The sequence below is a fragment of the Delftia sp. WSY_12 genome (assembly GCF_043104645.1).
GTDB lineage: Bacteria > Pseudomonadota > Gammaproteobacteria > Burkholderiales > Burkholderiaceae_C > Comamonas > Comamonas tsuruhatensis.
Genome location: NZ_JBICKW010000058.1, coordinates 1 through 55,066 on the forward strand (window position 1 = coordinate 1; position 55,066 = coordinate 55,066).

54 protein-coding genes and 1 tRNA gene (1 of these 55 cut by a window edge) are annotated in these 55,066 nt (G+C 67.7%); 29 read left to right on the forward strand and 26 right to left on the reverse strand.

Going from position 1 to position 55,066, the window contains the following annotated elements; all coding sequences use genetic code 11:
- Positions 1–263: 263 nt before the first annotated feature.
- The 6 genes from ACF8LI_RS25270 to cysS all read right to left on the reverse strand — a co-directional run bounded on the left by ACF8LI_RS25270 (position 264) and on the right by cysS (position 6,285).
- A tRNA-Ser gene (locus ACF8LI_RS25270) sits at positions 264–356 on the reverse strand.
- Between the two features lie 53 nt (positions 357–409).
- A complete protein-coding gene (locus tag ACF8LI_RS25275) occupies positions 410–1,675 on the reverse strand; it encodes an aspartate kinase (protein ID WP_392414491.1) in 1,266 nt (421 codons plus the stop codon).
- A gap of 176 nt (positions 1,676–1,851) precedes the next feature.
- Positions 1,852–2,871 carry a tRNA lysidine(34) synthetase TilS gene (gene tilS, locus ACF8LI_RS25280; protein ID WP_392414492.1) on the reverse strand — a complete coding sequence of 340 codons (1,020 nt, stop codon included), beginning with the start codon at positions 2,869–2,871 and terminating at the stop codon, positions 1,852–1,854.
- Between the two features lie 108 nt (positions 2,872–2,979).
- A complete protein-coding gene (locus ACF8LI_RS25285; RefSeq protein WP_016450532.1) occupies positions 2,980–3,957 on the reverse strand; it encodes an acetyl-CoA carboxylase carboxyltransferase subunit alpha in 978 nt (325 codons plus the stop codon).
- A gap of 83 nt (positions 3,958–4,040) precedes the next feature.
- Entirely contained in the window at positions 4,041–4,850 is an 810-nt protein-coding gene (locus ACF8LI_RS25290) for a DNA-3-methyladenine glycosylase (protein WP_016453875.1), read from the reverse strand.
- 49 nt (positions 4,851–4,899) lie between these two features.
- Positions 4,900–6,285: a cysteine--tRNA ligase gene (gene cysS, locus ACF8LI_RS25295; RefSeq protein ID WP_026062450.1), complete on the reverse strand. Its 1,386-nt coding sequence runs from the start codon at positions 6,283–6,285 to the stop codon at positions 4,900–4,902.
- 204 nt (positions 6,286–6,489) lie between these two features.
- Between cysS and ACF8LI_RS25300 the strand changes: the two genes are divergently transcribed.
- The 5 genes from ACF8LI_RS25300 (at position 6,490) to ACF8LI_RS25320 (ending at position 10,221) form a co-directional block, all read left to right on the forward strand.
- Positions 6,490–7,023, forward strand: a complete 534-nt coding sequence (locus ACF8LI_RS25300; protein WP_016450535.1) for a tetratricopeptide repeat protein — start codon at positions 6,490–6,492, stop codon at positions 7,021–7,023.
- Between the two features lie 147 nt (positions 7,024–7,170).
- Positions 7,171–7,758 carry a peptidylprolyl isomerase gene (locus tag ACF8LI_RS25305; protein WP_016450536.1) on the forward strand — a complete coding sequence of 196 codons (588 nt, stop codon included), beginning with the start codon at positions 7,171–7,173 and terminating at the stop codon, positions 7,756–7,758.
- A gap of 57 nt (positions 7,759–7,815) precedes the next feature.
- Positions 7,816–8,322, forward strand: coding sequence for a peptidylprolyl isomerase (locus ACF8LI_RS25310; protein ID WP_016450537.1), 507 nt, complete (start codon positions 7,816–7,818; stop codon positions 8,320–8,322).
- Between the two features lie 157 nt (positions 8,323–8,479).
- The gene (locus ACF8LI_RS25315) at positions 8,480–9,355 is read left to right on the forward strand and encodes a UDP-2,3-diacylglucosamine diphosphatase (RefSeq protein WP_016453877.1); all 876 of its coding nucleotides are present in this window, start codon (positions 8,480–8,482) and stop codon (positions 9,353–9,355) included.
- A complete protein-coding gene (locus ACF8LI_RS25320; protein WP_017405651.1) occupies positions 9,352–10,221 on the forward strand; it encodes a zinc-dependent peptidase in 870 nt (289 codons plus the stop codon). The genes ACF8LI_RS25315 and ACF8LI_RS25320 overlap by 4 nt, the downstream gene beginning before the upstream one ends.
- Here ACF8LI_RS25320 and ACF8LI_RS25325 read toward each other — a convergent pair.
- A complete protein-coding gene (locus ACF8LI_RS25325; RefSeq protein WP_392414493.1) occupies positions 10,212–11,180 on the reverse strand; it encodes a LysR family transcriptional regulator in 969 nt (322 codons plus the stop codon). The two genes, ACF8LI_RS25320 and ACF8LI_RS25325, sit on opposite strands and share 10 nt — an antisense overlap.
- A gap of 126 nt (positions 11,181–11,306) precedes the next feature.
- Here ACF8LI_RS25325 and ACF8LI_RS25330 point away from each other — a divergent pair, with 126 nt between their 5' ends.
- Entirely contained in the window at positions 11,307–12,062 is a 756-nt protein-coding gene (locus tag ACF8LI_RS25330) for a sulfite exporter TauE/SafE family protein (RefSeq protein WP_026062448.1), read from the forward strand.
- 241 nt (positions 12,063–12,303) lie between these two features.
- Here ACF8LI_RS25330 and ACF8LI_RS25335 read toward each other — a convergent pair whose 3' ends face one another.
- Both ACF8LI_RS25335 and mdeB read right to left on the reverse strand, forming a co-directional pair.
- On the reverse strand, positions 12,304–14,484 hold the full coding sequence (locus ACF8LI_RS25335; RefSeq protein ID WP_392414494.1) for a c-type cytochrome: 2,181 nt from the start codon (positions 14,482–14,484) through the stop codon (positions 12,304–12,306).
- 321 nt (positions 14,485–14,805) lie between these two features.
- The gene (mdeB, locus tag ACF8LI_RS25340) at positions 14,806–17,436 is read right to left on the reverse strand and encodes an alpha-ketoglutarate dehydrogenase (protein ID WP_392414495.1); all 2,631 of its coding nucleotides are present in this window, start codon (positions 17,434–17,436) and stop codon (positions 14,806–14,808) included.
- A gap of 104 nt (positions 17,437–17,540) precedes the next feature.
- On the opposite strand from mdeB, the gene ACF8LI_RS25345 reads away from it, so the two are divergent.
- Complete coding sequence (locus tag ACF8LI_RS25345; protein WP_012204416.1) at positions 17,541–18,011, forward strand: Lrp/AsnC family transcriptional regulator; 471 nt, start codon at positions 17,541–17,543, stop codon at positions 18,009–18,011.
- An 18-nt stretch (positions 18,012–18,029) separates the two neighbouring features.
- Here the strand turns inward: ACF8LI_RS25345 and ACF8LI_RS25350 are convergent, their stop codons facing one another.
- From ACF8LI_RS25350 to ACF8LI_RS25380, 7 genes are all read right to left on the reverse strand, one after another.
- A complete protein-coding gene (locus ACF8LI_RS25350; protein WP_343740865.1) occupies positions 18,030–18,941 on the reverse strand; it encodes a DUF3014 domain-containing protein in 912 nt (303 codons plus the stop codon).
- 222 nt (positions 18,942–19,163) lie between these two features.
- Complete coding sequence (locus ACF8LI_RS25355) at positions 19,164–19,829, reverse strand: alpha/beta hydrolase (RefSeq protein WP_016450545.1); 666 nt, start codon at positions 19,827–19,829, stop codon at positions 19,164–19,166.
- A gap of 95 nt (positions 19,830–19,924) precedes the next feature.
- Complete coding sequence (locus ACF8LI_RS25360) at positions 19,925–20,872, reverse strand: dioxygenase (protein ID WP_392414496.1); 948 nt, start codon at positions 20,870–20,872, stop codon at positions 19,925–19,927.
- Between the two features lie 72 nt (positions 20,873–20,944).
- Positions 20,945–21,355 (reverse strand): alternative ribosome rescue aminoacyl-tRNA hydrolase ArfB, encoded by a 411-nt coding sequence (gene arfB / locus ACF8LI_RS25365; protein ID WP_016450547.1) that lies wholly within the window; start codon positions 21,353–21,355, stop codon positions 20,945–20,947.
- Positions 21,348–22,232 carry an alpha/beta fold hydrolase gene (locus ACF8LI_RS25370; protein ID WP_392414497.1) on the reverse strand — a complete coding sequence of 295 codons (885 nt, stop codon included), beginning with the start codon at positions 22,230–22,232 and terminating at the stop codon, positions 21,348–21,350. The genes arfB and ACF8LI_RS25370 overlap by 8 nt, the downstream gene beginning before the upstream one ends.
- Positions 22,229–22,672, reverse strand: coding sequence for a type II 3-dehydroquinate dehydratase (gene aroQ / locus ACF8LI_RS25375; protein WP_016450549.1), 444 nt, complete (start codon positions 22,670–22,672; stop codon positions 22,229–22,231). The genes ACF8LI_RS25370 and aroQ overlap by 4 nt, the downstream gene beginning before the upstream one ends.
- 125 nt (positions 22,673–22,797) lie before the next feature.
- Positions 22,798–23,151 carry a hypothetical protein gene (locus ACF8LI_RS25380; protein WP_392414498.1) on the reverse strand — a complete coding sequence of 118 codons (354 nt, stop codon included), beginning with the start codon at positions 23,149–23,151 and terminating at the stop codon, positions 22,798–22,800.
- 230 nt (positions 23,152–23,381) lie between these two features.
- On the opposite strand from ACF8LI_RS25380, the gene ACF8LI_RS25385 reads away from it, so the two are divergent.
- The 5 genes from ACF8LI_RS25385 to ACF8LI_RS25405 all read left to right on the forward strand — a co-directional run bounded on the left by ACF8LI_RS25385 (position 23,382) and on the right by ACF8LI_RS25405 (position 29,678).
- Positions 23,382–25,190: a glutamine--tRNA ligase/YqeY domain fusion protein gene (locus ACF8LI_RS25385; protein WP_047468446.1), complete on the forward strand. Its 1,809-nt coding sequence runs from the start codon at positions 23,382–23,384 to the stop codon at positions 25,188–25,190.
- Positions 25,191–25,317: 127 nt separating this feature from the next.
- The gene (locus ACF8LI_RS25390; RefSeq protein WP_392414504.1) at positions 25,318–26,034 is read left to right on the forward strand and encodes a class I SAM-dependent methyltransferase; all 717 of its coding nucleotides are present in this window, start codon (positions 25,318–25,320) and stop codon (positions 26,032–26,034) included.
- A gap of 56 nt (positions 26,035–26,090) precedes the next feature.
- Positions 26,091–26,408, forward strand: coding sequence for a DUF2322 family protein (locus tag ACF8LI_RS25395; RefSeq protein ID WP_016453887.1), 318 nt, complete (start codon positions 26,091–26,093; stop codon positions 26,406–26,408).
- A gap of 161 nt (positions 26,409–26,569) precedes the next feature.
- Entirely contained in the window at positions 26,570–28,702 is a 2,133-nt protein-coding gene (locus tag ACF8LI_RS25400; RefSeq protein WP_203399733.1) for a DUF3300 domain-containing protein, read from the forward strand.
- Between the two features lie 94 nt (positions 28,703–28,796).
- On the forward strand, positions 28,797–29,678 hold the full coding sequence (locus ACF8LI_RS25405) for a peptidoglycan DD-metalloendopeptidase family protein (RefSeq protein ID WP_016450475.1): 882 nt from the start codon (positions 28,797–28,799) through the stop codon (positions 29,676–29,678).
- A gap of 24 nt (positions 29,679–29,702) precedes the next feature.
- Here the strand turns inward: ACF8LI_RS25405 and ACF8LI_RS25410 are convergent, their stop codons facing one another.
- Positions 29,703–30,281 (reverse strand): DUF2242 domain-containing protein, encoded by a 579-nt coding sequence (locus tag ACF8LI_RS25410; protein WP_016450474.1) that lies wholly within the window; start codon positions 30,279–30,281, stop codon positions 29,703–29,705.
- On the opposite strand from ACF8LI_RS25410, the gene ACF8LI_RS25415 reads away from it, so the two are divergent.
- Entirely contained in the window at positions 30,280–30,447 is a 168-nt protein-coding gene (locus tag ACF8LI_RS25415; protein ID WP_392453861.1) for a hypothetical protein, read from the forward strand. The two genes, ACF8LI_RS25410 and ACF8LI_RS25415, sit on opposite strands and share 2 nt — an antisense overlap.
- Positions 30,448–30,611: 164 nt before the next feature.
- On the forward strand, positions 30,612–31,454 hold the full coding sequence (locus tag ACF8LI_RS25420; protein WP_016450473.1) for an META and DUF4377 domain-containing protein: 843 nt from the start codon (positions 30,612–30,614) through the stop codon (positions 31,452–31,454).
- Between the two features lie 64 nt (positions 31,455–31,518).
- Here ACF8LI_RS25420 and cls read toward each other — a convergent pair whose 3' ends face one another.
- Both cls and ACF8LI_RS25430 read right to left on the reverse strand, forming a co-directional pair.
- Positions 31,519–32,970, reverse strand: a complete 1,452-nt coding sequence (cls, locus tag ACF8LI_RS25425) for a cardiolipin synthase (RefSeq protein WP_016453891.1) — start codon at positions 32,968–32,970, stop codon at positions 31,519–31,521.
- Between the two features lie 355 nt (positions 32,971–33,325).
- Positions 33,326–33,673, reverse strand: coding sequence for a hypothetical protein (locus tag ACF8LI_RS25430; RefSeq protein ID WP_012204400.1), 348 nt, complete (start codon positions 33,671–33,673; stop codon positions 33,326–33,328).
- A gap of 90 nt (positions 33,674–33,763) precedes the next feature.
- Here ACF8LI_RS25430 and ACF8LI_RS25435 point away from each other — a divergent pair, with 90 nt between their 5' ends.
- On the forward strand, positions 33,764–35,137 hold the full coding sequence (locus tag ACF8LI_RS25435; RefSeq protein WP_016450471.1) for an MFS transporter: 1,374 nt from the start codon (positions 33,764–33,766) through the stop codon (positions 35,135–35,137).
- Here ACF8LI_RS25435 and ACF8LI_RS25440 read toward each other — a convergent pair.
- Positions 35,134–36,132, reverse strand: coding sequence for a diaminopimelate dehydrogenase (locus ACF8LI_RS25440; RefSeq protein ID WP_392414505.1), 999 nt, complete (start codon positions 36,130–36,132; stop codon positions 35,134–35,136). The two genes, ACF8LI_RS25435 and ACF8LI_RS25440, sit on opposite strands and share 4 nt — an antisense overlap.
- A gap of 228 nt (positions 36,133–36,360) precedes the next feature.
- Here ACF8LI_RS25440 and ACF8LI_RS25445 point away from each other — a divergent pair, with 228 nt between their 5' ends.
- On the forward strand, positions 36,361–37,230 hold the full coding sequence (locus tag ACF8LI_RS25445) for a pseudouridine synthase (RefSeq protein ID WP_392414499.1): 870 nt from the start codon (positions 36,361–36,363) through the stop codon (positions 37,228–37,230).
- On the opposite strand, the gene ACF8LI_RS25450 is transcribed toward ACF8LI_RS25445, so the two are convergent.
- The gene (locus ACF8LI_RS25450) at positions 37,170–38,162 is read right to left on the reverse strand and encodes a DHH family phosphoesterase (RefSeq protein WP_392414500.1); all 993 of its coding nucleotides are present in this window, start codon (positions 38,160–38,162) and stop codon (positions 37,170–37,172) included. The genes ACF8LI_RS25445 and ACF8LI_RS25450 overlap by 61 nt on opposite strands.
- A gap of 233 nt (positions 38,163–38,395) precedes the next feature.
- On the opposite strand from ACF8LI_RS25450, the gene ACF8LI_RS25455 reads away from it, so the two are divergent.
- Positions 38,396–39,604, forward strand: a complete 1,209-nt coding sequence (locus tag ACF8LI_RS25455; protein WP_160855472.1) for a M20 aminoacylase family protein — start codon at positions 38,396–38,398, stop codon at positions 39,602–39,604.
- A gap of 42 nt (positions 39,605–39,646) precedes the next feature.
- Here ACF8LI_RS25455 and ACF8LI_RS25460 read toward each other — a convergent pair whose 3' ends face one another.
- Both ACF8LI_RS25460 and ylqF read right to left on the reverse strand, forming a co-directional pair.
- Positions 39,647–41,935: a bifunctional diguanylate cyclase/phosphodiesterase gene (locus tag ACF8LI_RS25460; protein ID WP_026062425.1), complete on the reverse strand. Its 2,289-nt coding sequence runs from the start codon at positions 41,933–41,935 to the stop codon at positions 39,647–39,649.
- Positions 41,936–42,061: 126 nt separating this feature from the next.
- Complete coding sequence (gene ylqF / locus ACF8LI_RS25465) at positions 42,062–43,015, reverse strand: ribosome biogenesis GTPase YlqF (protein ID WP_203399737.1); 954 nt, start codon at positions 43,013–43,015, stop codon at positions 42,062–42,064.
- Between the two features lie 168 nt (positions 43,016–43,183).
- Here ylqF and ACF8LI_RS25470 point away from each other — a divergent pair, with 168 nt between their 5' ends.
- Positions 43,184–43,426: a hypothetical protein gene (locus ACF8LI_RS25470; RefSeq protein ID WP_013803403.1), complete on the forward strand. Its 243-nt coding sequence runs from the start codon at positions 43,184–43,186 to the stop codon at positions 43,424–43,426.
- A gap of 2 nt (positions 43,427–43,428) precedes the next feature.
- Positions 43,429–43,641: an oxidoreductase-like domain-containing protein gene (locus tag ACF8LI_RS25475; protein ID WP_016450464.1), complete on the forward strand. Its 213-nt coding sequence runs from the start codon at positions 43,429–43,431 to the stop codon at positions 43,639–43,641.
- Positions 43,642–43,648: 7 nt separating this feature from the next.
- Here ACF8LI_RS25475 and gshA read toward each other — a convergent pair whose 3' ends face one another.
- The 3 genes from gshA to ACF8LI_RS25490 form a co-directional block, all read right to left on the reverse strand.
- Positions 43,649–45,178: a glutamate--cysteine ligase gene (gene gshA / locus ACF8LI_RS25480; RefSeq protein ID WP_034348046.1), complete on the reverse strand. Its 1,530-nt coding sequence runs from the start codon at positions 45,176–45,178 to the stop codon at positions 43,649–43,651.
- Between the two features lie 266 nt (positions 45,179–45,444).
- Positions 45,445–46,356: an SDR family NAD(P)-dependent oxidoreductase gene (locus ACF8LI_RS25485; RefSeq protein WP_392414501.1), complete on the reverse strand. Its 912-nt coding sequence runs from the start codon at positions 46,354–46,356 to the stop codon at positions 45,445–45,447.
- Between the two features lie 575 nt (positions 46,357–46,931).
- Positions 46,932–47,357 (reverse strand): hypothetical protein, encoded by a 426-nt coding sequence (locus ACF8LI_RS25490; protein WP_016453902.1) that lies wholly within the window; start codon positions 47,355–47,357, stop codon positions 46,932–46,934.
- 156 nt (positions 47,358–47,513) lie between these two features.
- On the opposite strand from ACF8LI_RS25490, the gene ACF8LI_RS25495 reads away from it, so the two are divergent.
- The 10 genes from ACF8LI_RS25495 to ACF8LI_RS25540 all read left to right on the forward strand — a co-directional run.
- A complete protein-coding gene (locus tag ACF8LI_RS25495; protein WP_016450460.1) occupies positions 47,514–47,828 on the forward strand; it encodes a 2Fe-2S iron-sulfur cluster-binding protein in 315 nt (104 codons plus the stop codon).
- A 228-nt stretch (positions 47,829–48,056) separates the two neighbouring features.
- Positions 48,057–49,178 (forward strand): bifunctional 3,4-dihydroxy-2-butanone-4-phosphate synthase/GTP cyclohydrolase II, encoded by a 1,122-nt coding sequence (gene ribBA, locus ACF8LI_RS25500; protein WP_016450459.1) that lies wholly within the window; start codon positions 48,057–48,059, stop codon positions 49,176–49,178.
- Between the two features lie 3 nt (positions 49,179–49,181).
- Positions 49,182–49,652 (forward strand): 6,7-dimethyl-8-ribityllumazine synthase, encoded by a 471-nt coding sequence (ribH, locus tag ACF8LI_RS25505; protein WP_016450458.1) that lies wholly within the window; start codon positions 49,182–49,184, stop codon positions 49,650–49,652.
- Complete coding sequence (gene nusB, locus ACF8LI_RS25510; protein WP_016453904.1) at positions 49,649–50,239, forward strand: transcription antitermination factor NusB; 591 nt, start codon at positions 49,649–49,651, stop codon at positions 50,237–50,239. Before ribH ends, nusB begins: the two co-directional genes overlap by 4 nt.
- Positions 50,240–50,354: 115 nt before the next feature.
- Complete coding sequence (locus tag ACF8LI_RS25515; protein ID WP_061289592.1) at positions 50,355–51,539, forward strand: pyridoxal phosphate-dependent aminotransferase; 1,185 nt, start codon at positions 50,355–50,357, stop codon at positions 51,537–51,539.
- Between the two features lie 12 nt (positions 51,540–51,551).
- Positions 51,552–51,968 carry a tol-pal system-associated acyl-CoA thioesterase gene (gene ybgC / locus ACF8LI_RS25520; RefSeq protein ID WP_016450455.1) on the forward strand — a complete coding sequence of 139 codons (417 nt, stop codon included), beginning with the start codon at positions 51,552–51,554 and terminating at the stop codon, positions 51,966–51,968.
- Positions 51,965–52,669 carry a protein TolQ gene (gene tolQ / locus ACF8LI_RS25525; protein WP_047218592.1) on the forward strand — a complete coding sequence of 235 codons (705 nt, stop codon included), beginning with the start codon at positions 51,965–51,967 and terminating at the stop codon, positions 52,667–52,669. The genes ybgC and tolQ overlap by 4 nt, the downstream gene beginning before the upstream one ends.
- A 30-nt stretch (positions 52,670–52,699) precedes the next feature.
- The gene (locus tag ACF8LI_RS25530; RefSeq protein ID WP_016453907.1) at positions 52,700–53,125 is read left to right on the forward strand and encodes a biopolymer transporter ExbD; all 426 of its coding nucleotides are present in this window, start codon (positions 52,700–52,702) and stop codon (positions 53,123–53,125) included.
- 24 nt (positions 53,126–53,149) lie between these two features.
- Positions 53,150–54,301 carry a cell envelope integrity protein TolA gene (gene tolA, locus ACF8LI_RS25535; RefSeq protein WP_016453908.1) on the forward strand — a complete coding sequence of 384 codons (1,152 nt, stop codon included), beginning with the start codon at positions 53,150–53,152 and terminating at the stop codon, positions 54,299–54,301.
- Positions 54,302–54,700: 399 nt separating this feature from the next.
- Positions 54,701–55,066, forward strand: partial view of an RNA ligase RtcB family protein gene (locus ACF8LI_RS25540; RefSeq protein WP_016450451.1) — the start only. 921 nt of this gene lie beyond the right edge of the window; only the first 366 of its 1,287 coding nucleotides appear in the window; the start codon lies at positions 54,701–54,703; the stop codon falls past the right edge of the window.

Sequence of the window (55,066 nt, forward strand, 5' to 3'; positions counted from 1 at the left end):
TGCTTCTAACTTGCTGCAATCAGCGAAGCCTTGAATTCTAGCACAGTTTTTAGCGTCGTTGCAATCAAATTTCTTCGATCTTTTCAACACCAGCGATCTGCATCGCTCTCTTCAGCAGAGCCTTGCATTGTAGCACGTTTTTTCAACAAGCCAACAAAAAGAACTTCGCCACCGCAACCAGAGCATCAGCCCCAGCCGCTTGATCAGGCCGCCGAAGCAACCCTCTCATAAAAAAGCCACCCTTGCGGGTGGCTTTTTGATTCTGGCGGAAACGGAGGGATTCGAACCCTCGATGAGGCTCTACACCCCATACTCCCTTAGCAGGGGAGCACCTTCGGCCACTCGGTCACGTTTCCGGAATGACGTTATTGTAACGTGCTTTTTTGCCGGTTTCGGCAAAACGACGATTTTATTCCGGCTTGTCGAGACCGAAGGCGGTGTGCAGGGCGCGCACGGCCAGCTCCAGGTACTTCTCGTCGATGACGACGGAGGTCTTGATCTCGGAGGTGGAGATCATCTGGATGTTCACGCCTTCCTGGCTCAGTGCACGGAACATGGTGGATGCCACGCCCACATGGCTGCGCATGCCGATGCCGACAATGCTGACCTTGGCGATGTTGGGGTTGCCGACGACTTCGGTGGCACCCAGGGCGGGCACGACCTTGTCGCGCAGCAGCTCCATGGCGCGTTGGTAGTCGCCCTGGCTGACGGTGAAGCTGAAGTCGGTTTTGCCTTCCTTGCTGATGTTCTGGATGATCACATCGACTTCGATGTTGGCATCAGCCACCGGACCCAGGATGCCGTAGGCGATGCCGGGGGTGTCGGGCACGCCGAGAACGGAGATCTTGGCTTCGCCGCGGTTGAATGCGATGCCGGATACGACGGCCTTTTCCATTTTTTCGTCTTCCTCAAAAGTAATCAGCGTGCCGGAGGTGGATTCCTCCTCCAGGTCGATGTCCCAGGGCGTGAAGCTGGAGAGCACGCGCATGGGCACCTTGTACTTGCCGGCAAATTCCACCGAGCGGATCTGCAGCACCTTGGAGCCGAGGCTGGCCATCTCCAGCATTTCCTCGAAGCTCACGGTGTTCAGGCGCTTGGCGGCCTGCACCACGCGAGGGTCGGTGGTGTAGACGCCGTCCACGTCGGTATAGATAAGGCACTCGGCCGCCTTCAGCGCCGCAGCCACGGCCACGGCCGAGGTGTCGGAGCCGCCACGACCCAGCGTGGTGACATGTCCGTTGGGATCGATGCCCTGGAAGCCCGTGATGATGACCACGCGGCCAGCGTCGAGTTCGGCGCGAACGCGCTTGTCGTCGATGGACTCGATGCGTGCCTTGGTGAAGCTGCTGTCGGTGCGCACGGGAACTTGCCAGCCCGAGAAGCTGATGGCTTCCACGCCTTCGGCCTGCAGCGCAATGGCCAGCAGTGCCGACGACGCCTGCTCGCCCGTGGAGGCCAGCATGTCGAGTTCACGGTAGTACGCCGTTTTGGCCGAGCTGGGAGCCAGCTCGCTGGCCAGGCCCAGCAGACGGTTGGTTTCGCCACTCATGGCGCTGGGGACGACCACCATCTGGTGACCGGCCCTAGCCCACTTGGCCACGCGCTTGGCAACGTTGCGGATGCGCTCTGTCGAGCCCATCGAGGTGCCGCCGTATTTATGAACGATCAGTGCCATTGGATATCAGGGTGACGAAACTGCTAGGCACGGCGCTGTACGACAGGGGGTGCTTGTGCAAGCCAGGTGCTCAAGAGGACTGCGCATGTAGCGAAATGTCCGTCCAGACCCGTCTTGCGCAAGCCATTTGGTTTTGGCGCGCCGCCGGTTTTCGTGCAAAGTTGGACCAAAACCTGTCAATTGTACCAATCGAGCACTGACCCCAGGCGCCGCACAAAACCCCTGCCCATCTTGAGATGGATGCGGTGGCCTCGCGTACGGCAAACGCCGACCTGCGCGAGCAGTTGATCGAGCTGCGCGGCGCTCGGGGTGGTGGCATGCACGCTGCGCAGCCAGTGGCGCAGCACATTGGCCTGGCGCGCCGGGCTCAGCGCCTGCAATGCGGCGATGCGGGGCGGGTTGCCCACCGCACCCAGGTCGGCCTGGGCCATCTCCTGCAGGAGCTCGGCCGCTTCGGCGCAATGCCGGCTGCTGCGCGCAAAGGTGGCGCGAAACTGGGGGAAGGCCTTGTGCAACGCCGGCAGCAACTGGGCGCGGATGCGATTGCGGGTGTAGCGGGCATCGGCATTGGAAGGGTCTTCCACCCACTCCTGGCCGCGCGCAGCAAGCCAGTCCCGCAATACCTGGCCAGGCAGATCAAGCAGCGGTCGATACCACGCAAGTCCCGCCCTGCTCCACTGCGCCGGCATGGCAGCCAGCCCCGCAACGCCGGCGCCGCGCGACAGTGCCAGCAGCAGCGTCTCGACCTGGTCGTCGGCATGCTGCGCCAGGGCCATGCTGCGAACGGCAGGCATGGGCACACCGCCCTGCGCAGGCCAGGGCTCGTTGGCCGCCTTGATCAACGTGGCGTAGCGCAACTGACGCGCCGCATCCTCAGGGCTTTGGCCCGGCGCGTGGCGCGCATCCACGCGGCAGATCTTCAAGGGGACGGCGTGCTGCGCACAGGTTTTTTCACACTGGAGCACAAAGGCATCGGCGGCCGACTGCAAACCGTGGTGCACATGGATGGCGACGACCTGGCCCGGCCAGCGCTCGGCGCAGGCCAGCAGCAACGCAGTGGAGTCCGCTCCGCCGCTGAAGGCAACGGCCAGCGGCAGCGGTGGCGCAAAGCGCTGGATGGCAGCACCCAAGGCGGCGCCTGACGCGGCGTCTGATGAGGTGCCCGGCAGGTTCTGCGGCAGGTCGGTGATCGGCATTTCCACAGGCTTGGATCAGGTATGTCAGAACTCAGGCCGAGTCCCGGCACAAAAAGAAAACGGCTCCCAGGGGGAGCCGTTCAGTGTGCCAGAGCGTGGCGCCGGCCTTCAGCGATTGTCTGCCTTGGTATCGGCGAAACGGCCGTAGCTTTGCAGGCGCTCGTAGCGGCGGTCCTGCAGTTCCTTGGGCTTGAGGTCGGCCAGCTGGCGGTAGGCATCGCCCAGCGCACGCTTGAGGAAGGCGGCCATTTGCTTGGGGTCGCGGTGGGCGCCGCCCACGGGCTCGTTGACGATCTTGTCCACCAGGCCCAGGGCCTTGAGGCGGTGGGCCGTGATGCCCATGGCATCGGCCGCGTCCTGGGCCTTTTCGCCGGTCTTCCAGAGGATGGAGGCGCAGCCTTCCGGGCTGATCACGGAGTAGACGGCGTATTGCAGCATCAGCACCTGGTCGGCAACGGCAATGGCCAGTGCGCCGCCCGAGCCGCCTTCACCGATGACGGTGGTGATGATGGGGGTCTGCAGCTGGGCCATTTCGTAGATGTTGCGGCCGATGGCTTCGGACTGGCCGCGCTCCTCGGCCTCGATGCCGGGGAAAGCGCCGGGCGTGTCCACGAAGGTGAAGACCGGCAAGCCGAACTTCTCGGCCGTCTTCATGAGACGCAGGGCCTTGCGGTAGCCCTCGGGGCGCGTCATGCCGAAGTTGCGCAGCGTGCGCTCCTTGGTGTCGCGGCCCTTCTGGTGGCCGATGACCATGCAGGACATGCCATTGAAGCGCGCCAGCCCGCCCACGATGGACTGGTCGTCGGCAAAGTGCCGGTCCCCGTGCATCTCGATGAAGTCGGTGAAGCAGTCGCGCACATAGTCCAGCGTGTAGGGACGCTCGGTATGGCGCGCGATCTTGGTGATCTGCCAGGGCGAGAGGTCGCTGTAGATGTCCTTGGTCAGCTGCAGGCTCTTTTTGCTGAGCTGCTCGATCTCTTCCGAGATATCGACTGCGCTTTCGGTCTGCACGTAGCGCAGTTCCTCGATTTTGGATTCGAGCTCGGCGATGGGCTGCTCAAAATCCAGAAAGTTCTTTTTCGCCAACTTGTTTCTCCTTGTCCCAGCCAGGCACGGTGCATGCGTTCCGGCCGGAAAACGGGGGTTGATCGGGTGTGATCGGTTTGTCTTCAGGCGGCAGGCTGCGTCTCGAGCGAGCGCCAAATATACCAAGTCGCCACGGTGCACCACGGCTTCCAGGCCTCGGCAACCTCGCGCGCCTCGCTGCGGCTGACGGGGTCGCCCGAAAAATAGTTCTGGCTGATGCCCGAGATCAGGCCTGCATCGTCCAGCGGCAGCACATTGGGCCGCTGCAGGTAGAAGATGAGGAACATCTCGGCCGTCCACCGGCCCACGCCGCGGATGGACATGAGCTCGGCCACGATGGCTTCGTCGCTCATGCCCTGCCAGTCGTCCTGGTGCAGGCGGTGCTCGGTGAAATGCATGGCCAGATCCACCAGGTAGTCCACCTTGCGGGCGGACAGGCCCACGGCGCGCATGTCGTCCACCTTGAGCTTGAGCACCAGGTCAGGCGTCATCCGCGCAGGCAGGCGTGCGAACTTGTTCCACAGCGTCTGCGCGGCCTTCATCGAGATCTGCTGGCCCACGATGGAGCGCGCCAGCGTGGCAAAGGCATCGCCACCGGGCTGCAGGGCCAGGTGGGCAAAGCGCGGGATCAGGCGCTTCATCACGCGGTCGCGCCGCACGAGCTGGCGGCAGGCCTCGGCCCAGTAGGCAGGCGCGCCTTCGGGAGGCGCGGGCAGCGATATCTTGGCCTTGGGCGTGGCGGCAGCGGCCGCTGCGGCGGCAGGCGGCGAGCCTGCGCGCGCGCCCAGCGTCACCACCGGCAGCGGGGCCGGTTGCTGTTCGGGCACGGGCAGATCGGCCACCAGCGGCAACTGCTCGAAATCCATGGTGTCCAGGGGTTTGGCGGAGGCCATCAAAGCACCTCCCCGCACCTGGCGCGGCACGTCTGGCAAGGCATACGGATCAGCCCTTGGCGGCTGCCTCCCAGGTCGTGCCTGCAGGGGAGTCCTTGAGCACGATGCCCTGTTCCAGCAGGGCCTTGCGGATACGGTCGGCCTCGGCCCAGTCCTTGGCCGCCTTGGCAGCTGCGCGTGCGGCAATCTGCGCCTCGATGGCGGCGGCATCCACATCTGCCGCTCCTGCCTGCAGGAAGGCCTGGGGGTCGCCCTGCAGCAAGCCCAGGCATCCGGCCAGGGCCTTGAGCAGGCCCGCCGTCTCGGCGCTCTTGCTGCGATTGACTTCTGCAGCCAGCTCGAACAGAACGGCCACGGCCTCGGGCGTGCCGAAGTCCTCGTCCATGGCAGCCTTGAAGCGCGCGGCAGCGGGATGATTCCAGTCGATGGCGACCTCGGCAGGGGCCACCAGGCTCAGCGCCGTGTACAGGCGCTTGAGCGCGCCGCGCGCATCGTTCAGATGCACGTCGCTGTAGTTCAGCGGGCTGCGGTAGTGGCTGCGCACGACGAAGAAGCGAACGGTCTCTGCGTCGTATTCCTTGAGCACGTCGCGGATGGTGAAGAAGTTGCCCAGCGACTTGGACATCTTCTCGTTGTCCACGTTGATGAAGCCGTTGTGCATCCAGACCTGCGAGAAAGGCTTGCCGGTCGCGCCTTCGCTCTGGGCAATCTCGTTTTCGTGGTGCGGGAACTGCAGATCGGCACCGCCACCGTGGATGTCGAAGCTCTCGCCCAGCATCTCGCAGCCCATGGCCGAGCACTCGATGTGCCAGCCCGGCCGGCCCGCGCCCCAGGGGCTGGCCCACTTGACCTCATCGGGCTCGCTGGGCTTGGCGCTTTTCCACAGCACGAAGTCCAGCGGGTCCTGCTTGCCGTCCTGCACGGCCACGCGTTCGCCGGCCTGCAATTCGTCCAGCGACTTGCCCGACAGCTTGCCGTAGCCGGGGAACTTGCGCACGGCAAAGTTCACGTCGCCATCGCTGCCCTGGTAGGCCAGGCCCTTGTCCTGCAGGCGGCCGATCATGGACAGCATCTGCGGCACGTATTCGGTGGCGCGCGGCTCATGCGTGGGGCGTTCGATGCCCAGGGCGTCGGCGTCCTGGTGCAGCGCGTCGATCATGCGGTCGGTCAGCGAACGAATGGTCTCGCCGTTCTCCACGGCACGACGGATGATCTTGTCGTCGATGTCGGTGATGTTGCGCACATAGGTCACGCGATTTCCGCTGGCCCGAAGCCAGCGCTGCACCACGTCGAAAGCGACCATGGAGCGCGCGTGTCCCAGGTGGCACAGGTCGTACACGGTCATGCCGCACACATACATGCGCACATGGCCCGGTTCGATTGGCGAAAACGCTTCCAATGCACGCGACAGCGTGTTGTAGATACGCAAACTCATGGATGTTCATCAGGGGAGAAAGGGCCGCTGCAGGGGGCGCGTCCCACGCGCCGCCGGACCCTTGGCGCCGATGCAGGCATGCTCAGCAGGGAGCAGGAGCGGCAGGCGCAGAGCCCGTGTGACCCAGCACACCCCTCAGCTACAATTCACAGCAGTATAAGCCCGCGCCGCGGGGCGTTTCCCCGAGGCCCCGAAAGCACCTACATGCCTCTACGCAACTCGTTTCGCTCCGCCCTGCGCCTCGCGGCACTGGCGGCCCTGCTCGCAACAGGCCACGCCCACGCCGACGACTATACGGAAGTGAACCAGTTGCTGCGCAACGGCAAAAGCACCCAGGCCCTGGCACGCGCCGAAGCCTATCTTGCCAAGAACGCACGCGACCCCCAGATGCGCTTTCTCAAGGCCGTGGCCCTGACCGACAGCGGCAAGACCGACGAGGCCATCGCCGCGCTGAACCAGCTCATCGAGGACTACCCCGAGCTGCCCGAGCCCTACAACAACCTGGCCGTCATCTACGCAGGCCAGAACCAGCTCGACAAGGCCCGCTCCGCCCTGGAGTCGGCCGTGCGCAACAACCCCAACTACGGCGTTGCCTACGAGAATCTGGGCGACATCCACGCCCGCCTGGCCTACGAGGCCTACGGCAAGGCACAAGGCCTGGACGGCCGTGCTGCCAGCGTGCGGCCCAAGCTCAAGCTGCTGCGCGAATTGCTGGCTCCAGTCACCGGCACCAAATAGAAGACACGGCCCACACGCGCACCCCGGCGCCCAGGCACGGCGGTCTGCGCGCCATTTGGGTCTTGCCACGCCTGCGCGCACGCGCAGGAACCTGCCCGGGTTTTCCCACTCCATCCCCCAGCCCTTTGGCTTTCTCAGGAGATTTGCATGACCACACGCCGCATTGCGTCGCTTTCCCTGGCCGGCATGGCCCTGGCCGCTTCCCTTTGCACCGCCCTGCCCGCCATGGCGCAGAACGCCACACCCAAGGTGCAGCTCAAGACCAGCATGGGCGACATCGTGCTGGAGCTGAACGAGGCCAAGGCCCCCAAGACCGTGGCCAACTTCATGCAGTACGTGCGCGACAAGCACTATGACGGCACGGTGTTCCACCGCGTGATGGACGGCTTCATGATCCAGGGCGGCGGCATGGATGCCAGCCTCAAGGAAAAGCCCACGCGCGCGCCGATTCCGCTGGAAGCGGACAACGGCCTCAAGAATGACCGGGGCACCATCGCCATGGCGCGCACTGGCAATCCCAACTCGGCCACCTCGCAGTTCTTCATCAACGTGGTGAACAACGACATGCTCAACGCACCCAAGCCTGACGGACACGGCTACGCCGTCTTCGGCCGCGTGGTCCAGGGCATGGATGTGGTGGACAAAATCCGCACGGTGGCCACGGGCAACCAGGGCATGCACCAGAATGTACCCACCAAGCCGGTGACCATCCTCTCGGCCACCGAAGTCAAGTAAACCGCGCGCCGCGCCCAGCGTGGCACGCCCCTGCCCTCCACCCAACAAGGAATCGCCATGAGCAATCCCCAAGTCGAACTCCACATCGCCGACCACGGCGTCATCACCCTCGAACTCGACGCCGCCAAGGCCCCCAAGAGCACCGAGAACTTCCTGGCCTATGTGAACAAGGGCCACTACGACAACACCATCTTCCATCGCATCATCGATGGCTTCATGATCCAGGGCGGCGGCTTCGAGCCCGGCATGAAGCAAAAGGGCACCGATGCGCCCATCGAGAACGAGGCCAAGAACGGCCTGAAGAACGACAAGTACACCATCGCCATGGCCCGTACCGGCGACCCGCACTCGGCCACCGCCCAGTTCTTCATCAACGTGGCCGACAACGGCTTCCTGAACCACACCTCGCCCAGCGCCCAGGGCTGGGGCTATGCCGTGTTCGGCAAGGTGGTCAAGGGCACCGAGATCGTGGACAAGCTGCGCGGCGTGAAGACCGGCCGCAACGGCGGCCACCAGGACGTGCCCAAGGATGACGTGATCATCGAAAAGGCCGTGGCCCTGTAATCAGGCGCCCTTCCGACAAGGCGGCTGCCCCCTTGGCGTGCAGCCGCCCTGTTGTCCATGCACATGGCCCGCCCCTGTCCGTGCCCATGGACAACAGCCCTGCTCCAGAGCCTTCCCCAGCCTTCATGCAGCGCCCTTGCCGGGCGCGCACCCGCCCATGGCCCAGACTGCCGCACCTCGCCCTCCCTGCGTGCCGCCCATTGCGGCCGAATGGACACTGCCCGCGGCCTGGCGCACGCTGGACTTCATCTCCGACCTGCACCTGCAGGCCTGCGAGCCCGCCACCGTGCAGGCCTTTCGCCGCTACCTGCACGCCACGCAGGCCGATGCCGTCTTTCTGCTCGGTGACCTGTTCGAAGTCTGGGTGGGCGACGACGCCTTGCTGGATCCCGGCAGTTTCGAGGCCGATTGCGCCGCCACCCTGCGCGAGGCCGCCGCCCGCAGGCCGCTGTTCTTCATGCAGGGCAACCGCGACTTCCTGACCGGAGCGCAGTTCGATGCGCTGTGCGGCACGACCACGCTGGCCGACCCCACCGTGCTCGACTGCGGCGACCAGCGCATCCTGCTCAGCCATGGCGATGCCTTGTGCCTGGACGATACGGACTACCAGCGCTTTCGCGCCATGGCGCGCTCCGCCGCGTGGCAGGCGGCCTTCCTGGCGCAGCCGCTGCCGCTGCGCCGCGAGCAGGCACGCGGCATCCGGCAGGAGAGCGAATCGCGCAAACGTGAATCGGCCGGAGCGGACGCAGCCGCCCCCTCCGCCAGCCACACCGCCGCCATGCCCACCTATGCCGACCTGGATGCCGAGGCCACGCGCAGCTGGCTGCGCGCCGCACGCGCCGCCACCCTGGTCCACGGCCACACGCACCGCCCGGCCGACCATGAACTGGGCGATGGCCTGCGGCGTGTGGTGCTCAGCGACTGGGATTTGGCAGCCGCCGTGCCGCGCGCCGAAGTGCTGCGCTGGGAGCAGGGCCAGGGCCTGCGGCGCCTGCCGCTGTCCGAAGTACTTGAACAGGCGCCCCAACGATGAGCCTCTGGCGACAACTGGGCCACTGGGCCCGGCGGCTGGGCCGCCGCGCACGCTCCGCCGTCTCGCCGGTGCCCGAGATACCAGCGCCACTGTGGCTGTCCACACTGGCCGCCTACCCCTTTCTTTCCTCGCTGACGCTGGAGGAGCAATCGAAGCTGCGCGCACTGGCCGCCGTCTTCCTGCAGCGCAAGCGCTTCCACGGCGCGCACGGCCTGCAAGTGAGCGACGCCATGGCGCTGGAGATTGCCGCCCAGGCCTGCCTGCCACTGCTGCATTGGGGCGAGCCGCAGGGCGCGCTGTCCTGGTATGACGACTTTGTCGGCATCGTGGTGCACCCGGGCGATGCCGTGGCACGGCGCCAGAGCATGGACGAGGCCGGCGTCATCCACGACTACGACGAAGTGATAATGGGCGAGGCCATGCATGGCGGCCCCGTCATGCTGAGCTGGCAGGCCATCGGCGCAGGCCGCGGGCCGCATGCCAGCCACCACGGTCACGGCGGCCAGGCCGCCAACGTGGTGATCCACGAATTCGCCCACAAGATCGACATGCGCAACGGCGGCGCCGATGGCTGCCCGCCCCTGCCGCCCGGTTTCATGGGCAGCGGCTCCGCGCGCCAGGCCCGCGAGATATGGCAGGCCGCCTGGGCGCCGGCCTACGACGCCTTCCGTGAGCAGATCACCATCGCCGAACGCTTTGGCGGCGAATGGCCCTGGCTGGACGGCTATGGCGCCACGGCGCCCGCCGAATTCTTCGCCGTGGCCTGCGAAGCCTTCTTCGTGGACCGCGCCCGCTTTGCCCTGGAATTCCCCACGCTGGAGCCGCTGCTGGCTGCGCTCTTCAAGCCGGCCACCCGTCACCCCTGATCGGAGCAAACCTCCTTCAGGGCCTGGGCAAACAGGCGCTGCTCCTCGTACTGCCCGCCCGCCTTGCGCTCGAACAGGGTGATGGGTGGCAGGGTCCAGCCGAAACGGTGGCGCACAATGCCCACGCCCGCGATGCGCACCAGTTCCTCGGCAATGTCGGCCGGCACGATGGACACGGCCCGCTCATTGGCCGCCACCAGTTCGCCGATCACCTTGGCCGAGAGCGTTTCCACAAACGGCGGCGGCGGCTCCACGCCCGCGCGCAGAAAAAAGTCGATGATCTGCTCGCGCATGGGCGTGCGGCGCTGGCCCAGCACCCAGTCAAGCCCCGTGAGTTCGGCCCACTGCAGAGGCCGGCGCCCCAGCCGCGTGGCCAGGCTGCGGTGGGCGATCAGGCGAGGCTCCTGCTCATAAAGCACGCTGTGCCGTATGCCGCTCATGTCCAGCACGGCCGAGGCGCGGCCAATCACGCAGTCCAGCTCATGTGCGCGCAACTTTTGCAGCAGGCGGTCGCTGGTGTCCTCATGCAGCGTGACCGTGATGCGCCGGCCTTGCGGCCGCGTCCTGCCGATGGCATCGGCCAACATGCGCGCCGGCAGGAAGGGGATGACACCCACCTGCAGGTGCGCCGCACGCTGCTGCCCCACGGCCTCGATGTCGTGGGCCCAATGGTCCAGATCGGCCAGCATGCCCCGGGCGCGCGCCAGCACCAGCGCGCCCAGCTCCGTGGGCTCCATGCCGCGCGCAGAACGCAGGAACAGCGGCGCGCCGAACAATGACTCCAGCTCGGCCAGGGCCTGGGTCACGGCGGGCTGGCTGGTGGCCATGCGCACGGCCACGCGGGTCAGCGTGCCCAGCTCGCTGATGGAGCGCAGCAGCAGCAAATGCTTCATCTTCAAACGCGTGGCCATGCGGTGGGCCAGTTGGGCAGCGGTCGATGCAGTGCGGTTTTGCGGCATGAATTCAGGCGTGGCGCGTCATAAGCAAAACCATATTGAACAATAAAAACAAACGAATTTCTGCTTATGCATGCGTTCCAGAATTCCGGCGTCTTGCACACCCAGAACGAAAGGACCAGGCAGACCATGGATGGCATGTTTTTCATCATCGCGCTGGGCGCGGCGGCGGCCGGATTCGTGCAGGGCCTGTCGGGCTTTGCCTTCGGCATGGTGGCCATGTCGTTCTGGGCCTGGGTGCTGGAGCCGCGCGATGCGGCCGTGCTCACCGTCTTCGGCTCGCTGCTGGGCCAGGTGCTGTCGGCCATCACCGTGCGACGCGGGTTTGCGCTGGCAAAGCTGCTGCCCTTCATCCTGGGCGGTCTTGCCGGCATTCCGCTGGGTGTCTTGCTGCTGCCGCACCTGGACATGGCCTGGTTCAAGGCCCTGCTGGGCGGCATGCTGGTGCTGTGGTGCCCGGTGATGCTGCTGTCGGCCCGCCTGCCCAGGCTGGCGCGCGGCGGCAGTGTGGCAGACGGCGCCGTGGGCCTGGCGGGCGGCGTGATGGGCGGACTGGGCGGCTTCACGGGCACGCTGCCCACGCTGTGGTGCACGCTGCGCGGCTACCCCAAGGATGAGCAGCGCTCGGTCATCCAGAACTTCAACCTGTCCATGCTGGCCGTGACCATGGCCACCTACCTGGGCACCGGCATGGTCGCGCGCAGCATGCTGCCGCTGTTCGCCATCGTGGCGCCGGCCATGCTCATTCCATCGCTGCTGGGCTCCAGGCTCTATATCGGCATCAGCGAGATGCGTTTCCGGCAGATCGTGCTGGGCCTGCTGTGCCTGTCCGGCGTGGCGCTGCTGGCCTCCTCGGTGCCGGTGCTGCTGCAGCGCGCGGGCTGAGCACGCCGAACGCGCTGCCGGGAAGGCCTGGAACCAAGCCTGCGGGCTGCAGCAGATGACCAGGCAACGGCAGCAACACGTGCAGGGGCTGGGCAATGAACTGGCCGCCGCCAAGAAGGATCTGCAGCGCGCGCAAGACTGGGCACTGCCTTCGAAAAAAGGCGGGGCAGGAATCGCTCCCTGCTCCGCCTTCAGGCGCCCGCCGCGTGGCGGGAACGCCTTCTTCTCCCTCGATGGCGCATCAGTACCGCGCGTCGGCCGGCTTCTTGTCCTTGGGCCAGTCCTTGTGCTTGTTGGCAAAGTCCGGGCGCGGCTGGTGGCTGAAGTACTCGGCCACGTCCACGGCCTCCTGGTCGCTGAGGCCGCCCTGGCCCAGCGGGAAATTGCCATGGAAGGCGATGGGCATGTTGCGCTTGACGAAGGCCGCTGCCGTGTAGGTGCGCGCCATGCCCGCGCCGATGTTGAAGGACTGGTCACCCCACAGCGGCGGATAGACCCACTGGCCCTTGGCGTTCTTCACGCCTTCGCCCTCGCCGCCATGGCAGACCGCGCACTGGGCCGCATAGACCTTCTTGCCGTTGTCCACGTTGGGCACGATGGACTGGCTGATCTTGCCCACGCCCCGGCCTTCGACCTTGTCCTCGGGCTTGGTTTCGCGGCGCATCCAGTCGAAGTAGGCGACCATGGCCCTGATCTCGTCGGACTCCAGCGGCAGCGGCTTGCCGTTCATGGAGCGCAGGAAGCAGCCATTGATGCGGTCCTCCAGCGTGATGACGCGGCCCGCGCGCGGCGCATAGCCGGGGAAGAAGGCCGAGACACCGATGTAGGGCGAACCATCGGCCACCGTGCCCGCGTTCAGGTGGCAGCTGGCGCAGTTCAGCGCGTTGCCCACATTCCTGGGCAGCAGGTCGCGCGTCTCAATGTTCAGGCGGGCGCCGTAGACTAGTTGCTTCGCATTGGATTCGTCCAGCATGGCGGCCAGGCGCGGCGTCTCGAAGGGGCGTGCGCTTTCGCCCTTGGCATCGAGCTGCTTGCGCATGGATTGCACCTCCCTGGCATGGATCTCGCGCGCATCGGCACGGCCCCAGCTCTTGCGGGCGAAGTTGAGGATGTCGGCGATCTCTGCATCCTTGAGCTGTGCGAAGGCGGGCATGGTCAGCGGCCGGGCGTGGCTTTGCGTGACGGGCGCCTTCCAGCCCGCCAGCATCAGATGGATCAGCGTGGACGGGTCCTGCGACTGCAGCGAGAAATTGCCGGCCAGTGGCGGGAACACGTCCTTCACGCCGCCGCCATCGGCACGGTGGCAGTCGGCGCAGAACTGCAGATAGCCCAGGCCGCCCCGGCTGGCGTAGAGATCGGCAGGCACATCGGAAGACACTGCCGACGTGGCGGACGGCGCATGCACGGAAGCCTGCGACGCCGGATGCGGGGCGATGACCGGCCCCGGCCCCTGGGCCACCTGCATGGGCAGGTCGTTCTTGCCTGCGGGCAGCGACTTCAGATAGATGCCGATGGCCAACAGGTCCTCGTCACTCATGTACTGGGTGCTGTGCTGGACCACATCGACCATGTTGCCGGAGACCGTGCCGTGGCTGTTGCGCCCGGTCTTGAGCAACTGGGCGGTCTCCTCGGGTGTCCACAGGTCGCGCAGGCTCAGTGCGCGCCAGTTCTCCACGGTCTCGCCGGCCAGGAAGTACTCGCCCTTGCGGCCCTCGCCGGTCATGGTCTTTTCCTGGAAGCCCACGCCGCGCGGCGTATGGCAGGCGCCGCAGTGGCCCAGGCCCTGCACCAGGTAGGCGCCCCGGTTCCACTGGGCAGTTTGCTGCGGTTGGGGCTGGAAGGGCGCGTCATCCAGAAACACCCAGTTCCACAGCGCCAGGCCCCAGCGCTGGTTGAAGGGAAAGCCCAGGTCGGACTCCTTGTTGGCCGCCTTCACGGGCGCCACGCCCTGCATCAGGTAGGCATACAGGGCCTGCATGTCCTCGGCCGTCATCTTGGCGTAGGAGGGATAGGGCATGGCCGGGTACATGTTGCGGCCATCGGCCGCCACGCCCTTGCGCATGGCGCGGTCGAACTGCTCGAAGCTGTATTTGCCCATGCCCGTATCGGCGTCGGGCGAGATATTGGTGGAATAGATCTTGCCGAATGGCGTCTCCAGCGCCAGGCCACCACCCATGGGCTGTGTTTTATTTCCGGTATGGCAGGCCACGCAATCACCCAGTCGCGCGATATAACGGCCACGGTCCACCAGGTTTCTTTGCTCGGCGCTCAGGTCCGCCGCATAGTCGGCGGGCAGGTCATCGATGATCTGCGGCATTTGCGCATGATCCACCTCGGGCGCCGGTGCCGAGATGGCGAGCTGCCATGCGGCAGCCGACAGCACGGCCACGCACAGCAGGCCTTGCTTGAGCGAGAGTTTCATCGTCTTCTATCCCGTGAAATAAATTATTATTGAAAGAGAAAATCGGATATTGACGAGATATTCCACCCAACGCATGCAACCATTGCAGCAAATATCAATCTCTTTGCGCAATATCTTCTTATATATACAAATTCTAGTGGAATCACCCTATTTTTTGATGCAAGCCGACGAAAAAGATAAGCCACTTGCGCATTTAACGCGGGCTTAATCCATCCATAGGAAAAGTGGCGGCGCAAATGGGGCGCAGCAATGCAAAGCGGCCCCGCGAAGGGGCCGCCATGTGTACATCCCGGGGATGCCGGGTGCGTGGACAGGCTCGGCTCAACCCGCGTGGATCATCCGGCGCGCGGCCTGCGCCACGCTGTGTGCATCCACCCCAAAGTAGCCGCGCAGCGCCGCACGCGTGTCGCTGCGGCCGAAGCCGTCCGTGCCCAGCGTGAGGAAACGGCGGCCTGCGGGCAGGAAGGCGCGCACGGTCTCGGGCACCGCGCGCACATAGTCGGTGGCGGCAATCACCGGGCCCTGCGTACCGTGCAGCAGCTGCGCGATCCAGGGCTGGCCAGGTGCCTCGCCCGCCAGCATGCGCTGCTCGCAGGCCACGCCATCGCGCGCCAGCTCGCTCCAGCTGGTCACGCTGACCACGGTGGCGGCCATGCCCTCGCTGGCCAATTGCTCGGCGGCCTTGAGCACTTCGGTGAGGATGGCGCCCGATCCCAGCAAGGTGACATGCTGCGTGGCACGGTCCGCATCGCCAAAGCGGCTGAACACATAGGCGCCGCGCAGCACGCCTTCGGCAGCGCCTGCGGGCAGGTCGGGCTGGGCATAGTTCTCGTTCATCAGCGTGACGTAGTAGAAGACATCGCGCTGCTCGACCAGCATCTCGCGCATGCCGGCGTCCAGGATCACGGCGAGTTCGCCGGCATGCGCAGGGTCCCAGGCCTTGCAGTTGGGAATGGTGGCCGCCACCAGATGGCTGGAGCCGTCCTGGTGCTGCAGGCCTTCTCCGCCCAGCGTGGTGCGGCCCGAGGTGGCGCCCAGCAAAAAGCCGCGCGCCCGCTGGTCGGCCGCCGCCCAGATGGCGTCGCCCACGCGCTGGAAGCCGAACATGGAGTAGTAGATGTAGAACGGAAGCATGGCCAGGCCGTGCACGCTGTAGCTGGTGGCCGCCGCCGTCCAGCTGGCGACGGCGCCGGCCTCGCTGATGCCCTCCTCCAGGATCTGGCCGTCCAGCGCCTCGCGGTAGGACAGCACCGAGCCGATGTCCTCGGGCGCGTAGCGCTGGCCCAGGCTGCTGTAGATGCCCACCTGCTTGAACAGGTTGGCCATGCCGAAGGTGCGCGCCTCGTCGGCCACGATGGGCACGATGCGCGGGCCCAGCTGCGCATCCTTGAGCAGGCTGCCCAGCATGCGCACGAAGGCCATGGTGGTGCTCATTTCCTTGCCGGCAGGTGCCAGCGCGAACTGGGCGTATTGCTCCAGCGCTGGAACGGACACGCGGTCGCACACCGTTTCGCGGCGCGGCAGTGCGCCGCCCAGGGCCGTTCGGCGCTCGCGCAGGTACTGCATCTCGGCACTGTCATCGGCAGGCTTGTGGAAGGCCAGGCCCTTGGCCTGCTCGTCACTGAGCGGCAGGTTGAAGCGGTTGCGGAACTCGATCAGGTCGGTCTCGTCCAGCTTCTTCTGGCTGTGCGTGGTCATCTTGCCCTGCCCGGCCGAGCCCATGCCGTAGCCCTTCTTGGTATGGGCCAGGATCACCGTGGGCTGGCCGCGATGGGCGGCAGCCGCTGCATAGGCCGCATGGATCTTCACCAGATCATGGCCGCCGCGCTTCAAGCGGTCGATCTGCTCGTCCGTCAGGCCCTGGGCCAGGGCGGCGAGCTCGGGGTTCTGTCCAAAGAAATGCTCGCGGTTGTAGCGGCCGTCCTTGGCGGCGAACGTCTGCATCTGCCCGTCCACCGTGCCGCCCAGCGTGCGTGCCAGGGTGCCGGTGATGTCGCGAGCCAACAGCCCGTCCCAGTCGCTGCCCCACAGCAGCTTGACCACGTTCCAGCCCGCGCCGGCGAACAGCCGCTCCAGCTCATCGACGATGCGGCCGTTGCCGCGCACCGGGCCGTCCAGGCGCTGCAGATTGCAGTTGACCACCCAGACCAGGTTGTCCAGCCCCTCGCGCGCGGCCAGCGTGAGGGCACTCATGCTTTCGGGCTCGTCCATCTCGCCGTCGCCGAACACGCCCCAGACCTTGCGCTCCTGGCAGTCCAGCAGGCGGCGGTGCGTGAGATAGCGCATGAAGCGCGCGTGGTAGATGCTGCTGATGGGGCCTATGCCCATGGAGCCCGTCGGGAACTGCCAGAAATCGGGCATCAGCCAGGGATGGGGATAGCTGGACAGGCCTTGCGCGCCAGCGGCCGGCGCGCTGATCTCCTGCCGATAGTGCTGCAGGTCCTGCTCGCTCAGCCGCCCTTCCAGGAAGGCGCGCGCATACACGCCGGGGGCGCTGTGCGGCTGGAAGAACACCAGGTCGCCCCGGTGCTGGCCCGGCGCCAGCCCCTCCCGGGCATGGAAGAAATGGTTGAACCCGGTCTCGAACAGGTCGGCCGCGCTGGCGTAGCTGGCGATGTGCCCGCCCAGCTCGCCATAGGCCTGGTTGGCGCGCACCACCATGGCCAGCGCGTTCCAGCGCATGATGGACGCCAGCCGCTCCTCCATGGCCAGGTCGCCCGGAAACACCGGCTGCTGCTGCGCGGCCACGGTGTTCACATAGGGCGTATTCAGGTCGGGCTGCCAGCCCAGGCGCTGCTCGCGCGCCATGCGCGCCAGCTCTTCGAGCACGAAGCGCGCGCGCTGCGGCCCCTCGGCGGCGACCAGGGCCGCGAAGGCCTCCCGCCATTCGGTGGTTTCCTGGGGATCGGTATCGATATCGGCCAGCGTGGCCAGCGGCGTGGGTGCGTTCATGCCCGCCACTTTAGGACTGGCGGACCGGCATGAGCAGCCGTTCATGGATAAGGGAAACGCCATATTCCAGCATTTCATGCCGGCATCTACATAAAATCCGGCACATGAAACTGGACACCATCGACTTGCGCATTCTGGCCGAGTTGCAAACGGACGGCTCGCTGTCCAACGTGGAACTGGCGCGCCGCGTGCACCTGTCGCCCTCGCCCTGCCTGGCGCGCGTCAAGGCGCTGGAGAAGGCCGGCGTGATCGCGCGCTATGTGGCGCTGGCCAATGCGTCGGCCCTGGGGCTGGGGCTGAACGTGTTCATCAACATCAGCCTCAAGTCCCAGGCCAAGGAATCGCTGGCCGACTTCGAGCGCCGCATTGCCGAGCACGACGAAGTCATGGAGTGCTACCTGATGAGCGGCGACGCCGACTACCTGATCCGCGTGGCCCTGGCCGACATCGGTGCGCTGGAGCGCTTCATCGTGGAGCAGCTCACGCCGATTCCGGGCATAGAGAAGATCCGCTCCAGCTTCACGCTCAAGCAGGTGCGGTACAAGACCGCCCTGCCCCTGCCGGCCGCAGGCTGAGGCGGATGGAGACTGGCCTCAGCCCGCAGGCTTGGCCATCTCGCCGGTGGCGATGCGGCGGCGCAACTCGCCCAGCACGGCCTTGAGGCGGCGCTCGTTGTCCAGCCCCACGCGCACCAGCATCTTCTGGCCGCTGGACAGGGCCTGCAGCTCCGGGTCGGCGTATTCGTAGCGCACCCAGGGCTGGACGGAAGGCACCTCGCCCTCCACCTTGGTCAGCCTGACCTGCACCGGGCCAGCGGGCTCGGGCGCGGCGCGCAGATGGTCTATGACGGCAATGAGACGATCGTTGAAATAGCGGCTGGGATAGCCCAGGTCTTCATAGGCGGTCTGGAACAGGGGATACAGCCGGGCATAGAGCTTGACGGCCCCGTCCATGGGAATGGACTCGGCGAAGGCCACGAAGGCCTTGTAGCGTGCGGCGTTGGCGGGGGAGATGGCCTGTGCCTCCCCGGCCTCCGCCGCGCCCTCCACCGTGAAACGCTGCGGCGCGGGGTGCACGGGCCAAAGCCGTGCAGGGGCCTGGGAGCGGGTCAGGTTGTCCACGGTGGCCACGGCGCGGCGCACAAAACCGTCCATCTGCAGAAAGCTGCCTGCCTTGTCACGGCCCAGCAGGCCGTTCAGGGCCTGGGCGACATGGGCGTCGGAGTCCTGCAGCGCGGGCAGGCCGGGCGCGGGTGGCTCCAGCGCATCGACAGGGTTCTGGGGCTCGGTCAGCTCGGGCGCGGGGACGGGTTCAGGCTCGGCAGGCTGGGCGGGCGCCTCTGCCACTTCGGGCGGCGCCTCGGACACGTCGGCGGGACGCCACCAGTACCACCAGGCTGCGCCCCCCACGGCGGCAGCCGCCAGTACCGCTGCGGCGATGCCGAAAGCCGATGGGCCGGAGGATCTGGCGCGGGGGCGGAAGTCTTGGGGGTCGCGTTCTGGCATGGAGGGGTCCTTTGGCTTGGGCAGGGGGCTGGCAGCACAGTTGCCGCAGGACGTGCGACAGCAAAGCACAACCGGGGTTCCCGGGCTTTCCTGACACCAGCCCCTGACTGGTGTTTATAAGCCGCCCCGCTGCCCGCGCAGGCCCTTGTGCGCGCCAGGCAACAAGGCGTTACCCGGCTTACGCGGCCAGCCTGCGCACAAGAAGGGGGCGGTGCAGCAGGCTCAGCCCTGCGTGCCCAGATCCTGGAGCCAGGCCATGGCGGCCTGCAGCTCGTCGGGGCGGATCTCATGCATGCTCGGGTATTCGTGGTAGCTCAGTTGCAGCGGCAGGCGCTGCACGTGGCTGCGAATGGCGTGGGCGCTGGTCAGCGGGATGACGTTGTCGTAGGTGCCGTGGCTGACCCAGAGCGACTTGCCGTCGAAGGCCGCGTCAGGGGCCTGGTGCGGCAAGGCCTCGGGCAGCAGGCGGCTGTGCCAGCACATGGCGGCGCGCAGCAGCGCGGGCTGGGTCAGCAGCAGGCTGAGCGCCATGATGCCGCCCTGGCTGAAGCCGCCCGCCACGGTACGCTGGGCAGGAATGCCCAGCCGCGCGCCGGCCTGCTGCACGGTCTGGGCCACCAGGGCGCGGCTGTGCTCTTCCTGCGATGCGTGGATGTGGCGCGTGCCGTTGGCATCCACCGTGAACTGGAACCAGGCATGGGCACTGGGCCCCATGGAAAACGGGGCACGCAGGCTGAGCACGTGGAACTGCGGCGGCACGAACGATGCGAGGCCGAACAGGTCCTGTTCATTGCTGCCAACGCCATGCATGAGCACCAGCAGCCAGGGCTGCTGCCCCGGTGCGGGTTGTGCGGGGCGCTCCAGCGCCAGCAGGGGCAGGTCGATCATCACGGACTCCTTGGTTTTTAAGCGATTTCCGGGACCGGGGTGGTCCCGGGCAACGCGCCATTGTGGCGCCTCGCCAAGTCCGCGGGGGCAGGAGGTTATGCCGCCTGCGCGTCCTCGAAGGCCATCGCATCCATGGCCAGGATGGAGTACATGACTTCGCGGCTCAGATACCGAGGCCGCGCCGTGGCGCCGGCCGCGCCCAGGGCGAAGTACAGCGGCATGAAGTGCTCTTCGCTGGGATGGGCGCGCCGGGCCGAGGGAGCGCGTGCGCGGTAGTCCAGCAGCGCGGGCAGGTCCTGCGCCTGCAGGCGCGACTCGATCCAGCGGCTGAAATCCTGCACGTAGGGCGAGGAGGCGCTGGAGCCGCCGACGGCATGGTCGTCCTGCAGGCCATCCTGGCTGCGCAGAGCCTGCACGGCGTCGTCCACCCGCACCGTGGCCTCGCCCGTGCCGCCCCGGAATTCGCCCAGGTTGTGCGTCATGCTGCCGGAGCCGACGATGAGCACGCCCTCATCGCGCAGCGCCGCCAGGGCCGCGCCCAGCGCATGGGTTTCGGCCGGCCCGGCCGAGGCGGGAAGGGACAGCTGGACCACGGGCAGGTCGGCATCGGGCAGCAAATGCATCAGCGGCACCCAGGCGCCGTGGTCGAAGGGCCGCTGCGCGTTGGCGCTGGCGGCAATGCCTGCGGCCTGCAGGCGGTCCATGACTTCCTGCGCCAGCTGGGGCGCGCCGGGGGCCGGGTACTGCAGTTCGTAGAGCGCGGGCGGGAAGCCGCCGAAGTCGTGCCAGGTGGAGGGCGTGGCTCCGGTCATGACTTCCACGCCATGCGACATCCAGTGCGGCGACATGACGACCACGCCGCGCAGCGGGCCGTGGGCCTGGCGCAGCGCCCTGCCCCATTGCGCGAGCACGGGGCCTGTTTCACCCGGCTCCAGCGCGAACATGGGCGAGCCATGGGAGACGTAGAGCACGGGCAGCCGAGTGCCGGCCGAAGCGGCTATGGAGGATGCGCCGGAATCGAGGGAAGCGTGAAAATCTTGCATTCCCCTAATGTAGGGACGCAAGCGGGCCGCGCCAAGCCGCCAAAGGCGGCACACATTGTTGCGCTGGCCGGCTCAATCGTCGCGCGGGCGGCCCCGCAGGGCCTTGGTGGCGCTGTGCCGGCTCTTGCTGTCCAGGCGCCGCCGCTGCGATCCCAGCGTGGGCCGGGTGGCGCGGCGAAGAATGGGTTCGGGATAGGCGGCGGCCACCAGCGCGTTGAGCCGCTGCAGCGCGGCGCGCAGGTTCTGCTCCTGCGTGCGGTATTGCTGGGCCTTGATGACGACCACGCCCTCGTTGGTGATGCGGCCGTCGCGCAGGGCCAGCAGGCGCTGCTGCACGGCCTCGGGCAGGCGCGAGGCGCGCACGTCGAAGCGCAGGTGCACGGCGCTGGAGACCTTGTTCACGTTCTGGCCGCCCGCGCCCTGGGCGCGCATGGCGGTCCACTGCACCTCATGCAGCTCGATGGGGCGCATGCGCTCAGGCATCCAGCGCAGCGGTCAATGCCGCCACAAAGGCATCGGGACGCTCATGCATGACCCAGTGGCCCGCGCCGGGCACCAGGGCCAGCCCCCGGAAGTCGCGCGCATGGCGTGCAAAGGCCTGGGCCAGCTCCTGCATCATCGGTCCCGGGTAGAGCGCGTCGTGCTCGCCATAGATGGCCCATACGGGGCCGTCCACGGCCTGCAGGGCGCGGGCCAGCACATCGGTGTGCGAGAGGCGGCGGCGTGGAAGGCGGTCGCGCTCCACATTGAGCACATGCAGGGCCAGCGTGTCCTCGTCGATGAGGCTGGCGTCATGCAGCATCAGCGCCTGCAGGTTGTAGCGGTGGGCCACGGCCTGCGCCTCGGGCGTGGCCAGGTGGCGCCAGCCCTTGAGCCGCACGGCCAGGCCCTTGCCCACGCCCATGCCGGGCGCCCCGGCCAGCACCAGGCGCCGGGCCAGCGTGCCGTCGGCAGCCGCCAGCATGCCGGCCGTCATGCCGCCAAAAGAGAAGCCGACCAGATCGCACAGCGGGGCGGCGGGCGCTCCGCCATCGGCCAGCAGTTGCCGCAGGCCCTGGCGCAGCGGCTCGACCAGGGTGTCGGCATCCTGGCCGCCTGGCACCCCATCGGAATCGCCAAAGCCCGGCAGGTCCGGTATCCACAGCTGGCGGCCCTGGGCCAGCAGAGCGTCCATGCAGCGCAGCCAGTGCGTCCAGCTGCCGCTGCCGCCGTGCAGCATGACCACCGGCAGCACGCCCGCGCGCGCCTCGCCCCAGACATGCCAGACCATGTGGCCGTCTTCGGGCCGCGCGGCAGACAGCGGCGTGGTCAGGCGCCGCGCACGGGCGCGCAGGCGCTCTATGGCGACAGGCGTGTTCACCACTGGGCCACGGCGTCGATGGCCAGGCCGTAGCCGGCCACGCCAAAGCCGCACATCACGGCGCGCGCCGCAGCCGACAGGTAGGAGTGGTGGCGGAAGCTCTCGCGCGCATGCACGTTGCTGATGTGCAGCTCCACCAGCGGCACGCCCGTGCCCTTGACGGCATCCAGCAGGGCCACGCTGGTGTGGGTGTAGGCGGCGGCGTTGAAGATCAGGCCGGCCAGGCGGCCTTCGGCGTGCACGCGGCCGGCCTCGTGGATCCAGTCCACCAGCTCGCCTTCATGGTTGCTCTGGCGGAACTCCAGGGCCAGACCGTAGCGCGCACAGGCGGCTTCGCACAGCGCACGCACATCGGCCAGGGTCTGGGAGCCATAGATGGCGGGTTCACGCAGGCCCAGCAGGTTCAGGTTCGGGCCATTGAGGACATAGACGGTTTTCACGGCGGGGACACTCCAGGTTTCCAACGGGCTGGATTATGCGGGCCATCCCGGGCCCGGCCGCAACGCTGGCACCACGGAAAAAGCCGCCCCGGAGGGCGGCACAAGTCAATCCAGCCCGGTCCGGCTCAACGGCGCCAGTGACCGTGACCGTGACCATGGCCATGGCCATGACCATGGCGGTATCCGCCACGGTAGCCGTATCCATAGCCGGGAACGACCACGACGGGCGGCGCACGGTAGACGGCGCGCGGCGCGTAGTAGACCGGAGGCGGGGGAGCGTAGTAGATGGGCTGGGGCGGCGCCACATAGACGGGGGCCGGCGCCACATAGACGGGCGGGCCATACATGCCCGGCGAATTCAGGCTGATGGACCAGTGCACATCGCCCCGGGCCTGGGCGGCGCCCGAAGCCACCAGGGCGGCCAATGCGAGGCCGGCTGCTGCTGCTCTTGCAACCCACGGGGAAGCTGTCGTTGTCATGGTGTCTCTCCTCGAAGTTGGACAGGCGTGGCAGGCATTGCCGCTGGTGCCGCCTTCCCGCACTTTGGCACAGGGGGACGGCATACGCCCTGCATTCTCAACGCGCGACAGGGGTCTACGGATGGCAGGCTTTTATACAAGTTTGTTTCCAAATGCCTCAACCCTTGCCCGGCGCGGCTGTCCGAAAGCCGTCCGGAGCGGGTCGGCAGGCGCGCGCCTACAATGCTGCGATGAGCTCTGCTGACGCCTCCCCCATCTCCAAAGATCCGGTCAAACCGAGTAACTTTCTGCGCCAAATCATCGAGGCCGACCTGGCCAACGGTACCTACGCCCAGCGCCGCTGGGGTGGAAGCCCCGGTGATGGCGACCACCACAACCAGGGCCAGGTGGACGTGGCGAAGATCCGCACACGCTTCCCGCCCGAGCCCAACGGCTACCTGCACGTGGGCCACGCCAAGGCCATCTGCCTGAACTTCGGCCTGGCGCGCGACTACCAAGGCGCCTGCCACCTGCGCTTCGACGACACCAATCCCGAGAAGGAAGACCAGGAGTACGTGGACAGCATCATCGATGCCGTCCATTGGCTGGGCTTCGGCTGGAAGGAAGCCGACGGTCACGAGAACCTGTACTTCGCCAGCAACTACTTCGACTTCATGTACCGCGCGGCCGAGTACCTGATCGAGCAGGGCCTGGCCTATGTGGACGAGCAAAGCGCCGACGACATGAAGGCCAACCGCGGCGATTTCTCGCGCCCCGGCGTGGACAGCCCGTTCCGCAGCCGCACGGTGGCCGAGAACCTGGCGCGCTTTCGCGAAATGCGCGACGGCAAGCTGCCCGATGGCGCTGCCGTGCTGCGCGCAAAGATCGACATGGCATCGCCCAACATCAATCTGCGCGATCCCGCCATCTACCGCGTGCGCCATGCCGAGCACCACAACACCGGCAACCAGTGGTGCATCTACCCGATGTACACCTTCGCCCATCCCATCGAGGACGCGCTGGAGCACATCACCCACAGCATCTGCACGCTGGAGTTCGAGGACCAGCGCCCGTTCTACGACTGGCTGCTGGACCACCTGCGCGCAGGCGGCCTGATCGCTGCCCCGCAGCCGCGCCAGTACGAGTTCTCGCGCCTGCACCTGACCTATGTGATCACCAGCAAGCGCAAGCTCAAGCACCTGGTGGACAACGGCATCGTCAGCGGCTGGGACGATCCGCGCATGCCCACCATCGTCGGCCTGCGCCGCCGTGGCTACACGCCGCAGAGCATCCAGGCCTTCTGCGAGCGCATCGGCGTGACCAAGGACTACGCCTGGATCGACTACTCCACGCTGGAAGGCTGCCTGCGCGAAGACCTGGAGAACCAGGCCCATCGCGGCATGGTGGCCCTGGACCCGCTGAAGCTGGAGCTGACCAACTGGGCTGAGGTCTTCGGCAGCGCCGAGCACCTGGAAGCCTGCGAGCTGCCCGCCCTGCCCCACGCCGCCGAAGGCCAGCAGGTGCCGGTGCGCCGCTTCACGCTGGGCCGCGAGGTGTGGATCGAGCGCGAGGACTTCGCCGAAGTGCCGCCCAAGGGCTACAAGCGCCTGTTCCCGGGCAACAAGGTTCGCCTGAAGGGCGGCTACGTGATCGAGTGCACCGGCTGCGAGAAGGATGCCGAGGGCAACGTCACCAAGGTGCTGGCCACCGTGGTGCCCGACACCAAGAGCGGCACGCCGGGCGCCGACAGCGTCAAGGTCAAGGCCGCCATCACCTGGGTGGGCGCGGCCGACGGCGTGCAGGCCGAAGTGCGCCTGTACGACCGCCTGTTCACCGACCCGCAGCCCGATGCGGGCGGCAAGGACTTCCTAGCCCTGCTCAACCCGGACAGCCTCAAGGTCGTGACGGCCTACGTGGAGCCGTCGCTAGCCCAGGCACAGCCTGACGACAAGTTCCAGTTCGAGCGCTTCGGCTACTTCGTGGCCGACCGCAAGGACCACGCACCGGGCAAGCCCGTGTTCAACCGCGCAACGGGTCTCAAGGACTCCTGGGGCAAGTAGGCGCACGGCCCGCTGGCGGGCACCTGCACCGCTCCCCCGAAGATGGCCCACCATCCTGCTTTGCAGGGGTGGGCCATCGCACATCGGCGCTTTTGCAGGGACCATGGCCTCAGCACAATTCCAGGCCATGAACCAAGCCTTGCCACAGGCGGCTTCCGCCGCCAAGTTCGACACCTCCCGCGCGGCCGAGTACGAGACGCAAAGCCGCATCGCCCTGGCCGGCTACGACGCCTGCCACGAGCTGGCCGCCTGCCTGCTGGCAGCCAGCCTGGATGCCGGGCCGAAGTCCGTGCTGATTGGCGGCGCCGGTGGCACGGGCCAGGAAATCCTGGCCACGGCGCGGCTCAGGCCGCAGTGGACATTCACGGCCGCCGACCCTTCGGCCCCCATGCTGGACCAGACCATGGACCGCATCGCAGCCGCCGGCCTGTCGGCCCAGGTGCGTGCAGCACCCTGTGCGGTGGAGGACCTGCCCGCCGGCACGGTGTTCGACGCGGCCACGCTGATCGGCGTGCTGCACCACATTCCTGACGATGCGGACAAGCTCAGGCTGCTGCAGGCCCTGTCGGCCAGGCTGGCGCCGGGTGCGCCCTTCATCCTGGCCTGCAATCGCCATCGCTACGACAGCGAGCCGCTGTTCCTGGACGCCTGGGCCATGCGCTGGCGCATGGCAGGCGCGGACGAGGCCGCCGTCCATGCGAAACTCGGCAAGATCCGGCAGGGCGCGGTTCCACCCGCCTCGGAAGAGGCAGTGGAGCAGATGCTGGCCCAGGCCGGCTTCGTTCAGGCCAAGCGCTTTTTCTCCAGCCTGTTCTGGTGTGCGTGGATTGCCGCCAAGGCCTGATCGCCCCGAGCCGATCGTTCTTTCTCCGCCTTCCTTTCTTTGATTTGCCTTTCAGCATGAACTTCTCCGCACGCCTTCAGCAACTGCCCACCGTCACCCACCTCGCCGCGCTGCAGCTGGCCGATGCCCAGGGCCAGGTCGTGGCCACCATCGAGAACAAGCCCGGCCAGACCGGCTCCCTGGCCGTGTACCACGCGCTGGCCGCCCTCTACGGCGGCAGCATCACGCCCGCCGCCGCTGAACTGGGCCTGGAGTGGTATGCCGAGCACACGCAGGACGCCATCGCCTTCCCCGGCAAGCACCCCAACATCGACCGCCTGCTGGCCTGGTCCAAGGGTGCCGAGAGCTACCAGGCCCGCCTGCTTGCGGCTTGATCGCAGCCTGATTCCGCCTGGGTAAACACCGCGTCACAGAAGTTGCGCGGACTGGGGGCATCGGCTGACACGCCGGTGTCAACGCAGCGTGCACTTTGGCGTTCAAATGACATGTGCCTTGCCGCTTCGGCGCGCAAGGCGTTCCTGCCCAGGAGAACGCAATGCTGCAATCCGCCGTGCCCAGAGCACGCACCATGGCCCCCTCAGCTTCCCACGCCGGCGCCCTGCGCCTGAGCGTGCTGGGCCTGGCCGCCGCCCTGGCGCTGAGCGCCTGCAACGAATCCCAGGACAAGCCCCCGCAGGCCGCCAGCGCGCCGCTGCCGCCTGCCACCGAAAGCGCCCAGCCCGTCGCCACGCCCGTGGCCTATGTGCCGCCGTCGGCCGAGACGCTCTACCAGATGGTGGCGCCCATTGCGCTGTACCCCGACAAGCTTGTGGCCCAGGTGCTGGCCGCCTCCACCTATCCCGACCAGGTCGGCGCCGCCGAGGTCTGGCTGGGGCAGAACCCGGGCCTCAAGCCCCAGGAACTGCAGGACGCCGTCAACGGCCAGGACTGGGACCCGTCGGTCAAGTCCCTGGCCCAGTTTCCCAACGTGCTGGCGCAGCTGTCTTCCAACATTCCCTGGACCACGGCCCTGGGCAGGGCCTACTACAACGATCCGGCCGACGTGATGAACGCCATCCAGGTGATGCGCCAGCGCGCCTACAAGGCCGGTACGCTCAAGGACTCCAGCCGGCTCAAGGTGGCCGTGGCCGCGGCCGATGCCCCGCCGCGCGATCCCCAGCCAGCGCCCCAGGACATGGGCGAGCCCCTGTCGTCCATGCTGCCGGTGCCGGTGATCGATGCGCCCTCGCAGTTCATCGAGATCACTCCCGCCCAGCCCGACACCGTCTACGTGCCGCAGTACGACCCGGGCGTGGTCTATGGCGAGCCGGTGCCGATGTACGGCGGATACCGCCCCATCGTGGCGCCGCAACCCGTGTATGTGGGCAGTTCGGCCGCGCCCGTGGTGGCGGGGCTGATCGGCTTCGGCGCAGGCGTGATCCTGGCCGAGTCCGTGGACCGCCGCCCCTGGGGCTGGAACTCCTGGGGCATGCGCTGGGGCGAGCCCGGCTACCGCTGGCACCGCAACGAGCCGCCGCCACCGCCCTCGCGCCGGCCAGCCGTGATCTACAACAACAACACCTATGTGACGCGCTCGACCACGGTGGTGCAGAACATCCGCAACACGCAGATCAACAACGGTGGCAACGTCACCCACATCGCGAACAACCCGCACGTCGAGCCCCGCCCTGCCGGCAACCCGCCCAACCCGCCACAGGGCGGCGATCCGCGCCCGGGCGGCATGGCCGCGGCGGCCCTGGCCGGCGCCGCCGGCATGGCAGGCGCGGCCGCCGCAGCGCATGGCGGCATGCCGCAGCGGCTGGGCCTGAGGCCACCGCAGGGCGGCCCGCCGGCGTCTTCCCAAGGCATGCTGCCGCCCGGCGCCACGCAAGGATCTGCCCGGCATGACGGCGCCGATCGCGGCCGCCCGGGCCTGCGGCCCGATGACCGGCCGCAGGCAGCGTTGCAGCCCAGGATGAACCCGGTGCCGGCCTCGCAGCCGGGCCAGTTCGGCAAGTGGCCGCAGACTCCGCATTCGACCCAGGCTGCAGGGGTGCAGCGCCCGCCAGCCGCCCTGCCCGCTGCCGCCATGCCGGGCGAGCGGGGCCGCGATTCCCGCGTGCCTTCGTGGTCGTCTGCCGCCGCGCAGCAGGGCATGCGGCAGCAGGACCGGCAGGACCGCGACCGTTCCATGGCCGATGCCGCGCGCATGCGCCAGCAGCAGCAACAGCAGATGGAGATGCAGACCGCCCGCCTGCGTGGCGAGGAGCAGTCGCGGCAGCAACAGCAACAGCAACAACGGCAGCAACAACAGGCCCAGCGCCAGGCACAGATGCAGATGCAGGTGCAGGCCAGGGACCAGGCCCGCGAACAGGCGCAGATGCAGGCCCGCCAGCAGCAGTTGCAGCAACAACAGCAACAGCAACAAGCCCGTGCGCAGGAGCAGATGCAGGCCAGAATGCAGGCCCAACAACAGGCGCAGCAGCAAGCGCAACGACAGGCCCAGATGCAGGAGCGTCAGGCGCAGCAGCAACGCATGCAGCTCCAGCAGGCACAGCAGGCCCAGGCGCGCGCCCAGCAGCAGCAGGCCCGCGCGCAGCAGGAGCAGCGCCAACAGCAGCAGCGCATGGCCAACGCATCCCGCCCGCAGGAACGGCGCGGCGGACGTGACGAACGCCGGGACCGCTGAACGGCCCGGCAGAGGTTTGGCTTGGCGCACGCTTGGCGGACAATGGGGCGATCGATAACGGCCCCATGCCGGCGCCAAGCCCGCCGCTTCATCCATGCAGATACCGACGACGAATCCCCGCTCCCGCCGACTGTTCGTGCAATCCCTGTGCGCCTCGGGCGCGGGCCTGATCCTTCCCTCCTGGGCCGCCAAGGCCGCAGCGCCCTCCAGCGAATCCCCCTGGCCCCATGACAGCCGCGTGCCCGGCGGCGTGGCCCGCCTGTCGCTGGGGCCCGCATCCCAGCGGCCCCAGGTACTGGCCGGCGACGTGCCCGTGCTGGTGGTGGGCGACATGATCGAATGGACGGCCGTGGTCGGCATTGCGCTGTCGGCCGCACCTGGCACCCACAGCGTGACCGTGAAGGGCGAAGGCGCAGCGCGCTCCCTGGCCTACGAGGTGCGTGACAAGAAGTACACCGAGCAGCGCCTGAAGGTCTCGCCCAAGACCGTGGACCTGTCGCCCGAGGACGATGCGCGCTACCAGCGTGAGCGCGCCCACCAGCAGACCATCATGGCGCTGTTCACCGAGCCGCCCGCACGCCCCGGCGACCTGCGCATGCGCCAGCCCGTGCCGGGCCGGCGCAGCAGCAGCTTCGGCCTGCGCCGCGTGTTCAACGGCCAGCCGCGCAATCCGCACAGCGGCATGGACATCGCGGCAGCCACCGGCACCAACGTCGTCGCGCCGCTGCCGGGCAAGGTGGTGGACGTGGGCGACTATTTCTTCAACGGCGGCACCGTGTGGCTGGACCACGGCGGCGGCCTGCTGAGCATGTACTGCCACCTGAGCAGCGTGCAGTGCAAGCTGGGCGATCAGTTGGACACGGGAGAGGCCTTCTGCAAGGTCGGCGCCACGGGCCGCGTCACCGGCCCGCACCTGCACTGGGGCGTGATGCTCAACCGCAGCATGGTGGACCCGGCGCTGTTCCTGGCGGCGTGAACGGGGCTGTGGCGCCCGCCGGCGTCAGTGGTCGGCCGAGGGAATCGTGTTCTGCGGCGCCACCGGCGTGGGCACGGCGATGGAGTCGCGGTCCTGCGCCAGGTAGCGCGAGACCAGCTCGAAGAAGCTGTCGTAGAAGCCGCTCTTGGCAATCGTCTCGCTGCCCACCTTGACCATGGAGTCGCTGCCCGAGGAGAACGGCAGCGACACGGACCCCAGCGCACCCACGCCCAGGCTGGCCGAGTTGGCGCTCTTCTTCAGGGTATAGCGGTCCTGCAGCGCCGTGACAAAGCCGATGCTGACCTGGCCGTCGGCGGTCTCCGGCACGCAGACCACGCGGATGTTCATCTGCAGGTTCAGCTCCGGGTCGGGCTGGAAGCTCTTGCTGCCTTCTATGAGTTCGGCCGTGCGCGCCATGGCGATGTAGCCCTGGCTCAGCAGCGCGCGGCGCGCCGCCTCGCAGGTCTGGGCCGGCGAGGCATCGAACATGCGCGAGAAGGTCTCGGTGGAGCCGAAGCTCTCCTGCACCGGCACATGCTGGGGAATCGTCGAGCCGCAGCCCGCCAGCACCATGATGACGGCCAAAGCCCCTGCGCAGCGCATGCCACGCACCCTGTTTGCTGCACTCCAACGTCGATACACGAACCTGCTCCTTGCTCCGGTGCCGCTGCCTGCGGATGGCATGGCGGCTGGCCGCCTATTCTCACCCGAGCGCAATGCAATGGCCGGCAACTTTGCAGCAATCGGTTTTTCCGTCTGCATCAAATAGATGCAAACGAATGTGAATAGCGCCCCGTTCTGACAAGCACCGCCGCGCATCTGCGTTATGGTGCCCCGGTTCGGCCAGGGCCGGTGCGGCTCATGCCGCACCCGGGCTGCCCAAGCCTGCCGCCGCTGCGCCTGTACCTGTACCCATCAACCAAGGAACTCAACATGAAGCCAAGCTGGACCTGGTGCCTGCCCGTGATCGTCACCATGGGGCTCGGCGCCTGCAGCCATATCGACAAGGGCGGCAACGCCGAAGACGGCGCCAAGCCCCAGGTGTCGGCTCCTGCCGGCCCGCCCGGTGACGCCCAATCGCTGACCGCCTACCACTGGAGTCTTCGCCAGGCCTTCACGCCCCAGGGCACCGAAGACCAGAGCTGGTTCCTGACGGCCGCCTCGCGCAAGCGGCCCCTGCAACTGGAGTTCGCCGACCAGCGCCTGGCCGTCAAGAACCTGTGCAACGTGGTAACCACGGGCTACCGCACCGAAGGCAACCGCATCGCCACCCAGCGCGCCGCCAGCACGCTGATGGCCTGCGATGACGACCAGCTGATGGCGCTGGAGCAAAAGGTGGCCCGCATCCTGCCCACGGCCAAGCAATGGTCCGTGCAACTGGGCGAAGGCAAGCAGCCTGCGCGCCTGACGCTCACCTTCATCGACGGCACGCGCTGGCAGCTCGACGGCTCGCCCACGGCCCAGACCCAGTACGGCAGCGCAGGCGAACGCATCTTCCTGGAAGTGGCGCCCCAGCGCACGGCCTGCAACCACCCGCTGATCAAGGACTTCCAGTGCCTGCGCGTACGCGAGATCCGCTACGGCGACAACGGCGTGAAGACCTCCACCGGCGAGTGGGAGAACTTCTACAGCGAGATCGAGGGCTACAAGCACGAGCCCGGCATCCGCAACGTGCTGCGCATCCAGCGCTACAAGCGCCAGAACGTGCCGGCCGACGCATCGGCCTACGCCTATGTGCTGGACATGGTGGTCGAGAGCGAGCGCGTGGGCCGCTGAGCGCGCCTGCTGCCCCACAGCCCTGAAGGCCTGCACTGCGCAGGCCTTTTTTGTGGGCTGCGCCTCACAGCACCGGACTGAGCATCGCCAGCAGGTTGTTCCAGATGCGCCGGCCCCAGGGCCAGGCGTGGACCTGGGCGGCGGTGATGCGGTCGGACTGGCGGATGTAGTCGGCCTGGCGCCGGCGGATGGCCTGGGTCACGGCCTCGTCCTGCAGCAGCACATTGTTCTCGAAGTTCAGGTCGAAGCTGCGCAGGTCAAGGTTGGTGGAGCCCAGCAAAGCCACCTGCCCGTCCACGCACAGGGTCTTGGCATGCAGCAGGCCGGGGCGGAATTCATGGAGCATGACGCCGGCACGCAGCAGGTAGCGGTAGGTGCTGCGGCTGGCCGCGCCCACGATCCACGAATCGTTGCGCGCGGGCAGGATGAGACTGACCTGCACGCCGCGCCAGGCGGCGGCGCACAGGGCCTCGAGCACCGTGGCGTCGGGAATGAAGTAAGGGGTGGAGATCACGACCTCGCGCCGTGCGCTGGCCAGCAGCGTGGACACGAGCTGCGAGGTGGAGCGGGGCCGCTCGGCCGGGCCTTCGGCAATGACGACGGCGGCAAAGCCGTCTGCAGGCCGGTCGGGCAGACCGTTTGCGGACCGGACAGCCAACGGCATGGGAGGAACCTGGGCGACGCTGCGTGCCTGCGCCCAGTCGCTGGCGAACACCTGCTGCATCTGCGCCACCACCGGACCCTGCATGCGCAGCATGACATCGACCCAGGGCGCATAGCGGGCCTTGACGGCAAAGGCTTCATCCGCGCAGTTCTGGCTGCCGCAGTAGGTGATGCGCTGGTCGATCACGGTGATCTTGCGGTGGTTGCGCAGGTCCAGGCGGCTGGTGAACATCACGCGGATCGGATGGCTGGTGGGCAGGGCCACGGCCAGCTGCACGCCCGCCTGGGCCATCTGCTGCCAGAGGTCGGTGCGCAGCAGCGCGCGCGAGCCCAGGCCGTCCACCATGGCGCGGCAGACCACGCCACGCCGTGCCGCGCGCACCAGCGCCTGGGCCACGGCCGTGCCCGTGTGATCAGCCAGCCAGATGTAGTACAGCACGTTGATTTCATGCTGGGCGGCGTCCATGTCGGCCAGCATGCGGGCGCGGGCCTCGGCGCCATCGGCCATGAGCTGCGCGGTGTGGCCCGGCTGTGCGGCAAAGCGGTTGATGGAGGCCGCATAGCCGAAGGCAGCCTGCCACTGCGGGGCGATGCCCGCTATCGGCACGGCGGCGCCGTGGTCCATGGCAGCGCCTGCCGCGAAGTCCTGCACCTTGCGGTACCGGGCCCGGCCGCGGCGGCGCAGCGTGACTTCGCCAAACAGGTAGTACAGCGCGCAACTGACGTAGGGCAGCAGCACGATGACGGTGAGCCAGCCCATGCGAACGTCGGGGCGCACATCGTCACGCAAAAGGATGCGCAGGCCGAAACCCGCGATGAGCAGCAGATGCAATGCGATAAGCAGCCAGGTCATGCGGCCAGCATAGCGGCGGCATTGCGGACCTGTTTCTCAGGCGCGCAATGTTTCACGGGGGCACGGGCCTTGATCTGCGGCGGGCGGCTGCACACCGGTGATGGATCCAGGAACAGAATTCCACGAAAAACCTGAATCATGACGAAAGTACACGCACACATCCCACGGAACTTTTCCGTTGGATGAAGAAAATGACGATGGCGTGACGGTTATGCCCAGCGACTGTGGGCCTGCCTGTGGACAAGCTTCGGGACAACCCGTGTTTGCGGCGCCAGCCTTGGCTTTGCCGGTGGCGCTCAAAAAACAGGCATGTTGCGCCGCCGCCGCAATGTTTCACGCAGCACCGGCAGGGGTCTCAGCGAAAGCGGAAACGGCCTTCGACGAACATGGAGGACCGGTGGCCGCCCTCGCTGGCCGGATCGGCAAAGGACCAGAAGGCCTGCACCGTTCCCTGCGCCGTGTCTATGACCTGGCTGACGGTGAAACCGGTTTTCTCGATCCAGTTGAGGAAGTGCAGGCTGTCGCTGACCTGCAGGTAGCTGAGCCGTTCACAGCCGTCGGACACATGGCCCAGGGAATCGACCACATGCCAGACCATCTGGCCCTGCGGCGTGTACCGCACATCAGCCTTGCTATCGGGGAAATCGATGACCGCTTCGCGCCCGATCAAGGTGCCGGCGTATTGCATGGACAACATGGACATGGTGTGTTGCTCCTCTGATGCGGGGTTCTGGCCTGACCCGTGATGGCATGTTCACGCGCCGCGTCCCCGGTGTTTGTGGGAGCAGGCCGCATGCCTTCGTCGGCAGCATGGCGCAGGCGGTTCGGCCTGCAGGGCGGCGGCATTTCGCAGATACTGCGCGTGCTCTGCCACGGACTTCCGATCTTGCCCTCCTCCCCGCTTCCCCCCACTTCGGCCGACAGCCCCGCTGCCGGCCTGCGCAACAGCGCCTTCGTCCCTTTCGTCATGGCGCGCATGCTGTCCATGTTCGCCCAGCAGATGCAGGCCGTGGTCGTCGCCTGGCAGGTCTACGACCTGACGCGCGACCCCATGTCCCTGGCCTATGTGGGACTGGCCCAGTTCCTGCCCATGCTGGCGCTGCTGATTCCGGCAGGCGACCTCAGCGACCGCATGAGCCGCAAGCGCCTGCTGTCGGGCAGCTGGGCCGTGGCGGCGCTGTGCTCCCTGCTGCTGCTGTGGCTGTCCTGGCACGAGGGCGCTGCCGCGCACGATGTGCACTGGATCTACGCCGTGCTGGTGCTGTTCGGCTGCAGCCGCGCCTTCACGGGGCCGGCCCTGCAAAGCCTGCTGCCGCAAATCGTGCCGCGCGAGCAGCTGGCCCAGGCGCTGGCCACCAACAGCATGCTGATGCGCACGGCCGCCATCGCGGCGCCCGTGCTGGGCGGCCTGCTCTACGCCTGGGGCGGCGCCGTGCTGACCTATGCGGTCTGCGGCGTGTCCCTGGTGCTGGCCGTGCTGCTGCTGGGCACGGTGCCCGTGCGCTATGCCGAAGCCATGGCGCCGGCCGGCGGCTCGCTGTGGCTGCGCTTTGGCGAAGGCATCCACTTCATCCGCACGCGCCCCATCATCCTGGGCACGATTTCGCTGGACCTGTTCGCCGTGCTGCTGGGCGGCGTGGTGGCCCTGCTGCCCGTGTACGCGCACGAGGTGCTCAAGGTCGGGCCCGAAGGCCTGGGCCTGCTGCGCTCGTCCATGACCGTGGGCGAGGTGGCCATGGGCCTGTGGCTGTCGGCCCGCCCCATACAGCGCCATGTGGGCCGCGTGATGTTCGCCGCCGTGGCCATCTTCGGCGTGGCCAATCTGGTGTTTGCGCTGTCGCACTGGTTCTGGCTGTCCATGGCGGCGCTGATGCTCGCGGGTGCGGCCGACATGGTGAGCGTGTACATCCGCTCGGCCCTGGTGCAGTTTTCCACGCCCGACTCCATGCGCGGGCGCGTGAACGCGGTGAACATGCTGTTCATCGGCTCGTCCAACGAACTGGGCGAGTTCCGTGCCGGCACCAGCGCCGCCTGGCTGGGCGCGGTGCCCGCCGCCGTGGTGGGCAGCCTGTGCACGCTGGGCGTGGTCGGCAGCTGGATGACCCTGTTCAAGCCGCTGCGCGACGTGGACCGGCTGGAAGACGCGGCCCGCGTGGGCCAGGGCTAAAGCAGCTCGGCCCGCAGCTGCTGCGCAGTTTTGGGCGACAGCAGGCCGGGCGCCACGTCAAAGACGGTCCTGCAGCCCGTCTGCCCCGATTGCTGCAGCCGGTGCACGGCGCGCGCGTAGGCCACGAGCACGCTGGCCGTGAACTCCGGGTTGCTGTCCAGCTGCAGCCGGTATTCAATGGAATGGCGCAGCCCATCGGAGCTGCTGCCGCTGTGGATGACGAAGCCGCCATGCGGCATGGCCGCATGGTCACGGGCCAGCTCCTGCGCGCTGATGAAGTGCACCGTGGTGTCGTACTCGTCGAAGTAATGCGGCATGCCGGTGATGGCCTGGCGCACGCCGTCGGCATCGGCCCCATGCTCCAGCACCACAAAGCACTCGCGCCGGTGCCGCTCGCGCGCAGACAGTTCGGGCCGCACGCCGCTGCGCACGCGCTGCACGGCCTCGTCCACGGGAATGGTGTACTGCACGCCGCCGGCCACGCCGGGAATGCGGCGGATGGCGTCGGAGTGCCCCTGGCTCAGGCCCTTGCCCCAGAAGGTGTAGGAGGCGCCATCGGGCAGCAGGGCCTCGCCCATGAGGCGCTGCAGGGAGAACATGCCCGGGTCCCAGCCGGCCGAGATCAGCGCCGTGGTGCCCGCCGCGCGGGCCGCCGCGTCGACCAGCTCGAAATGCCCGGGAATGCGCGCATGCGTGTCAAAGCTGTCCACCAGGCTGAAATGTGCAGCCAGCGCGGGGGACTGCTGCGGCAGGTCGTCCTTGGAGCCGCCGCACAGCACCAGCACGTCGATGCCTGCGCGATGGGCCAGCAGGCTGTCCATGCCGTGCACGGGCGTGCCGGGCTGCAGCGGGCGCAGTTGCGCCGGATCACGGCGGGTGTAGATGCCGGCCAGCACCATGTCGGGGTTGCGGGCAATGGCCGCCTCCACGCCACGGCCCAGGTTGCCGTGGCCGACGATGGCGATGCGGATGGGAGCGGTGCTGCGATGGTCCATGCGGTGCGGTGCCTTTGCGATGAGGTTCAAAAACTGCGGCTCGAAAATGAGGCTCATGCGCCAGCGCAGAACCAGGCGCGATCTTGCATCGCCAAGGAGCCGCCAGTCGTGCACTGCCGGGCAGCACTGCGTTGCCCTGCGCGGGGGTACTGAGCGGCGATGTTGGGCAGGGGTATTGGGAGAGGGTCGTGGGCCGTGGTGGACAGCAGCGCCTACACTCACGCCCTCATGTCCCAGCCCTCATCCCCCATCGCCCAGCCGCTGCCCTCGGAGTGCGGCGACGCACCGCTGCACATCCTCTGGCGCGACGAGCACCTGGTGGCGGTCTACAAGCCCGCAGGCTGGCTGGTGCACCGCACGGGACTGGACGCGCACGAGACGCGCTTCGTGCTGCAGACCCTGCGCGACCAGCTGGGCTGCCATGTGCACCCTGCGCACCGGCTGGACAAGGGCACCTGCGGCGTGCTGGTGATGGCCCTGCATGCCCAGGCCGCGCAGCGGCTGGGCCAGGCGTTTGCCGGGCAGCAAGTGCGCAAGCAATACCTGGCGCTGGTGCGCGGCTGGCTGCCCGATGCGGTGGAGGTGGACCACGCGCTCCGACCCGACGATGCGCCCGAGGACGCGCCAGCCCAGCCCGCACGGACTGCGCTGCGCTGCCTGGCCCGGCTCGAATGGCCCGAGGCCTTTGATCCGCGCCATGCGGCCACGCGGATCTCGCTGGTCCAGGCGCTGCCTGCCACGGGCCGCCGCCACCAGATACGCCGCCATCTCAAGCATGTGGCCCATCCCATCATTGGCGACGCCACGCATGGCAAGGGGCCGCTGAACCGCTGGTGGGCCGAGCGCCTGGGCCTGCAGCGGCTGTGGCTGCATGCCCATGCGCTGGAGCTGGCGCACCCGATGACGGGCGAGCCGCTGAGCTTCGAGGCCGACTGGAGCCGGCTGGGCCATGTGCCCGATGTGCAGCACTGGCGCGCGCTGTGCGCCCTGCCCGGCTGGCAGGCCTGTGCGGGCCTGCCGGCGACGGCCGGGCTGGATCAGGCAGCTTCGGCAGGCGCGCCCGTTTCAGGCTGCTCCATCAGCGGCGCGGCCACGTAGGCGTAGTCGGCCGAGGCATCGGCCTTGAGCACGCCCGACAGCAGCTCCACCAGGCGCTCGTTGCCCATCTTGAAGCCGCAGGCCTGGGCATGGCCGCCGCCGCCGAAGCTTTCGGCCAGCGCAATGCAGTTGAACTCCGAGCGCGATCGCAGCCCGACCTTCACGCCCTTGGTGCTGGCATGCCACATCAGCGCGAAGCTGCCGCTCTGGCGCGCCAGCAGGTCGCCGACCTGGCTGTGGAACATGCCGGGGCAGTTGACCATCAGGCCCTGCATGCCGTTGAAGACCAGGGGCTGGGCGGACTCGGAAATGTCGGCGCACAGCTTCTGGAATTTCTCGTTCATGGCGCCGCCGCGTGCCATGAAGGCAGCTTCCTGCTCGGGCGTGAAGGCCGCGATCTCGGCCCAGCGCTCGAAGCTGCGCGGCTCCATGTCCAGCGCCGCGAGAAAGCCCGCGCTCTCGGCGAATTCCCACTTCCAGATGTCGCGGTCCTCGATGAAGCGGATCAGGCCCGGCACGGGCTTGTCGGCCTGGAAGAACTCCCAGGCCAGGCGCGCGCCGGACTTGTTCATGTCGAAGTGCACGACGCCGCAGCGGCACTGGTAGCCGGTGAGCTTTTCGGCAGCGCTCTTGTGGTGGTCCAGCACCACGAGCTTGGACACGCGCGACTCGATCTCGGCCATCAGCTCGGGCTCGAAGGCGAAGTCCAGCACGTAGACCGCGCGGCCGGCCAGCTCGCCCAGGTCGTCGGCCTTCTGGATCTCGCCATGGTCCAGTCCGCGGAATTCGGCCTGCCCACCGTAGAACAGCCAGGCCGCCAGCGCCGCGCCATAGCCGTCCGGGCAGCGGCGGCCGTGGTACAGGATCAGGGGCTGGGGATCGTCATGCTCGGGGCGCACGAACAATTGCAGGGGCAGGATGGTGTTTTTCATGATGGGGGCGATTGTCGGTCCTGGCGCCATTCCCCTGCATCTGCGCCAACTCCCGGGCCAGGGCATTGCGCGGGCAGCTATCAAAGAACGTAGCGCAAAGCCGCGGCAGCACAAGGCCTATCGGCGCGGCAGACGGCATAGGCAAACCCCAGGACCTATCATGTCCGCCTTGTCATTGAATTGCTGCGACCGCCTGCGGACCCGCTTGGCGTGCAGGCCGTCGCGGCCCCTGTATGCGATCCACACCCGACATCACCCCCCATCTCGGCTCCCTGCTGAAGTTCCGCCACGACCTGCATGCCCACCCCGAGCTGCGCTACGAGGAGCATCGCACCGGCGACAAGGTGGCGGCCTATCTCCAGGCGCTGGGGCTGCAGGTGCATCGCGGGCTGGGCAGGACCGGCGTGGTGGCAAGCATCCACGGCCGGGGGCGCAGCGCCGCCAACCCGGGCCGCAGCCTCGGCATCCGTGCCGACATGGATGCGCTGCCGGTGACGGAACTCAATGCCTTCGGCCACGCCAGCCAGAACCCGGGCTGCATGCATGCCTGCGGCCATGACGGCCATACCACCATGCTGCTGGGTGCGGCCACGCTGCTGGCGCAGCAGCCCGATTTCGATGGCACGGTGCACCTGATCTTCCAGCCCGCCGAGGAAGGCGGCGCAGGCGCCAAGGCCATGATGGACGATGGCCTGTTCGAGCGATTCCCCTGCGAGGCCGTGTTCGCCCTGCACAACTGGCCGGCCCTGCCTGCCGGCGAAATGGCGGTGCGCGTGGGGCCCATCATGGCGTCCACGCTGCGTTTCGAGATCCGCGTGCACGGCAAGGGCGGGCACGCTGCCATGCCCCACACCACGCTGGACCCGATTCCCGTGGCCTGCGCCATCGTCGGCCAGCTGCAGACCCTGGTGTCGCGCAGCACCGATCCGCTGGACAGCGCCGTGCTCACCGTGGGCAAGATCACCAGCGGCACGGTGGAAAACATCATTCCCGACGAGGCCAGCATCTTCGGCACGGTGCGCGCCCTCAGGACCGAGACGCAGCAGATGTTCATCGAAGGCATGCAGCGCATCAGCGAGCATGTGGCGGCGGCCCATCTGTGCCGCGCCGAGTTCATCCTCAAGCCCGGCTACCCCAACACCACCAACCACGCGCACGAAGCCCGCTTCATGGCCGATGTGATGCGCGAGGCGGTGGGCGAGGACCGCACCCACGCCGACATCCTGCCGGCCATGACGGCCGAGGACTTCGGCTTCATGCTCGAGGCCGTGCCCGGCGCCTATGGCTGGATAGGCAACGGTCCCGCCACGGGCCAGCCCGGCGTGGGCCTGCACAATCCCGGCTACGACTTCAACGACGACAACCTGGGACGTGGCGCACGCTTTTGGGACCTGCTGGCGCGCCGCTGGCTGGAGCAGCCCGCCAACCAGGCCAGGGACTGAGACAGGCCGCGCCAGGGCCGCGACCCTGGCGTGCCTACGGCCTCAGACGCCGGCCGCCCCCACTTGAAGATCCACCCACTCGGCGGCAGGCAGCGGCCGGCCGTAGTGGTAGCCCTGGAACAGCACATCCTGGTTCCAGGCGCGCAGGGTGCCGGCCTGCTCCTCGGTCTCCACGCCTTCGGCCACCACGCGCAGGTGCAGGCGACGGGCCATGAGCAAAATGGCCTCGACCATGGCGGCATTGCCGGGCGAGGCATGGCAGTCCTGCACAAAGGACTTGTCGATCTTGAGTTCACGGAACGGCAGCCGCTGCAGATAGGCCAGCGATGAATAGCCGGTGCCGAAGTCGTCCAGCCCCATCTCCACGCCCAGCAGCTGCAGCTCGGTCATGCGCTCGCGCGCCTCGTCCACGTCGCGCATGACCACGCTTTCCGTGACCTCCAGCGTCAGCCGGCGCGGGTCGGCGCCGGTGGTGGCCAGGATGCGCTTGAGCTTGTTCACCACATCGGGCTGGCGGAACTGCCGCCAGCTGACGTTGACCGACAGCCGCCAGCCGTGCTGCACGAATTCGGGCCGCACCAGCATGCGGCAGGCCTGCTCCAGCATCCAGTCTCCCAGCTGCACGATCAGGTCCGACTCCTCTGCCACGGCAATGAAGTCGCCGGGCTCGACCATGCCCAGGCGCGGATGGTTCCAGCGCACCAGCACCTCGGCGCCCACGCAGCGCCCCATGCGGTCCACCTGGGACTGCAGGTAGGGCTGCAGCTCGCCGGCCGGGATGGCGCGGCGCAGGTCCTTTTCGATGCGAAAGCGCTTGCCCACGGCCTCGGCCATGTCGGGCTGGAAGATGACGACCTGGCCCAGACCGGCCTGCTTGGCCTGGTGCAGGGCCACGCCGGCGCGGCGCAGCACGTCATGGCCACCGCTGTCGGTGCGCGAGGCGGCAAAGCTGGCCGCGCCAATGCTGCAGCTGGCCTGCACTTCCTCGCCAGTTTCCTCCAGCCACAGCGGCCGCTCCAGCGCGTCCTGCAGCACCTGGGCCAGGGCGCGCATGTGCTGGTCGACCTCGGCGGCCTCGTGGCCTGCCTTCTCCAGCAGCACGGCGAATTCGTCGGCGCCCATGCGGGCCAGCAGCACGCCGTCGGGCAGGGCATCGGCCAGGCGCAGCGCCAGCGCGCCCAGCAGCGCGTCGCCGCGCACCGTGCCGCGCACGTCGTTGAAGGCCGTGAAGCGGTCCATGTCCAGCAGCAGCAGGCCGTGGCGCGGCTCGCCCCCCTTGCCGCCCTCGCGGAACTCGCGCGCCAGCGCGCGCAGCCGCTGGGTCAGCGACAGGCGGTTGGGCAGGCCGGTGAGCGCATCGAAATGCGCCAGCGCATGGATCTGGCGCTCCGCGCGCATGCGCTCGGACAGGTCCTGCTTGAGCTCCACATAGTTGACGATGCTGCCGTCCGAGGCCCGTATCGGCGCCACAAGCACGGCCTCGGGCAGGTCCTCGCCCTGGCGCGTGCGGTTGGTCATCTGGCCACGCCACAGCGCGCCCCGGCCCAGCTGGTGCAGCGCCTCCTCCCAGGCCGGAGCATCCAGCCCCATGGTGGAGTAGCGGTGCGTGGGCTGGCCCAGGACTTCGTTGCGCGCAAAGCCCGTGCGCTGCAAAAAGGCCTCGTTCACATAGACGATGTTCTGGTGCACGTCGGTGATGACGATGCTCTCGGGGTTCTGCTCCACGGCGCGGTAGAACTTGCGCAGATCGTCCTGGTGCTGCTCCAGCGCGCCCAGTGTGTCCTGCAGCTCCTGGGCGCGGCGGATCAGGCTGCGCCGCGCCATCAGCGTGACCGTGCCCGTCAGCCCCAGCATGCCCACGAAGTAGAGCATGGAGAACACGGGCGAGGTCTCGCGCTGGCCGATCCAGTCAACGCCTTCCCGGCCCGCCACCCAGAAACCGGCCATGGTCAGCACGGACAGGACCAGCATGACCAGCGTGGTGCGCACGCCCAGCACCCAGGCGCACATGACCAGCAGGGCAGGAAAGGCCAGCACCGAGCCGCTTTGCACGCCGCCCGTGGCGGCCACCACGGTCACGGCCGCCGTCCAGGTGCCCCAGACAAGCACATTGGAGGCCAGCCGCCAGTGCCGGCGCCAGCCCAGCAGCACGGCACCGAAGCTCACGCCTGCGGCAACCAGGTTCAGCCGCACGCTGAGCCAGGGAACGGGGTCCTGCATCAGCAGCGCCATGGCCAGCATCACGGTGAGGCTGGTGATCCATATGCTGCCCACCAGGACCACCCTGCGCAGGGACAAATGGGTTTCCGCCTCGACTCGATGACGCCGCATGAAAAAGCCCCAACAGAGAAAGAACACTCAACATGCTAGCGGTCGGCGCCGCCTGCGGCTGTGGTGGTTGTGCCACCGCCCCGGTCGGACGCGCTCTTGCACCAAACAGGGTATGCGGGCGCCGGTTCAGGGCGCGCTTTTGCGCTCGCGCGGCGGCCGCTTGCGCGCCTTGACGGCGTCCTTGCGCGCCTGGCGCTCGGCATCGCGCTGCTGGCCCACGGCCAGCCATTGCGCGTACTCCTCGGGAGTCTCCAGCGTGATGCGGCCCAGGACCGCTGCGCGGAAATCCGTGAGCACCAGCTCGGCCGCCTTTTGCACATTGACACGTCCGCCGCCCATCATGGCGCCGCGGCGCCGGCCGATGGCGTCCAGCAGCTCGTCGTCGTGCAGGGAGGCGATGCGTTCGTTGTCCAGGCCCAGCTTGTAGCGCGCCTCCAGCATGTCCGCGTAGTTCTTCTGCAGATAGCCCAGCAGCTCCAGCGCCACCAGTTCCTCGTCATAGGCGTTGCGGCCCACGGCGCCGCTGGCGGCCAGGTTGTAGCCGCTTTGCTCGACGATGATGCGCGGCCACAGCATGCCGGGCGTGTCCCAGAGGTAGAAGTCGTCGGCCAGCACGATGCGCTGCTCCAGCTTGGTGATGCCGGCCTCGTCCCCCGTCTTGGCCTGCCGCTTGCCGCTCATGGAGTTGATCAGCGTGGACTTGCCCACGTTGGGGATGCCGCAGATCAGCACGCGCATGGGCTTGGCCATGCCGCCACGGTTCGGCGCCAGCAGCTTGCAGGCCTCGATCAGCCGGCGCGTGGGCGCGGGCTCGGAGGCGTCCAGCGCAATGGCGCGCGTGTCGCTCTGGGCGTTGTACCAGTCCAGCCACAGCGGCGTGCGCGCGGCATCGGCCAGGTCCTGCTTGTTGAGCACCTGCAGGCGCGGCTTGTGGCCCGTCAACTCCTGCAGCAGCGGGTTGCTGCTCGACCCCGGCAGGCGCGCATCCAGCACTTCGATGACCACATCGATTTCCTTGACGCGCTCGGTGATCACCTTGCGCGTGAGATTCATGTGACCGGGGAACCACTGTATGGCCATGGGATTACTTTCTGGGAAACGGGGGGACTGGCAGGGGCGCAAGGATAATTCATGGCTTGCGCAGACAGGATGCAACAACGCGCGGCGCCCCGGCGCAACCCGCAGACTTCCATTTTTTCTTGCGCAAGCCGCAATTGTCCCCCGCTTTTACGCCCAGCCTCACTGCCCATGTCCTTGCCCGATACCCCCTCGTCCCGCTCCGCCTCGCGCAAGGCAGACATCGAACTGCTGATCAAGGGCGTGACCTGCGCCGTGATCGGGCTGGTGATTCTGCTGGCGCCACAGTTCATGGCGCCCGGGGGCATCGTGCAGATGATGGCCCAGTCGTACCTGGTCGGCTGGTTCGCCCTGCTGCTGGGCACGGCCTTCATCGTGCTGTTTGCGGTGCGCCGCAGCAAGGCGCGGCGCTGAGCATGGTGCAGGGGCCGCTGGAGCAGGCGCTGTCGCAGATCCAGCTGTGGCAGCAGCGCGCCCAGGCCGCAGGCATTGCACTGCGCCCTGCGCCGCCCCAGCCCACGAGCTGCTGCGGCCGCGGCTGCAACGGCTGCGTCTGGGAGGGCTTCTACGACGCCGTGCTGTTCTGGTGCGAGGACGCAGGCCAGGCGCTGGGCGCCGGGCGGGGTTGAAGCGCGCTCAGCGCAGGTTCTCCGGCGCCATGTAGCGCAGGCGCCATTCCTCGAACGACAGCGTGTCCGCGGCCTCGATGTCGCGCTGCTCCTGCACGGACTGCGCCGACCATTGCTCGAAGCGCTGCTGCTGCGCCTGGCTCCAGGGCAGGGCCAGCAGCGAGTCGCGGGCCTGCTCGGACCGGGCCAGCGTGAAGTTCGCAAAGCTGTTGCCGTATGCGCCCGTCAGCTCGCCCAGCACATGGGCCGACGGCGTGCGCTCGGGGTGCTCCAGGCGCTCCAGCGCCTGGGCCAGGGCGGCGCTGTAGTCCTGCGTGCCGTGGGTGCTGTCCAGCGCCTGGGCGTAGGGTCGGCACTGGTCCAGCACTTCATGGGCCCAGTCGCGCAGCGGCACTTCTCGGCCGGCGCGCACCAGCTGCAGGCCCGGCTCGCGGCCGCGCTCGGCCGTCAGGTGCTGGTTGTGCTTGAGTTCCGCGATCTCGTCCGGCGTATCCGGCGGGCTGTCGGCGTTCAGGCAGTGCAGCAGGAACACGTCCAGCATGCGCATGGTGGGCGCGGCAATGCCCACGTCCTCGAAGGGATCGAGGTCCATCAGGCGCACTTCCACATACTCCACGCCGCGCTCGCGCAGCGCGTGCAGCGGGCGCTCGCCGCGGCTGACGGTGCGCTTGGGGCGGATGGTGCCGTAGAACTCGTTTTCGATCTGCAGCAGGCCCGTGCCCAGCTGGTTGTAGTCGCCGCCCGGGTTGCGCACTCCCAGCATCTCGTAGGCGGGATAGGGCTGGGTCAGCGCGTCGTACAGCGAATTCGCATAGCCTTCCAGGCCGTTGTAGCTGACGTTGATGCTGGCCTGCGCATCGCTCTGGTAGCCCAGGCGTCCCATGCGCAGCGAGGTGGCGTGGGGCAGGTACAGCGCCTGGCCCGTATTGCCCAGCGGCTGCAGCCGGTGCTCGCGCCCCTCGACGAAACAGGGACACAGCGCGGGCGACGCGCCATACAGGTACAGCAGCACGAAGGCATGGCGCCGGAAATTGCGGATGAGCGAGAAATACTGGTCGCTGGTCACGCCGGGCAGCGACCAGTTGTAGTGGATGCCCGAAATCGTCTGCATGCGCCGGCCGTAGCGGTGGCCCAGCCCCATGCGGTACACGCTCTTGGAGCGGCCCGAGTGCGAAGAGCCGTAGCGCGCCAGCGGAATCGTCTCGTCCGTGGGCAGCTGGCAGGGCATGCTGGACGACCACAGCATCTCGCCACCCGCATCGCGCAGGCTGCGCAGCACGAACTGGTGGATCTGCACCAGCTCGTCCAGGCATTCCTGCACGCCCAGCCGCGCGCCGGTGATCAGCTCGATCTGCGATTCGCTGTAGTCGGTGGTGATGTGCGGATGCGTGAGCGCCGAGCCCAGCGCCAGGGGATGCGGCGTCAGTGCCAGGCTGCCGGAAGGCAGCACGCGCAGGCCCTCCTTTTCTATGCCACGGCGTATGCCCTTGAGCCGCTCAGGACCGGGAACCGCCATGGATGCCTGCGATGTTTTCATTCTTGTTTACCGATTCGTTGATGGGCATCGGCCCACACGGAAACCACCAGGATTCCCGGCGGACCCGACCCGGACGCCGAATGATAGAGAAACGGCAGGAAACGCGATGGCGCCTGTCCGCTTAACCACGCGTTTTGGCCTGTTGCCCCGCATGGGATCGCCGCGAGCGAAAGGAATATGTCAGAGTTTCGCCCTCCCGGCCGGCGCTGCCTTGATACCGGGCAAGGGCAGGCCGGCCAGCGGCGAAATCTCTGGCCAGCCCCTGGTCATCGACGGGCTGCAGCCATGGCCTTGCCCACTTCCAGCGTGCCCTGGGCGGCGCCGCTGGCGGGCACCTGTTCGCCGCTGCGGTCCAGCACCTGGGCCAGTTGCGCGGCCAGCTGTTCCGGCACCTGCTCGCTCTGGCCCAGGTAAACGCCTTCGGTCAGCGTGATGAAGGCGGCCTCGAAGCCGCCCGCGCCTGCGCACAGCGTGGTGCGTGTGGGCGCACTTTCGTGGGCCAGCACCAGCATGGCGGGCACCACGGCCTCGGGCTTGAGGGCGGCCAGCACGGCCTCGGGCATCAGGCCTTCCGTCATGCGGGTGGCCGCCGTGGGTGCCAGCGCATTCACATGGATGCCGTGCTTGGCGCCTTCGATGGCCAGGGTCTGCATGAGGCCGACCTGGGCCAGCTTGGCCGCGCCATAGTTGGCCTGGCCGAAGTTGCCGTACAGGCCCGTGGAAGACGTGGTCATCACGATGCGCCCGTAGTTCTGCGCCTGCATGTGCGGCCACACGGCCTTGCAGCAATGGGCCGCGCCCATCAGGTGCACTTCCACCACCAGGCGGAAGTCGTCCATGCCCATCTTGGCAAAGCTCTTGTCGCGCAGGATGCCGGCGTTGTTGACCAGGATGTCCACGCGGCCCCAGGCATCGACGGCCTGCTGCACCATGGCCTGCACGGCCTCGAAATCGGTGACCGATGCACCGTTGGCCAGCGCCTGGCCGCCCGCCGCGCGGATCTCGTCCACCACGGCCTGGGCCGCCGTGGCCGAACCGCCGCTGCCATCGACCGCGCCGCCCAGATCATTGACCAGCACCTTGGCGCCGCGCGCCGCCAGCGCCAGCGCATGCAGGCGCCCCAGGCCGCCGCCGGCCCCCGTCACGATGGCCACGCGGCCTTCAAACTCAATCGCCATGGAGATGCTCCCTTTGTGTCGTTGGATGCCGGTTGCGCCCTCCGGATGGCAGGGCACCGGCCACCCAGCAATGTAGACGGACGCCGGCCGCATTCCGGTTGCCGAAGCGACTGCGGCAGGCCCGCCGGCCTTGTCCCCATCATTTCGTGACAAGCCTGTGGAAAACCATGTGCAGGCTCGGGACTGGCTGGTTAAGTAATTGTTTTGATTCGATTTTTTCGTTTTGCCTATTTTTTGGTCAAATCCACAAGTCGTGTGCCCGACTTATCCCGCCTCACCCTGAACAATCTTGTGAACAACTTTCACAACGGGCGGGATAAGGCACGCAAGCCATTGATTCAAAAGAAAAACAGGAGGAGCGCTTAAAAAATAGGCAGAAGACCCCGGATTTTCGGGCCACGTCCCGCTTATCCACCGCGCAACCTGCATGTACGCATTTACCCCCATTCGTACTGGACAAGCATGTGGACAAGCCGCCAAAAATGCCGAATTCGCAACATAAGTCATTGATTTGACAAACAAGCCAGCCAATTGCTCAAAAAACAGGCAAACCTGTGCGTCGCAGCCGGACGCGTTCAAACGCCTTGCGACCCGCTCCCCTCACAGGCCTCATCACGCGCATGCGCTGCAAGCGCCCCGCAGACGGCACCGGCAACCAGGGGAAAGACATAGACGCCGAGGGATTTGGGAAACGGCGTGCCGGAGGTCGCTGAAAAGCATGCAGCCAGCGCGGCGACACCGCTCACCGCACCCAGCACGGCGCCGAACTCCCTGGTGCTCAGTACCTGGAGCAGGCCCCTGAGAGGCCAGCCGACCACATAGATCACCCCCGCCAAAGCGGCAGGAACAGCACCTATGCCATAGCCGAACACGACGAGCAGCCAGTTCACCGGCAAGACCGGCGCACCGTCCGCGCCCACAAGCATCACGGTCAGCACGCCCACACCGGGACCGACCAGCAGGAAAACGAGCACAGGCAGGAGGTAGGGCTTGATATGCATGGCGCCAAGCCTAGCGCACCGCTGACCGCTGCCCGGGAGACCCACCTCAACCCGGCCCCTGGTGCCAGACATTGCCTGATATAGGCCCGATACAGAGCCCGATACAGGGTACAAACACCCTTCGCCCCACAGAATTGCAGCCCCCCCTTGATAACCATGAGCCAGGATTCCCCCGCCTCCTCCCCTTTTTCCCCGCCCTTCTTCACGGCCCGCCTCACGCCCAGCGGTCTGCAGGTCGATGCCTGGGCCGACCAGCCGCTGTTGCACTCGCTGGAGCAGGGCGGCGTGGACTGGCCCAGTTCCTGCCGCAACGGCACCTGCCGCACCTGCATCGGGCAGTTGGTGTCGGGCAGCGTGCGCTACGAGATCGAATGGCCGGGCGTGACGCGCGAGGAGCGGGCCGAGGGCTGCGTGCTGCCCTGCATTGCCTACCCCGAGGGCGACGTGGTGCTGCAGGACCCAGGCCCCTGAGTCGCGGCCCCTGACTCACGGGCCAAAGCCCGCGCCGCCTGCGGCCGATGGCCGCTGGAATAGAATGTGCGCTTTCGCAAGGTCATTCCGGGTCATGCCGATTGCCGACAGCGGCTGCGCCGCGCCACACGTTCTTTGGAAGCCCACTTCTGACGCCTGCCAGGCCGAGGGAGCCGGCGCGTGTGCCGCGCCCCGTCCGCACGACCCGGCTCCTCCAGAAGGCACTCCATGAACAACTCCACGTCCCCCGTGCCCATCTCGCCGGTGGAAGACATCATTGCCGACATGCGCGCGGGCCGCATGGTCATCCTCGTCGATGAGGAAGACCGCGAGAACGAAGGCGACCTGGTGCTGGCCGCCGACCATGTCACCCCCGAGGCGATCAACTTCATGGCGCGCTTCGGCCGCGGCCTGATCTGCCTGACGCTCACGCGCGAGCGCTGCGAATACCTGAAGCTGCCGCCCATGGCCGCGCGCAACGGCACCGTGTACAGCACGGCCTTCACCGTCTCCATCGAAGCGGCCGAGGGCGTGACCACCGGCATCTCCGCCGCCGACCGCGCCCGTACCGTGCAGGCCGCCGTGGCCAAGGACTCCAAGCCCACGGACCTGGTCCAGCCGGGCCACATCTTCCCGCTGCAAGCCGTCGACGGCGGCGTGCTCATGCGCGCCGGCCATACAGAGGCCGGCTGCGACTTCGCCGCCCTGGCCGGCTGCAGCCCCGCCGCCGTGATCTGCGAGATCATGAAGGACGACGGCACCATGGCCCGCCTGCCCGACCTGCAGCTGTTCGCGGCCGAGCACGGCCTGAAGATCGGCACCATTGCCGACCTGATCCAGTACCGCAGCCGCAACGAAACTCTGCTCAGCAAGGTCGGCGAGCGCCCGCTGCAGACGGCGCATGGCGAGTTCATCGCCCATGCCTTCCGCGACCTGCCCAGCCAGTCCGTGCACCTGGCCCTGGTCAAGGGCCAGTGGGATGCCGACACGCCCGTGCCCGTGCGCGTGCATGAGCCGCTGTCCGTGCTGGACGCGCTGGAGACCGGCCGCACCCTGCATTCCTGGAGCCTGGACACCAGCCTCGAATACATCGCCCGCCAGGGCCACGGCGTGGCCGTGCTGCTCAACTGCGGCGAAAGCGGCGACCAGCTGCTGGCCCAGTTCGACGGCAGCGCACGCGCCGCCCAGGCGCCCGAGCGCGGCCGCATGGACCTGCGCACCTATGGCGTGGGCGCGCAGATCCTGCGCGAGTGCGGCGTGCAGCGCATGCAGCTCATGGGCCAGCCGCGCCGCCTGCCCAGCATGGCCGGCTACGGCCTCGAAATCAGCGGCTACATCCCCAAGGAATAAGAAATGTTGAACGCAGAAAAGGGCCAGGCCCTGAATCTTGATGGTGCGCAACTGCGCATTGGCATCGTGCAGGCCCGCTTCAATGAAAGCATCACCAACAGCCTGACCCAGGCCTGCCGCGAAGAGCTGCTGGCCCTGGGCGTGCAGGCCGGAAACATCGACCACGTCACCGTGCCCGGCGCCCTGGAAGTGCCCGTGGCGCTGCAGGCGATGGCCGAGTCCGACCGCTACGACGCCCTGGTGGCGCTGGGCTGCATCATCCGTGGGGAGACATACCACTTCGAGCTGGTGGCCAACGAATCGGGCGCGGGTGTCACGCGCCTGGCCCTGGACTATCAGCTGCCGATCGCCAACGCGATCATCACCACCGAGAACACCGAGCAGGCCATTGCACGCCAGACCGAAAAGGGACGCGACGCGGCCCGGGTCGCCGTGGAAATGGCCAACCTGCTCCAAACCATTGACCGACCATGAGCGACGAACACTCCACCCCGGCCTCCGCACGGCCTCCCCGCCAGAGCCGCACCGGCCTGACCAGCACCGGCGCGCGCAAGGCCGCCTCCAAGTCCAACCGCAGCCGCGCGCGTGAATTCGCGCTGCAGGCCCTGTACCAGCACCTGGTGGGCGGCAACGACGTGGAGGCCATCGACCGCTTCACGCGCGACCTGTCGGGCTTTCACAAGGCCGACTCGGTGCACTACGACGCGCTGCTGCGCGGCTGCATCAACTCCCAGGTGGACCTGGACGCACTGATCGCCCCCAAGCTGGACCGCACCATGGCCGAGATCTCGCCCATCGAGCACGCCAGCATGTGGATAGGCGTCTATGAATTCCAGCACTGCATGGACGTGCCCTGGCGCGTGGTGCTCAACGAGTGCATCGAGCTGGCCAAGGAATTCGGCGGCACCGACGGCCACAAGTACGTGAACGCCGTGCTCAACGGCCTGGCGCCCACGCTGCGCGCCGATGAGGTGGCACACGACCGCGCCGCAAAGAGCAGCGCAGCGCCTGCTGCGCCGGCCGCACCTGCGGCCGACGACGCGGCCGGCCAGGCCGGCTGAAGCGCGTCCTGCCACGCGCCTGCATCCACCGGGGCACAGGCCCCGCCGCATCCGGCCGTCCCTGGCCCGCCCGCGCCTGCCGGGCGCGGGCGCCTCTTTCAGGATTTCACCCGTCATGAAGTTTTCGACCCGCGCCGACCGCATTGAGCCCTTTTACGTGATGGAGATCGCCAAGGCGGCGCAGGAGATGGCGCGCGGCTGCGCGGACAGCGACACGCCGATGATCTTCCTGAACATCGGCGAGCCCGACTTCACCGCGCCCCCGCTGGTGCAGGAGGCTGCGGCCCGTGCCGTGCAGGACGGCGCCACGCAGTACACGCCGGCCCTGGGCCTGCCCCAGCTGCGCGAGCGCATCAGCCACTGGTATGCGCAGCGCTTCGGCGTGGATGTGCCGGCGCGGCGCATCGTGGTCACGGCCGGCGCCTCGGCCGCGCTGCAGCTGGCCTGCCTGGCGACCATCGACGCGGGCGACGAAATCCTCATGCCCGACCCCAGCTATCCCTGCAACCGCCACTTCGTGAGCGCAGCCGAAGGCCGGGCCGTGATGGTGCCGACCACGGCGGCCGAGCGCTACCAGCTGAGCGCCGACAAGGTCGAGGCCGCCTGGAACGAGCACACACGCGGCGTGCTGCTGGCCTCGCCCTCCAACCCCACCGGCACCTCGATTGCGCCGGCCGAGCTGCGCCGCATCCTCGACGTGGTGCGCGCCCGGGGCGGGCTGACCATCATCGACGAGATCTACCTGGGCCTTTCGTACGATGCGGCTTTCGGCCAGACCGCGCTGGCGCTGGGCGAGGACGTGATCAGCATCAACAGCTTCAGCAAGTACTTCAACATGACGGGCTGGCGCCTGGGCTGGATGGTGGTGCCCGAGGCCATGGTGCCCGTGGTCGAGCGCGTGGCGCAGAACCTCTTCATCTGCGCCAGCACCGTCTCGCAGCGCGCCGCCCTGGCCTGCTTCGAGCCCGAGTCCATTGCCGAGTACGAACGCCGCCGCGCCGAGTTCAAGGCCCGGCGCGACTTCTTCATCCCCGCGCTCGAGGCCCTGGGCCTGCCCGTGCCCGTGCAGCCCGACGGCGCCTTCTACGCCTGGGCCGACTGCCGTGCCGCTGCCGCCAGGCTCGGCGTCCAGGGCAGCTGGGACTTTGCCTACGCCGTCATGGAGCGCGCCCACCTGGCCATCACGCCGGGCCGCGACTTCGGCACGTTCGAGACCGCCGACTTCGTGCGCTTTTCGACGGCCAACTCCATGGAACAGCTGCAGGAGGCCGTGCGCCGCCTGCAGCGCCTGCTGGCCTGAGGCCCGCCACACATGGCCTTCGAATTTCCCATCCGCGTCTACTGGGAGGACACCGATGCCGGCGGCATCGTGTTCTACGCCAACTATCTGAAGTTCTTCGAGCGCGCCCGCACCGAGTGGCTGCGCGCACTGGGCATAGGCCAGCAGCAGCTGCGGGAACAAACGGGCGGCATGTTTGTCGTAACCCAGGCCCAGCTGCAATACCTGCGGGCGGCCCGGCTGGATGACCAACTCCTTGTTACCGCCGAGCTGCAAAGCAGTGGCCGCGCTTCGCTGACAATACGCCAGCAGGCGCTGCTGGCATCCGCCGGCGATGGCAATGCGCCGCCGCCCCTGTTGTGCGAAGGCACGATCCGCATTGGATGGGTGGATGGCTCGACCATGCGCCCCGCAAGAATTCCGAACCGCATCCTGGAGCAACTCTCATGAACTCCCATGACATGTCCATACTCAGCCTCGTGCTGCAGGCCAGCTGGGTCGTGCAGCTGGTCATGCTGATCCTTGTGGGCGCCTCGGTGGCCAGCTGGGCCACCATCTTCCGCAAGTCGCAGACCTTGAAGCGTGTGCGCTCGCTCAACGACGGCTTCGAGCAGGACTTCTGGTCGGGCACCAGCCTCAACGATCTCTATGCCTCGGCGGCCCACCACGCCAAGCAGGGCGGCCCCATGGAACGCATCTTCGCCAGCGGCATGCGCGAGTACCAGAAGCTGCGCGAGCGCCGCATCGCCGATGTGAACCAGTTGATGGACGGCACGCGCCGCGCCATGCGCGCCAGCTTCCAGCGCGAGATGGACGAAGTCGAGTCGGGCCTGTCCTTCCTGGGCACCGTGGGTTCGGTCTCTCCCTACGTGGGCCTGTTCGGCACCGTCTGGGGCGTGATGCACGCCTTCACCGGCTTTGCCAACATGGAGCAGATCACGCTGGCCACCGTGGCCCCCGGCATTGCCGAGGCGCTGGTGGCCACGGCCATGGGCCTGTTCGCCGCCATCCCGGCCGTCACGGCCTACAACCGCTACGCCCACCAGATCGACCGCGTGGCCAGCCAGCAGGAAACCTTCATCGAAGAGTTCTCCAACATCCTGCAGCGCAACGTGGGTGCGACCGGCTCCAGCACCCCGTCCGGCCATTGAAGTCGCGCACAGTTTGCAAGGAGTGAGCACATGCCCGCAGTAGCCTCGCGCGGCGGCCGCAGCCGCCGCACCGTCAACGAGATCAACATGGTGCCCTTCATCGATGTGATGCTGGTGCTGCTCATCATCTTCATGGTGACAGCGCCCATGCTCACGCCGGGCTCCATCAACGTGCCCAGCGCCGGCAAGGCCGCGCGCACGCCCCCGAAGCGCGCCGACGTGATGATCGACAAGGACGGCGGCATCCGCATCAAGGCCGGCAGCACCGACAAGACCGTCACGATCCAGGAACTGGGCGCGGTCGCCAGGAGCTGGCAGGACCAGCAAAGCGACGACAGCGCCGTGCTGATCTCGGCCGACAAGAAGCTGCCCTTCGAGACCGTGATGGCCGCCATGTCGGCCCTGCAATCGGCCGGCGTCAAGCGCGTGGCCTTCGGCGTCAAGTCCTCCCAGTAAGCAGCGCCGCCCGCCTTCGACTCCATGCCCAACCTGCAAGACCACGACCAGTTCGCACCGCCGCGCACGCGCGGCCGCACCCGTTCGTGGGCCATGGCCGTGGCCGCGCACGGGCTGCTCGTGGCCGCCATGCTGTGGACCGTGCGCCCCCCGAAGCAGGCCGACGAGCCCATGGTCGAGGCCGAGTTCTGGTCCACGGCCGCACCGGCCCCTGCCCTGCCCGTGCCCGCGCCTCCCCCGCCACCTGCGCCCGAGCCCGTTCCCCAGCCGCCACCGCCGCCGCCCGCGCCGGTGATTGCACCGCCCCCACCTCCCAAGCCGCAGGCCGTGGACGACGACCGCGAGGCCGAGATCGCGCTGGAGAAGAAGCGCAAGATCGAGCAGCAAAAGAAGGAGCGCGCCGAACAGGCCGCCCGCGAGCAGCGCGAAAAGGAACGCCAGGAGCGCCTGGACAAGGAAAAGGCCGAGAAGGCGGCCAAGGACAAGGCCGAGCGCGAGAAGGCGGAAAAAGCCGAGAAGGACCGCCGCGACAAGCTGGAGCAGCAGAAAAAGGACAAGGCCGAGCAGGACCGCAAGGAACGCCTGGAGCAGCAAAAGAAGGACAAGGCCGAAAAGGAAAAGGCGGACAAGGAAAAAGCTGCCAAGGACAAGGCCGAGCGCGAGAAAGCCGAGAAGGCGGAGAAAGAAAAGGCCGAAAAGGCCGCCAAGGCAGAAGCCGAGAAGAAGGCCGCCGAGGACAAGCGCAAGAAGGAACAGGCCGCCAAGGAAGCGCGCGAGGCCAAGGAAGCCGAGGCACGCCGCCTGGAGAACATCCGCCGCATGCAGGGCCTGGCCGGCAGCGGCGGCTCGGCCGGCGAAGGCGCCGGTGGCAGCAAGAGCGGCGGCTCGGGCAGCTCCGCCGGAGGCCCCTCGGCCGGCTATGGCGCCAAGGTGGCCGCGCGCGTCAAGCCCAACATCGTCTACCCGGACGCCATCAGCGGCAACCCGCGTGCCGAGGTGCGCGTACGCACCGCACCCGATGGCACCATCACCGGCGCCACCATCGCCAAGTCCAGCGGCAACAAGGCCTGGGACGACGCCGTCATCCGCGCGCTGCAAAAGACCGAGACGCTGCCGCGCGACATCGATGGCCGCGTGCCTTCGGACCTGGTCATCGGATTCCGCCCGCAGGACTGAACGGACACAGGCCCTTCATCAAAAAGCCCCGCCGGTACCTGCCGGCGGGGCTTTTTCCATCTTGCGTTGTATGCAATCCGCCACGCGCCTGCGACTTCGCTTGCGGCACCGGCCGCTTGTCCCTAGCATCCCCGTCTTTGCCGCATTCGCGGCACCCGTCCACCATCGCAAAGGAGAGAACCCATGTCCCATTCGACACGTCCCTTTGCAGTCGTGCACGCTTGAAGCCCTAGCGCCTCCAGGCCACGCTGCAGACCTGATTCCCGGCCCCGCAAGAGGCCCGGCTTTCGGCTGCGCGTGCGCTTTTCCTGATGCCTGTCCATCGAGCTTGCGGCGACTGCCCATTGCGCATTCCGCATCTGCCGGAATGTGCCCCAAGCACTCGATCGAAAGCCATTCATGGGCAATTCCATAGTATTCCGTGGCGCAAACGCGGCACCCGCAATCACTCAAGCCAGAGACACCGAGGAAGGGCCGCCCCGCACCGAGGGTGTCGTCTCCCCCCGCGAAGCGAGAGGGGGGAAGGCGCGCAGCGACTCAGGGGGGCCAGACATCCATCTTCAGGTGTTCGCCAACCGCGGCGTCTGGATTGAAGACGCCGCCATCCAACAACTTCAAACGACGGCCCGCAACCTGGCCGGCATGCGCGCAGCCGTGGGCCTGCCGGACCTGCACCCGGGCCGGGGCTACCCGGTAGGGGCGGCCTTCTTTTCCGTGGGCCGCTTCTACCCGGCCCTGGTCGGCGGCGACATCGGCTGCGGCATG

Coding starts and splice junctions, on each gene's coding strand:
- tolA (WP_016453908.1), top strand. CDS start 53,150: ATGCCCAACCTGCAAGACCACGACCAGTTCGCACCGCCGCGCACGCGC.
- ACF8LI_RS25345 (WP_012204416.1), top strand. CDS start 17,541: ATGAAACTGGACACCATCGACTTGCGCATTCTGGCCGAGTTGCAAACG.
- nusB (WP_016453904.1), top strand. CDS start 49,649: ATGAGCGACGAACACTCCACCCCGGCCTCCGCACGGCCTCCCCGCCAG.
- ACF8LI_RS25350 (WP_343740865.1), bottom strand. CDS start 18,941: ATGCCAGAACGCGACCCCCAAGACTTCCGCCCCCGCGCCAGATCCTCC.
- ACF8LI_RS25315 (WP_016453877.1), top strand. CDS start 8,480: ATGGCCCAGACTGCCGCACCTCGCCCTCCCTGCGTGCCGCCCATTGCG.
- ACF8LI_RS25325 (WP_392414493.1), bottom strand. CDS start 11,180: ATGCCGCAAAACCGCACTGCATCGACCGCTGCCCAACTGGCCCACCGC.
- ACF8LI_RS25445 (WP_392414499.1), top strand. CDS start 36,361: ATGTCCCAGCCCTCATCCCCCATCGCCCAGCCGCTGCCCTCGGAGTGC.
- ribBA (WP_016450459.1), top strand. CDS start 48,057: ATGAACAACTCCACGTCCCCCGTGCCCATCTCGCCGGTGGAAGACATC.
- cls (WP_016453891.1), bottom strand. CDS start 32,970: ATGACCTGGCTGCTTATCGCATTGCATCTGCTGCTCATCGCGGGTTTC.
- ACF8LI_RS25380 (WP_392414498.1), bottom strand. CDS start 23,151: ATGACAACGACAGCTTCCCCGTGGGTTGCAAGAGCAGCAGCAGCCGGC.
- ACF8LI_RS25515 (WP_061289592.1), top strand. CDS start 50,355: ATGAAGTTTTCGACCCGCGCCGACCGCATTGAGCCCTTTTACGTGATG.
- tolQ (WP_047218592.1), top strand. CDS start 51,965: ATGAACTCCCATGACATGTCCATACTCAGCCTCGTGCTGCAGGCCAGC.
- ACF8LI_RS25440 (WP_392414505.1), bottom strand. CDS start 36,132: ATGGACCATCGCAGCACCGCTCCCATCCGCATCGCCATCGTCGGCCAC.
- ACF8LI_RS25335 (WP_392414494.1), bottom strand. CDS start 14,484: ATGAAACTCTCGCTCAAGCAAGGCCTGCTGTGCGTGGCCGTGCTGTCG.
- ACF8LI_RS25410 (WP_016450474.1), bottom strand. CDS start 30,281: ATGCGCTGCGCAGGGGCTTTGGCCGTCATCATGGTGCTGGCGGGCTGC.
- ACF8LI_RS25310 (WP_016450537.1), top strand. CDS start 7,816: ATGAGCAATCCCCAAGTCGAACTCCACATCGCCGACCACGGCGTCATC.
- ACF8LI_RS25475 (WP_016450464.1), top strand. CDS start 43,429: ATGGTGCAGGGGCCGCTGGAGCAGGCGCTGTCGCAGATCCAGCTGTGG.
- arfB (WP_016450547.1), bottom strand. CDS start 21,355: ATGCCTGAGCGCATGCGCCCCATCGAGCTGCATGAGGTGCAGTGGACC.
- ACF8LI_RS25395 (WP_016453887.1), top strand. CDS start 26,091: ATGAACTTCTCCGCACGCCTTCAGCAACTGCCCACCGTCACCCACCTC.
- ylqF (WP_203399737.1), bottom strand. CDS start 43,015: ATGGCCATACAGTGGTTCCCCGGTCACATGAATCTCACGCGCAAGGTG.
- ribH (WP_016450458.1), top strand. CDS start 49,182: ATGTTGAACGCAGAAAAGGGCCAGGCCCTGAATCTTGATGGTGCGCAA.
- ACF8LI_RS25320 (WP_017405651.1), top strand. CDS start 9,352: ATGAGCCTCTGGCGACAACTGGGCCACTGGGCCCGGCGGCTGGGCCGC.
- ACF8LI_RS25405 (WP_016450475.1), top strand. CDS start 28,797: ATGCAGATACCGACGACGAATCCCCGCTCCCGCCGACTGTTCGTGCAA.
- ACF8LI_RS25430 (WP_012204400.1), bottom strand. CDS start 33,673: ATGTCCATGTTGTCCATGCAATACGCCGGCACCTTGATCGGGCGCGAA.
- ACF8LI_RS25420 (WP_016450473.1), top strand. CDS start 30,612: ATGAAGCCAAGCTGGACCTGGTGCCTGCCCGTGATCGTCACCATGGGG.
- ACF8LI_RS25290 (WP_016453875.1), bottom strand. CDS start 4,850: ATGGCCTCCGCCAAACCCCTGGACACCATGGATTTCGAGCAGTTGCCG.
- ACF8LI_RS25385 (WP_047468446.1), top strand. CDS start 23,382: ATGAGCTCTGCTGACGCCTCCCCCATCTCCAAAGATCCGGTCAAACCG.
- gshA (WP_034348046.1), bottom strand. CDS start 45,178: ATGAAAACATCGCAGGCATCCATGGCGGTTCCCGGTCCTGAGCGGCTC.
- ACF8LI_RS25400 (WP_203399733.1), top strand. CDS start 26,570: ATGCTGCAATCCGCCGTGCCCAGAGCACGCACCATGGCCCCCTCAGCT.
- ACF8LI_RS25435 (WP_016450471.1), top strand. CDS start 33,764: ATGCCTTCGTCGGCAGCATGGCGCAGGCGGTTCGGCCTGCAGGGCGGC.
- ACF8LI_RS25470 (WP_013803403.1), top strand. CDS start 43,184: ATGTCCTTGCCCGATACCCCCTCGTCCCGCTCCGCCTCGCGCAAGGCA.
- ACF8LI_RS25485 (WP_392414501.1), bottom strand. CDS start 46,356: ATGGCGATTGAGTTTGAAGGCCGCGTGGCCATCGTGACGGGGGCCGGC.
- ACF8LI_RS25450 (WP_392414500.1), bottom strand. CDS start 38,162: ATGAAAAACACCATCCTGCCCCTGCAATTGTTCGTGCGCCCCGAGCAT.
- ACF8LI_RS25355 (WP_016450545.1), bottom strand. CDS start 19,829: ATGATCGACCTGCCCCTGCTGGCGCTGGAGCGCCCCGCACAACCCGCA.
- ACF8LI_RS25275 (WP_392414491.1), bottom strand. CDS start 1,675: ATGGCACTGATCGTTCATAAATACGGCGGCACCTCGATGGGCTCGACA.
- ACF8LI_RS25495 (WP_016450460.1), top strand. CDS start 47,514: ATGAGCCAGGATTCCCCCGCCTCCTCCCCTTTTTCCCCGCCCTTCTTC.
- ybgC (WP_016450455.1), top strand. CDS start 51,552: ATGGCCTTCGAATTTCCCATCCGCGTCTACTGGGAGGACACCGATGCC.
- ACF8LI_RS25455 (WP_160855472.1), top strand. CDS start 38,396: ATGCGATCCACACCCGACATCACCCCCCATCTCGGCTCCCTGCTGAAG.
- ACF8LI_RS25490 (WP_016453902.1), bottom strand. CDS start 47,357: ATGCATATCAAGCCCTACCTCCTGCCTGTGCTCGTTTTCCTGCTGGTC.
- tilS (WP_392414492.1), bottom strand. CDS start 2,871: ATGCCGATCACCGACCTGCCGCAGAACCTGCCGGGCACCTCATCAGAC.
- ACF8LI_RS25330 (WP_026062448.1), top strand. CDS start 11,307: ATGGATGGCATGTTTTTCATCATCGCGCTGGGCGCGGCGGCGGCCGGA.
- cysS (WP_026062450.1), bottom strand. CDS start 6,285: ATGAGTTTGCGTATCTACAACACGCTGTCGCGTGCATTGGAAGCGTTT.
- ACF8LI_RS25300 (WP_016450535.1), top strand. CDS start 6,490: ATGCCTCTACGCAACTCGTTTCGCTCCGCCCTGCGCCTCGCGGCACTG.
- ACF8LI_RS25360 (WP_392414496.1), bottom strand. CDS start 20,872: ATGCAAGATTTTCACGCTTCCCTCGATTCCGGCGCATCCTCCATAGCC.
- ACF8LI_RS25415 (WP_392453861.1), top strand. CDS start 30,280: ATGCCACGCACCCTGTTTGCTGCACTCCAACGTCGATACACGAACCTG.
- ACF8LI_RS25460 (WP_026062425.1), bottom strand. CDS start 41,935: ATGCGGCGTCATCGAGTCGAGGCGGAAACCCATTTGTCCCTGCGCAGG.
- ACF8LI_RS25390 (WP_392414504.1), top strand. CDS start 25,318: ATGAACCAAGCCTTGCCACAGGCGGCTTCCGCCGCCAAGTTCGACACC.
- ACF8LI_RS25305 (WP_016450536.1), top strand. CDS start 7,171: ATGACCACACGCCGCATTGCGTCGCTTTCCCTGGCCGGCATGGCCCTG.
- ACF8LI_RS25530 (WP_016453907.1), top strand. CDS start 52,700: ATGCCCGCAGTAGCCTCGCGCGGCGGCCGCAGCCGCCGCACCGTCAAC.
- mdeB (WP_392414495.1), bottom strand. CDS start 17,436: ATGAACGCACCCACGCCGCTGGCCACGCTGGCCGATATCGATACCGAT.